Consider the following 57,671-nt stretch of genomic DNA (forward strand, 5'->3'; position numbering starts at 1 on the left):
CTGTGAAGCTTTCGTGGAAATGGATGGAAACTTCTACCTTTTTACAAAAAACAGAAGCAAAGGTTTCGACGGAACTTTCCTGGTTTTCCAGGTTCCGAACAAGGAGGGGGATTTTGAAGCAAAGCTGGTCGGAAAACTAAAGCTTACCGGAAGATATAGCGACGCAGCGATAACTTCAGCAACCACAAACAGTACCAAAGATAAAATTGTATTACTGACGCATAAAAATATTCATGTCCTTTCGGGGTTTACAGCAAACGATTTTAGCACAGCGAAAATTCAGAAAATATCTTTGAACCACAACTCTCAAAAAGAGGCAGTAGTTTTTGTTGATGATAAAACATTGCTGATTGCTGATGAAAAAGATAAAGCTACCGGAGGAAATGTATACCGGTTTTCTTTTTAAAATATACCTTAAAAACGGTTAAAAAATAAAAACAGGCGGAGAATTTTTCTCCGCCTGTTTTATGTCTTTATGCTTAATGATTTTAAAACGTCATTCCCACTCCCGCAGAGATTCTTCCGCCATCGGAACCGTAGAAGTAATTCAGCCTTGCTGAGAACATTTCTACGACGCTTAACCAAAATCCTCCTCCGACAGACTGATGCCATTTTCTTGAATCTTCACCATCATTCCATACACGACCGACATCATAGCCGATTAGAATTCCCATATTGGCAGGAATAATATTGTTTCTTACCCTTCCAAAATCCCAACGGATCTCAGAATTGTTGGTGAAATAAGATTTTCCTGAAAACCTGTCGTTCCTGAATGCTCTCATCCCGTTATTTCCGCCGATGCTCGCTGCCTGGTAGAATTCAAAATTATTGTTGTTGATCCACATCACATCACTGGAATTGGCAAAAACAAAATTACCTCTTTTATCCAGCCTGTGATCAATCATCAGCGTTCCGTTTAAGATCAGGAAATTTCTGTTTTGTTCAGAAAGATTGGCTTTCCAGTCTGCACTCATGATAAGCTCCATGCCTAAAGTAGGGAAAGCATTATTATCTAAATTTTTATAGCTGAAAGTATAGTTGGCTCCTGCGAATTGCTGATCGTTAAATACTTCAGGATTTACATCCGGAGACTGGTCTACAAACCGGTTACCTTTTCGCTGTACTTTATTGTTTTCAAATGTCAGCTGAAGTTTATGCTGAAAATTCATCCAGCTTTTCTTTGAGATGGAAGGCGCAAAATTGAATTTTGAGATTCTTGCCCTGTTGTACTCCCTTTCTACATTCTCCTTATCATATTCGCTTTCGTTGGATAAACCGAAAAAGTTTTCTGCAAATCGTGGAGTTGTATACGCAGCATCGATATTAAAATCCCATCCGGAAATGGCCTTTTTAAAGATTCCTTTATACACAAGATTGAATCCTCCGGTCGCCGTGTAAAAATTAGCTTTTAAGCTGTGTTTTTGAGTATAAGGAGCGCGGATGAAATTATTTACGGTATAATTGGCCAGAACGCCCAGAATCACTCCATCATCAGGGTTGTAGTCGGCATTGGGATAGCCTGCAAAGAAATTGTATTTCGGATGTTTGTAATTATAGGTATTGGTATCATAATCATCGGAAATGTTTTTTGTGGCTGAAGGAGCATTGTAGGTGTTTTTCTGAGATTTGAAATCATAGATTTTCACCTTGCCTCCATTCGCTACATTGTAAACGTCATGATTGTAGCCACCGATAAGACGGATGTTTATTTTCGGTCTTCCGTCTCCGGAAACTTCATAAATATCATCATCTTCCAGCCCATAAATCCAGAGTTCCTTTGTTTTGGTATCGTCATACGTCTTTTCAAATACCAGCTCCGGATTTTCTTTGTTTTTATCCAGCTTATATTGCTTTACATTAACTGTATTCCCATTTTTAGTAACGACAAATTTATCAGGATTTACCGTTCCGGCTAAAGGAACTTTTTCCTGTAAAACATCGTAATATTTTGCTGCATAATCCTGTAAATGGGTTTTACGCGATTTTAATTTCCTCTGAATATCCGCAATGGTTTCATCCTTTACCTCTTTCGGGATATTATTGAAAGCCTCGTCAATATCCTTATCAGTCAAATGTTCCTGAATATATTGGGCCTGTGCGATCCATTCTTCCTGGGTAGAACCTTTTAGAAAAATCAGATCCAGCGGATAAGGTTCCATATTCATCCACTTTACATTTTTAATGTCGTCTTTGAAGGTTTTCATGTGACGGATGGCCGGAATATTCATGATCACTTTAAATGCAAAACCATCATATTTACTGAAGGCCTGGTCTCTGTCTCTCGGAATCGGCTTATAAATTACTTTGTCACCATCCTGATATTCCGCCCATTTCCATTGATCGGAATGTCTGTCCCAGTCGCCGATAAGCATATCAAAAATTCTTGCTCTGATGTAAGATTCCTGATCCACAGAGTATTTATAATTTTTGGTGAAATTTTTCAAAACATCATCGGTAGAAACAATATCTTTTGCATTATCAAGAGACTGAAGGGTTTTGGGATCGGAAGAAAAGCGCTCTTCGATCATATACATTTCATCCCCGTAATTCTGATTATATTCTCCCAAAGCCTTTTGTTTCGGAATATAATACAACCTTGGATTGCTGTGGAAGATATTCACTTTGTCCGCCATATTTCCTACCGAAAATGGAGTGAAAGGATGATTGGTTGTATAAAAATCGAGTAAGAATTTTTCAGGGAATGTATTATTCAGCTCATTTCCGAAAGTACTTTTTTTGAAAGCCATATTGTTCAGGAAACGAACGGCACTTTTCTTAACGCCTCTCATTACAAATTCCTGACCGTCATTTGCTTTTAGCCTTAAGCTGTTGGACTGATTACCACCACCTTCCCTGAATGGAGTATAACCGCCGTCTAATTCAGAAATATTGGCTGTCGGAGCTTCAATAGGGATTCCGTAATACTTTCTGTAATGTTCTCCCCAAAGCCATCTGTAGATCTTGCCTTTCTCCGTTAATTTTTTTGGATAAATGGTAGAAGACATGGTTGCCGGAAAAGAATCCGGATAATTATTGATAAACTCCTTTGGTTTTTCAATGACAGCTATATGGGACAGCTTTTGAAGCTTATTATCTTTTGTTGAAAAATATTCAACGTCTGTGCTTTGGTCTTCCCGGAGATTTAAGATGGCAAATCCGTTTCCGCCGTAGGAAAAATCCGATCGTTCGGCGATAGTGGAAGGATCGGTCTTAGAACCTGCTCCACTGATGATCTGCCTTATATTCCGGTCTTTATGGTACTGTAAATTGTGATCGTGTCCTGATACGAAAATAATATTCTCCTTATCCTGAACAATACTTTTTAAGCGGTTGGACAGATCTGCATAATGCTGATTGTTGATATCTTCGGGGCTGACTCCGGAAGAAGTTCTCAGAACATTGATCAGGCTTGCAACACCCGGAGCCGGAACTTTGCTTTTTAACGGGAAAAGATGAGACCTGGCAGAGGTGTATCCGGCATGCGTTCCACTGCTGATCACAGGATGGTGCAGGGCAACGATAATTCTTTTATCCTGGTTTTTATTGATCAGGTCTTTAAACTCAACAAAGAAATCTTCACGGGTTTTAATAGTACAGTTCTTATTGATTCCCGGATGCTCATCCCAGTTGAGCAATACCCATTCCGTATCAATCACAATCAGTTTCACATCGCTGCTAAGATTCACATCATCAATCGGGCATGAATTTTTGGGTAAAAAAGATTTTTTGTCGTTGAGGTAGTTTTTCACCAATTCCTCCTGAGCTTTAAGCCCGTCCAGCCCATGATACCAGTCATGATTTCCGGGAATAACCAAAGTTTTGCCTTTGAAATTTTTTGTAATGGCAAGCTGGTTTTCAATCTTTTCTTTAGCCAGAGGATAGCCCTTGTCGGTTTCTTCAGGCATTCCCAGAGGATAAATATTATCTCCAAGGAAAATCAACATTGAATTTTTATCAGCCGAATCCAGTTTGCTTTTAAGAAGGTTTAATGTATTCTGTGCCTGAATTTCGTCTGCGTTTCCGGCATCTCCGACTAAGAAAATCTTAAAATCATTTCCGGATTTTATATCAGAATTCTTTACTTCCTGCAAGTTTTTTCCTTTTTTTACGTTATAGGTAGCACAAGAATAGAGAAGCCCCGGTACCAGTAAGTATCTAATTGGAACTGAAAATCTTTTTAGATGGGTTTTAAAGGATAAATTCATAAATTTACATTAACAAAAATTCAGGAATGGATATTTTAAATAAAGCTAAAAATTATGTTGAAAGCTTATTCAAAGATAAGTTATCTTCTGTATATTTCTATCATAATTTTATTCATACGACCTATACGGTAAATAAAGCGGAGGAAATCATGAAAAGTACCCCTGTTTCAAAAGAAGACCAGGAAAAGGTATTGCTTGCGCTCTGGTTTCATGATACGGGCTATATTGAGAGTGCCTGGAATCATGAAGAGGAAGGGGTAAAAATCGTGAGAAATTTTCTACAGAATGAAAATTACCCGCCGAATGATATTGAAGATGTTTCAAAACTGATCCTGGCTACAAAAATTACTTATGAGCCACAGAACCTGTTGGAGAAAATTGTGAAAGATGCCGATTGCAGCCATTTTGCCAGCCATGATTACAATGATATTTCAGATGCCCTGAGAAAAGAATGGGAGCTTACCAATGTGAGATGCTATTCTAATGACGAATGGAATGAAGGCAATCTGGATATGCTGAAAAACAAGCATAAATATTATACCGATTATGCCAAAGAAAATTGGGAGCCTTTAAAAAAGAAAAATATCAAGAAAATTGAGAAAAAGCTTGAAAAGGAAGAGGATAAAAAAGAAAGCTCTGAAAATAAAAAAGAAGCGAAATCAGACAGAAGCGTGGATACTTTATTCAGAGTGACTTTGAATAATCATACGAGGCTGAGTGATATTGCAGACAGTAAAGCAAACATCCTGCTTTCCGTAAATGCAATTATTATTTCGGTTTGTCTTTCGGTTTTGGTTCCTAAGCTGGATACACCGAAAAACTCGCATCTTATCATTCCAAGTTTTATTCTTTTATTATCAAGTGTTTTAACGATTATTTTTGCGATCTTATCTACAAAGCCCAATGTTACCAAGACCAGCTTTACTTCTCAGGATGTAAGTGACAGAAAAGTGAATCTTTTGTTCTTTGGAAACTTCCAGCAAATGTTATTTGGAGATTACCATGATGCAATGAGAGACCTGATCAAAGACAGGGATTATATTTATGATTCCATGGTGAAGGACCTGTATTATCTGGGTAAAGTTTTAGACAGAAAATATAAGCTTCTTTCCATCACCTATAAAATTTTCATGGCGGGGATTGTCATTTCGGTATTGTCGTTCGGATATGCTTTTCTTTCGTTATAATTTCTAATAAAGCCTTAAAATGATTGTAAGACAGCGCACAAACTGGCTGAAAATGCTATTTATATGGAGAGGTTCCGTATTGAAGAAGATTATTGTTCAGCTGGTTATCATTACATTGTTTTCAATCGCGGTTTACTATTTCAAAGGAAAGATTTACGATTATAAAGTTCATCTCAATCCCACGATCTTTACATTGATAGGGCTGGCTCTGGCCATTTTCATGGGATTCTGCAATTCCGCGAGCTATGACCGTTATTGGGAAGGAAGAAAACTTTGGGGGCTTTTAGTAATAGAAACAAGATCGTTAACCCGACAGATATTATCACTGGTAAATGATTCTTCCCCCGAAGCGCAGAAAGATAAGCAGGAAATTGTAAAAATGATCTCAGCGTTCTGCTGGTCTTTAAATGATCAGCTAAGGGATAAAACCGGGACGGAACATCTTTCCCGTTTGCTTTCTCCTGAACATCTGGAGCAATTGAAAGGGAAAAAGTTTATTCCAAGTATTATTTTAAAGTGTATTGCAGACTGGCTGAATGAGCAGAATAAAAAAGGAAATATTGATACGATCGTATTGACGTCAATGGATCATCAGCTGAACCAGTTTTCAAATATTTCGGGCGGCTGTGAACGGATTTACAACACACCTTTACCTTTTGCATACAGTGTTTTATTGCATCGCACGGTTTATTTATACTGTTTCTGGCTTCCTTTCGGACTCGTAGACAGCCTGGGCTGGATGATGCCTTTGATCGTTCTTTTGATCAGTTATACTTTCATTGCCCTGGATGCGATTATACAGGAGATAGCAGAACCGTTTGGAGAGGAAGAAAATGATCTTGCCTTAAACAGCATCTGCAGAACGATTGAGTTTTCAATTTTTGAGCAGGCGGAGATTCCGCAGAGTGAATTTAAAGTTCCGGATTCTTATTTTATAGACTGATCCTGAACCAGGGAAACCCTTAGTGCAAGCAACCCTGTAATTCCTTGTAAATCCTCAACTTTTAAAAATTCAATATCAGATTGAAGGATCCCTTTTTTCTGAAGTTTATTGATGTATTCAAGATATTCTTTCTGGTTTTCCATCCCGAAATAAACGATGGTAATTTTCCCCGGACAGGTAATTCTTTCCGAAGAACCTTTGATGTGGGCTTTATCCAGGCGTTTTTTTACAATTTCATAATAAGAATTGTACGCTCCGTCTACATCAAAACGTTTCTCATCCATCCGGAAACGGATATCTATTTTTTCATTGTAGACAAAGATCAGCGAAGCAATATCCATAGAGATCGGAAGATCGTTTTTGAAATTCTGAAACTCAAGCTCTATATTACAGATGGTTTTTAGCTGCCAGTACCTTAATTTATGAACTACTTTTGAAGTGTAATGCAGATCCGGTGCAATGGTTGGTCCAATGTACAGATTATGCTCTACACCGTCGGATTTGAATCTTTCATAATAATGCGGGAAGATCTGTTGGGCTTTAACCTGATTTTCATCCAGCATATCTGCCAGTTTCCTGTTGAGCAGTGTTATAGAATCATCGAGGCTTTTTCTGTTGGCATAAAATAAATCGGTCTGAGGAAAAACCTGTGTAAAATAATCTTTGATCTTGGTCTTTATTTCTCTGGTGGATTTCAGTTCCAGTTTTCCCTGAAGATAAGGATGGATCTCTTCTCTCAGCAATCTCTGAAGACGTTGTTCGGTGTCGGCTTTGATCTCGTTGTTCAGTTCATTCTCAAAAACTTCAAGGGCGAGTAAATATTTTTCCGAATCTGAATTGATCAGTAAAAAAATATCATGCAGGGTTTCCATCTGTTGGTTGAGGTCTTCCAGCATCAGATTGAAACGCTTTTCAGAAGAAGAACGGATGTCGGAAAATCCGAAAAGAGGCGTCAGGTTTTTAAACGAAATCTGCTTCAGGGTGTACATTTTCTTGGCCAGGTAAGCATTGAAATATTTCTCGGCTTCATTCCTGAATTTCCATACTACACTGTCATGGATGGAAGTATATTCACGCTGAATAATAGCTTCTATCTGATAGTTTTTTTCAAAACTGAAACGGTTCAGGGAGAAAAGGATCATATCAGAGAAAAACTCCATTTTTTTCAGCTTCAGACCATTGAAACTATTGGCATGCGGAGATGTAAATTCCATAATCGCCAGAAGTTCATTGTCTTTCATAATGGGAATGACCATGAAGCTGTTGATATTATTGTCTTTCAGAATTGTGAAAGAAGGGAGTTTCTTTATATTTTCATCCAGCTTACTGACATTAGAGACAACAATAGGCTTAGAATTATGGCTTAAATTATCGAAGGTGTTTTTCCGGGTTTCTTCATCAAAAGTATTGATCCAGAAATCCAGGATATGATTGGTGAAAAGGCTTTCATAAACCGGAAGCTTATCCAGCTTCTGGTCTTTTTTATTGAAGAGCATCAGCCCGAAATTCAGGTCTGCAACATCGAAGTAAGATTTAAAAATTTCCACCAGGTTTTCATCCGGATCAAAATTTTCCGGGTCAATTTCTATCATGCTTGATTTCAGGTCAGATAAAGCAACCTCCGAGGTACAGTCTACAAGGGAGATAATGGTAAAGCCTTTCAGTATCCATGATTGGGACGGGAAATATTTTTTCCAGAGCTTGAAGTCATCGAGGTTTTCCAGCAGCATATCCAGAACGTCATCTGAAGGGATCTTTGCATTTTCTGTAGGATAAACTTCTGTAAAATCTGAATTTACCGTGATCTTATAATGCTTCATGATTCCCAGCTTATTCGGGATATCATAATAAAACGGAATCATGCTTCGGATATCCCTTTTGAAATAAGTCTGAAGAATCAGACAACAGCAGAAAACATAAAATTCGTCATCATTAATATTTCTGAGCTCGATTTCAAAGTCTTTTCCGGCATCTTTCAGGATATTTTTAAACCTCTCCGTGTAATTGAATGTAATATTGGAAAGCGGAATACTTGCCGCCTTGATTTCATTATTGGTTAATCCGGTTGGAAATAAATCCGCAAGCAGAAGCCTGATGAGGTCTTCATTTTTCTCGAGAAGAGAAACATCCTGGAAACCATCTCTCAACTCTGTAAAATTTTTGGTTTTCTCGATGAGGGATTCGGCATAATTGACCCTGTATTCTAATCGGTCGTTATAACGGATATGCTCAAGCACATCCAAATATTTTTTGAATGATATGTAAACCTGGAATGGAGCGTCTTTTTTGTAAAGATTTGCCAATGTTGAAATTTCAAGTAAAGTTATAAAAAAAGCACAACTAATAGGTTGTGCTTTGTAATTTTTATATTGATTCTTACAATCCGAACTGTTTTGCAAACAAGTCCGGGAAGACCCCTAAAATAATGATGGAAGCAATGATAAATACGGCAACAATATTATAAGTAAGAGTTACTTTTTCTGATGTTTTGAATGTTGTTTCCTTAAAGAAGAACATCGCGATAATCAGTCTCAGGTAGTAAGCAATGGATAGGGCAGAACCTAAAACCGCTACTAAAACCAGAAAAGCCGCACCGTTCATCGCCTGGGAAAATAAAGCGAATTTACCCATGAAACCTGCTGTTAACGGAACACCCGCCATTGAAAGCATAGAGATTGCCGCTGTAGTTGCCAACAGAGGCTCTGATTTTGCCAATCCTTTGAATGCTCCGAAAGATGTTTCTCTCTTTAATTTTTCTACCCAGATCAGACACATGAATACACCTACGGTAGATAATGAATAAGCAAATAAATAGAAGGCCAGATTATAAGTGGAAAGGCTTGTCATCCCGAAGAAAACCAAACCGATATATCCTGCGTGTGATACCGATGAATAAGCCAACATTCTTTTTGCATTCGTCTGAGCAAGACCCATAACGTTTGCCAGAAGTAATGTGATGATTAAGAATACTCCTAAAACATTGATCCAGTCGTGAGTAACTCCGGCAAAACCAATGGTCATTAATCTGAATAATGCGAAAAATCCTGAGATTTTTACCACACTCGCCATGAAAGCTGTAATTAATGAAGGCGCTCCATAATAAACATCAGGGCTCCACATATGGAAAGGCGCCAATGCCACTTTGAATGCCAGTGCACAAAGGATCAGTAAAACGCCCAGAATAAACATTACATTGGTAGGGTTTGCTGTCCCGAAATCATGGATTTTATATAAATCAAAGCTTCCCGCACTTCCGTAGATGAACGCAATACCAAACAGTAAGAAACCTGTTGCGAAAGCACCCATCAGGAAATATTTGATTGAAGCTTCGTTTGATCTCAAATCGGTTTTATTGGCACCCGCCATTACATATAACGGGATGGAAAGAATTTCTACACCTAAGAACAGGGTAACCATGTTCTGGAATCCGAAAAGGGTAATTCCACCACAAAGTGCAAACAGCATCAATGCGTATAATTCTGACTGGTGGCTTCTGTGGTTGCTGAATGCAAAACCTCCCAGAAAGAACAACAACAGGGTGGTTACAATTGAAATTTTTGTAAATAAAGCCGTATTCGGGCCATATTCATACATATGTCTGTACTGCTCGAAGAACGAACATTCCGGCAAGAAGCTGACATATAATGCGATGATTAATCCCAAAATCCCAATGTATCTTGCGAATTTCCCTTGTTCAAAAACTCCTGAAAATAACGCAACAACTGCCGTTAGGAAAACAATAATTAAAACACTCATAACTTATATTTGAGATTTGAGACGCGAAGTTTGAAATTCAATGTTTATTGTTTAAGATTCGGAGTTTAAGTGTAAGAACCCCAAACTCATAATTTATAACTCATCACTTCTTTTCTGCTTCTGATCTCTTAATTCTTTACTCTTTTAATCTTAATTTTTAAATCTTTTAATTGGTTGCCATTGCCGTGTAGATAAACTTCACTGAGCTACTCACCATTTCGATTACCGGCTGAGGGAAAATACCAAGTAAAATCACAAAAACCGCTAAGCTTGCCAATACGGAAAATTCTACTCCGGACAGGTCTTTTGCTGTACTTAATACTGCTTCATTCCCCTGGCCGAACATTGCTTTTCCGTAAAATCTCAACAGATAAACCGCACACAGAATGACAGTAAGACCTGCAATCACTGCTGCCAATGCGTTAAAATCGAAAACGGATTTGATCAGAATAAATTCTCCGACGAATCCGTTGGTTAACGGAACTCCCATTGAACCTAATATAATGATCAGGAACAACACCGCAAATTTAGGAGCCACTTTCGCTAAACCTCCCATTTGTCTGATGTCTCTTGATTTAAATCTCTTGTATAAAATATCACAACAGTAGAACAGACCCACCACGTTGATACCGTGCGCAAAAGTCTGTACCAAAGCTCCTTCAGCTCCTTCTACCGTAAAGGTTCCTCTAAGGGTAACTACGGCTGAAGAAAAGATCCCGGCAACCATTAATCCAACGTGGGAGAAAGATGAATACGCAATGATTCTCTTCATATCCGTCTGGATGATGGCAATTAATGCTCCGTGTACAATTCCTACTATGGCAAGAATGATAACGATCTGTCCTGAAATTCCTGCAATCGGAATAGGAGTAATCGGTAATAAATAACGCATTACACCATAAACCGCCATTTTAAGCATGATCCCTGATAACAGCATCGATCCCTGAGTAGGAGAGTAGGTATAAGTATCCGGTTGCCACGTATGGAACGGGAATACCGGTAATTTCACTGCAAATGCAAAGAATATAAACCAGAAAACCACGGTCTGCTGAGTTTCATTCAAAGAAGCGTTATATAAATCGGTTAATGCAAATGATGCGGAATGATTGTAAACATAAATCAATCCGGCCAGCATAAATAATGATCCGACGAATGTATACACGAAGAATTTGGTAGTGAATTCAAATCTTTTATTTTCCTGGCCCCAAAGTCCGGCAATAAACCAGATCGGAATCAGGGTTACTTCCCAGAAAATGTAGAACAACAGCCCATCTAAAGAGGTGAAAACACCCACAAGCCCGAATTGCATCAGCAAAATAAGACCGTAGAAAGAATTTCTGTAGCTCACATTTTCATTAAAAGATGATAATATGATGAGCGGCGTTAAAATATTGGTCAGCAATAAAAGAAGCATACTCATCCCGTCAATGCCGAAATGAAGCGAGCTTTTAATAAATTGTGACCAGGGATAATTGATTTCGTGCTGTAATACACTATCTACTGTCGGAGTAAAATCAAAATCCGAAAGTACATAGAATGTAAGCAGCATCTGAACCAATGCAATTCCTAGCGCCAAATATTTGCTGGATTTATTTTTCCAGGCAAAAACTAATCCCGAACCTACTAGAGGTAAAAGTAATAATGTTAATAATAAACAAGACATTATTATTGTAATATAAAGTTAACAATCAGTATAATTCCCACAGCTAAAGACATGATAAGAATGTAATTCTCAACATTTCCGTTCTGGATACGTTTCATAGATTTACCGCTGTCTTCAGCGCCTTCACCTACAAAATCCACAAAACGGTCTAAAATACCCTTATCAAACATTTTTCCTCCGCGTCCTAATCCTTCAACAGTTTTTACAATCAATGCATTGTAAAGTTCGTCTACATATAATTTTTTTGCAGAAAGCTTTTCCCAGCCGGTATAGTTTTCTTCTGCGAGGGCCATCTTCTTCTTATTCACATAAGTATTTTTAACGATGAACCAAACAGAGAAGAACATAATTACCGTTGCTGCCAAAAGTATCATTTCAGTATTAAATTCAACTCCTGAAAGAGTAGCTTCCATGTGTTTGAAACTTTCCTCTGTCAATACAGGTTTCAGCCATTCCATTAGCTTGGCATAATGACCATGACCGATAAAGTGAGGAAGGTTGATTAAACCACCGACTACAGAAAGTATAGCCAATACGATCAATGGTAATGTCATATTTGCAGGGCTTTCATGTAAATGATGTTTTTGCTCTTCAGTACCTCTGAATTCCCCATGGAAAGTCAGGTAATACAGCCTGAACATATAAGTTGCCGTGATCGCTGCCAAAATGAATAACATCACCCAGTAAACCGGATTTTTAGCATAAGCGGCCACTAAAATTTCGTCTTTTGAAATCATCCCTGAAAGTAAAGGGAATCCTGAGATCGCCAGTGTTCCGATAAGGAAAGTAGCATGGGTAATCGGGATTACTTTTTTAAGCCCGCCCATGAAACGCATATCCTGTTCGTTGCTCATCGCATGGATGACAGAACCTGCTCCAAGGAATAACAAAGCTTTAAAGAAAGCGTGAGTCATTACGTGAAACATAGCCGTTGTATATGCTCCCAATCCTAAAGCAATGAACATAAACCCAAGCTGTGAAACAGTAGAGTATGCCAATACTTTTTTGATGTCGTTCTGACGAAGTGCATAGAAACCTGCCAAAGCTGCCGTTAAAAAACCTATTAATAAGATTCCGTCCTGAACGGTAGGAGCCAGCGTAAATAAGAAGTTTGATCTTACTACCAGATAGATCCCTGCTGTAACCATCGTTGCCGCGTGGATTAAGGCAGAAACAGGAGTCGGCCCGGCCATCGCGTCCGGTAACCATGTATATAAAGGAACCTGAGCAGACTTACCGGTAGCACCGATAAATAAACTTGCCGTAATAAAGATAATTACCAGTCCGTCTAATTCAAATTTTGAAGCGTTTTCAGCTACTGAAAGATAATCAACCGCATTGGTCTGAGAAGCGATCATGAAGATACCGATCAATAACGCAAGGTCACCGATTCTGTTCATAATGAATGCTTTTCTTGCTGCTTTACCGTATTCTTCGTTGGTATACCAGAATCCGATCAGCAGGTAAGAACAAAGTCCTACACCTTCCCATCCGATGAATAAGATCAGGTAGTTGCTTCCCATTACTAATAATAACATCGAGAAGATGAAAAGATTCAGGTAAGTGAAAAACTTGTAGAATCCTTTATCATGACTCATATATCCGATAGAGTACAGGTGGATTAAAGACCCGATTCCTGTAATGATCATGATCATCATTAATGACAACTGATCGATCTGGAATCCGAAATTAATCTGAACTCCATTTACTCTGAACCATTCAAAAGCTTTTACGATTACAGGCTGGCTTTCAGAATTGAAATTCATGAAAATGCTTACTGCGATACAGAAAGGAATAAAAACCATTGCTGTCGCCAGGCTTCCAACCACTATTTTTGGAAGATTTTTCCCGAATAAACCGTTAATAAGAAACCCTAAAAGTGGTAAAAGTATTATTGCATACACTAAATTTTCCATTCCTTATCCTCTTAATTTATTAAATATACTCACATCTACAGAACGGGTATTTCTATATAGCATAGCAATAATTGCCAGACCTACCGCCACTTCCGCAGCAGCCACCACCATAATGAAGAAAACTAAAAGTTGTCCGTCACCATTTCCTTTGTACGCTGAAAAAGCGGCCAATAAAAGGTTTACAGAATTCAGCATAAGCTCAACACAACCCAAAATAACAATAGCATTTTTTCTCAATAATACGCCCAACACTCCCAGACAGAATAATACTGACGAAAGAATAATGAAGTAGTCTAAAGGGATGCTTTGTATAAATGTATTTACTTCTCCCATAATTTATAAATCTTTTTTACCGATTAATACCGCGCCTACAATACCTGCCAAAATAAGGATGGAAGCAAGCTCAAACGGTAAAACATATTCATTAAACAAAAGTTTACCCAGATTTTTGGTAAGACCAACCCCTCTGTCTACATTATCCAATACCACATGATTTTCTTTAACCCCTCTGAATACACCTAAAACACCCACTAATAAAATCCCGGCTGTAAAAACTCCAACAAATTTTAAAGTATTGTTCTTCTTACTTTCGTCTGCTTTATTAAGGTTAAGCATCATCAGGATATAAAGGAACAATACCATGATGGCTCCGGCATACACTATAATCTGGATGATTGCAAGGAACTGGGCATTCAGAAGAATGTACATTCCTGCGATTGAAAACATTGTAACAATTAATGACAAAATAGCATATAAAGGATTTCTGGCAAATACAAAATAAACAGCACTTGCCACTGCTAAAAACGCCACCAAGAAAAATAAAAACTGATCCATTATTTTACCGCATTTTTTTGTTTCTCGGATTGTCTTGTCGTGATGTCAATCCTTTCATTTATTTTTTCAACTAATTTATCTTTACCATAGATGAAAGAACCTCTGTTGGTTTCCACATCTACCAATCTGTCGGTAAGATAGATGGCAGATTTCGGGCAGGCTTCTTCACACATACCACAGAAGATGCATCTCAGCATATTGATTTCATATACTGAAGCATATTTTTCTTCTCTGTAAAGGTGCTTTTCTTCCTTCGTTCTTTCAGCAGCAGTCATTGTAATTGCTTCTGCAGGGCATGCCACAGCACAAAGTCCGCAAGCTGTACATCTTTCTCTGCCTTCCTCATCTCTTTTCAGAACATGGTGACCTCTCCAAATGGTAGCTCTCGGTTTCTGTACTTCTGGATACGAATAAACTGCAGGGGCACCTTTTACTACGGTTCTTACAGCATGCTTAAATGTAATCCCCATACCTTTGAAAATCGCAGGTAGATAGATTTTCTCAGCAAGGGTCATTTCCTTGTTAGAAACAACTTTTGATCTGTTAGTAAGTTTCATTTAATTATAGATGTTAGATGTTAGACATTAGATTTAGACTAATCTTGTCTGTTATCTTAATTTTTAATACTTAATATTTAATTAAACCTATAAGGTTTAGCTAATTTAATTTCCAAATGCTAAAATTACAGCTCCTGTAATCAGCAGGTTTACCAATGCCATTGGGATCAGGGTTTTCCATCCTAAGTGCATCAACTGGTCATATCTGAATCTTGGAAGCGTCCATCTGATCCACATAAAGATCAGAATTCCGATTACCGTTTTTGTTAAAAATGCTACGATACTCAGGATTCCTGCAGCGTTTTCACCCCAGTTCTGAGTTACCCATTCAATTCCAGGATAGTTGTATCCGCCAAAGAAAAGAACGACCATGAAAGCGTTGGAGATAAACATGTTCACGTATTCACCAAACATATATAAACCCAGCTTCATTGAAGAATATTCCGTAGAATATCCTGTTACCAGTTCAGATTCACACTCCGGTAAATCGAAAGGGTGTCTGTTGGTCTCTGCCAAAGCAGCTACGAAGAATACCAGGAATGCTATCGGTTGGTAGAAAATATTCCAGTTCAAGCCGGAAATCCAGGGAATTACTCCCCAAAGTTTTCCTGTAGTCTGGTTTTCAGTAATTACCTTTAAATCTAAACTTCCTGTCATCATAATGATAGAAAGCAAAGCCAATCCCATGGCCAGCTCATAAGAAATCATCTGAGAAGAAGCACGGATGGCTCCTAATAATGAATATTTATTGTTGGAAGCCCAACCCCCGATCATGATTCCGTATACACCGATGGAAGCCATTCCGATGATGAAGAGTACTCCTACATCAATGTTGGCAACCTGTAAATCAAAGGAAGTTCCTGCAATATTTAAACTTTTACCCCAAGGGATAACCGCTCCGGTAATTAATGAAATAAACATTACTAAAGCCGGCCCCAATACGAAAAGGAACTTTTCTGCATTGGCAGGTGTAAAATCTTCTTTAAAGAAAAATTTCCCACCATCGGCAAGAGGCTGCAGTAATCCGAAAGGCCCGGCTCTGTTGGGACCAATTCTATCCTGCATGATAGAGGCAACTTTTCTTTCTGCCCAGGTAGAGTAGGCTGCAATCGTCAACGAAAGCAGGAAAAGCGCTAGTACAAGTATAAGTTTAAATGTAAGTAAATCCATTTTTTATTTATTTAGATATTAGATGTCAGATGCCAGATATCAGATTTAAAATCTGTTGTCTGGTGTCTGAAATCTTACGTCTTAAAGATTAAATTTTATTTTTCGTCTTTTTCACTGATTTCTTTAGCCATCGGATTGTCTAAAACTCTTAGCTCATCTTTAGGCTTCTCATAATGGTTCAACGAAATCACCGAATGTCTGTCGATATGTCTAGGGCCTTCGATATTCCAGTCGCTTAAGCTCTTTCTTTCGAAACGGCAGGTATCGCAGATAAATTCTTCCACTTCTCCCCATTGGTCTTTTCTGGCAGTCACTCTTACAATTTCGTCACCTTTCATCCATACCACTGCTTTTCCTGAGCATTTATCACATTTGCAGGTTGCATTCATCGGATTGGTAAACCAAACTCTGCTTGCAAAACGTGCAGTTCTGTCTGTTAAAGCTCCTACCGGGCAAACATCGATAACGTTTCCTATGAAATCATTATCCAAAGCTTTATTAAGATAAGTTGATATTTCAGCATGGTCTCCTCTGAAAAGAATACCATGTTCTCTTTCGCCTGTCAATTGGTTTGCCGCCAATACACATCTTGCACAAAGAATACAACGGTTCATATTCAGCTTGATATTCGGGCCAAGATCGTCTGCTTCGTAAGTATTTCTTTCGAATTCAGTTCTTGTATTTTCAACACCATGTTCGTATCCAAGATCCTGAAGGTGACATTCACCTGCCTGATCACAGATAGGGCAGTCTAACGGGTGATTAACCAACAAAAACTCAGTTACAGCTTTTCTACCTTCCTGAGCTTTATCGGAAGTAAGGTTTTTCACTTCCATACCATCCATTACATTCGTTCTGCAGCTTGCAACCAGTTTTGGCATAGGACGAGGATCTGCTTCAGACCCTTTAGAAACTTCTACAAGACAAGTTCTACATCTCCCGCCACTGGTTTCCAATTTGCTGTAGTAGCACATTGCAGGAGGTACAGATTTTCCACCGATCTGTCTTGCCGCTTCCAGGATGGAAGTTCCAGGCAAAACTTCAGTAGTCTGTCCGTCTATAGTGATTTTGAATTTTTTAACCTCTTCGCTCATATTCTATGCTTTTCGCTTATGCTGTTAAAAGCTTTTAAGCTCTATTTTAATTATACTTCTTCGTGTTAAATGTATATCCGATTCCTGCAAGGACCTGTCCGAAAACAAAATCCTGACGGGCTTTATCCGGCTTATTATTTAATGTGGTTTTAATATCCCACATATTGATATATCCGGCTTTTGCTTCTGCTCTTATCATCCAGTTTTTCCAGAAAACCATGTTAAGACTGGATCTGAGATCGGTTCCCATCCCTGCAACGTGGAAACGGTCGCTTCTTTCATTTCCAAAAAGCTTGATATTACTTTTCGGGAACATGACTCCGATTCCGGCTCCATAAGACCACACTAAATCTATATTTTTTTTATGAATAAGATTTTTATATTTCTCAAGGCCTAAATTTTCATAATTCAATCCGTCAGTATGCTCGAAAGTAAGAAACTGTGTGTCAGATAAATCTACCTGTCCGTTCTGTACCATTCCTGCATATTTCGGATCTGAAATATATCCTGAGAAACCAACGGTCTGGTTTTGTTTCATTACATATTTCATGTGGTCAATCCCAAGGACAAGAGCCAGATTATCTTTAATAAAATACCCGAGTCTGAAATTATACTGCGTTACAGTAAACCAGCTTGGATCAAAATAAACGATCCCGAACTTTGTAGGTTTATCTCTTGCAGACACATTATTCAACTGAAAATCATAACCGTCTCCGGTAAAATGGATATCAGAATTACTGTAGGCTCCTCTGTTCCAGCCATAGAAAACGAATACCTGTCCTTTTTTACTTAACGGATAAGGTTTTTCTTTCTTTTCAGCTTTATAAGGAGCTACCTCCAATTTATACTCTTTTTCTAATGTATCTTTTTTAACCTGTCCAAAAGCAAAACCTGACATCATTAGACCGACTACCAACAAATTTTTCATTCTAAGCATTATTTTCAACAGCAGGAATTGGCTCTGCATAATTGGCTAATCCGTAATTTTGTGTTAAGCACAATTCAGGGTTTTTGATATGCCATTCGAATTCATCTCTGAAATGACGAATAGCAGCTGCAACAGGCCATGCTGCTGCGTCACCCAGCGGACAAATAGTATTTCCTTCGATTTTTCTCTGGATATCCCAAAGCAGATCGATATCTTCCATTTTCCCTTCTCCCTTCTCAATTTTCTTTAAAATCTTGTACATCCACCCCGTACCTTCACGGCAAGGTGTACATTGTCCGCAACTTTCGTGATTATAGAATCTCGCTAAAGTCATGGTATGTTCTACGATACACTGGTCTTCATCCAAAACGATGAAACCTCCTGAACCCATCATTGTTCCGGTAGCGAAACCACCGTCAGCTAAAGATTCATAGTTCATGTATCTCGGTTCTCCGTTTACTGTTTTCAGCAATAGATTGGCAGGAACGATTGGAACAGAGCTTCCACCCGGAATACAGGCTTTCAGTCTTTTACCGTTCGCAATACCACCGCAATATTCATCAGAGTAAATGAATTCTTCTACCGTAATGGTCATATCGATTTCATAAACTCCCGGTTTATTGATGTTTCCACAAGCGGAAATTAATTTTGTACCTGTAGATCTTCCAACCCCGATCTTGGCATATTCAGCACCTGTAATATCAATAATCGGTACAATGGCTGCAATCGATTCAACGTTGTTTACCACCGTTGGCCTTTCCCAAAGTCCTTTTACAGCCGGGAATGGCGGTTTTAATCTTGGGTTTCCTCTTTTACCTTCAAGAGATTCAAGCAATGCGGTTTCTTCACCACAAATGTATGCTCCACCTCCTCTCTGAACGTAAATTTCACAATCGAAACCTGTTCCGAGGATATTTTTACCTAAAAATCCTGCTGCTTTGGCTTCTTCAATGGCTTCTTCAAGAATATCCGGAATCCATGAATACTCTCCACGGATGTAGATATAAGAAACATTCGATCCTAAACAGTAAGATGAAATAAGCATTCCTTCAATCAATAAATGAGGAAGAAATTCCATCAGATATCTGTCTTTGAAAGTACCGGGCTCAGATTCATCAGCATTTACCACCAAGTGTCTTGGAACCCCTTCCGGTTTTGCCAGAAAGCTCCATTTCATCCCTGTCGGGAATCCTGCTCCACCACGGCCTCTTAATCCTGAAGCTTTTACTTCTTCAAGAATTTCGTCCGGCGTCATCTTCAAGGCTTTTTCAGCTGCTCCGTAACCTCCCTGTTTGCGGTAGGTTTCAAAGTAGCGAATACCTTCTATATGGGCATCTTTAAGTAAAAGTTTTTTACTCATTGTCTATTTTAATTAATCTAAAGCAACCTGTCCCTGTCTGCAAAGATCAAGGATTTCGTCTATTTTTTCTATCGTTAAATTTTCGTGAAAGAATTTTCCTAACTGCATCATAGGCGCATACCCGCATGCACCGAGACATTCAGCAGGCTTTAGGGTAAACATACCGTCTTCAGTAGTTTCTCCGTCTTTAATGTTCAGTTTGGTTCTGATATGGTTAAGGATCTTTTCGCTTCCGCAAACCATGCAAGGCCCCGTTCTGCAAACTTCCAAAACATATTTACCAACCGGTTTCATATTGAACATGGTATAAAAAGTAGCTACTTCATATACTTCAATTGGCTTAATACTTAATAATTCAGCAACATAATCCATCACAGGAACGTCTAACCATCCTCCGAATTCTTTCTGCGCTAAGTGAAGGACAGGAAGAAGGGCAGATTTTTGTCTTCCTTCAGGATATCTTGCGATAATTTTATGTACCTGTTCTAAACTTTCCGGTTTAAAAGCTATTGTTTCGCTCATTTTTTATCTAAGATTTCAGATGCCAGATTTCAGACATCAGATTTTAAATTTATATATAAAGCGAAGAGTCTAACATCTGAAATCTGATGTCTGACATCTTCTTTTTTATGCGTCTAATTCTCCCGCAATAATGTTCATACTACACATCGTAACGATCGCATCTGAAATTACAGAACCTGTAATCATTTCAGGATATGCCTGGTAATAGATAAAACATGGTCTTCTGAAGTGCAATCTGTAAGGAGCTCTTCCACCATCACTTACCAAATAGAAACCTAATTCTCCGTTTCCACCTTCTACAGCGTGATAAACCTCGCCTTTAGGTACATCGGTTTCTCCCATTACGATTTTGAAATGGTAGATCAATGCTTCCATCTTCTGATAAACATCTGCTTTTTCAGGAAGATAGAAATCAGGAACATCCGCATGGAATGGCCCTTCCGGAAGATTTTCGTATGCTTGTTTGATGATTTTAATTGATTCCCAGATTTCCTGCTGACGAACCATGAAACGGTCGTAAGTGTCTCCTGAGGTTCCTACAGGAATAATGAAATCGAAATCCTCGTAAGAAGAATAAGGCTGTGCAACTCTTACGTCATAATCTACTCCGGCTGCACGTAGGTTTGGACCGGTGAAACCATAGCTTAAAGCTCTTTCCGCAGAAATGGCCCCTGCACCGATGGTTCTGTCCATGAAAATTCTATTTCTTTCCAATAAATTACAGAATTCCTGGAATCTTGGCGGGAAAGTTTTTAAGAAGTCTTTCAGCAATTCATGGAATTTTGGAGTGAAATCTCTTTCAAAACCTCCGATTCTTCCCATATTTGTCGTCATTCTTGCTCCGCATATCTGCTCATACATGTCATAGATGCGTTCTCTTTCGATAAACATATAGGTAAGACCTGTGATGGCTCCGGAGTCCATTCCTGTTACTCCGTTACAAATAAGGTGGTCACCGATTCTTGCTAATTCCATAAGAATCACACGCATGTAATCTACACGTTTAGGAACTTCCACTCCTATAAGCTTCTCTACTGTCATATGCCAACCTAAATTGTTGATAGGTGCGGAACAGTAATTCATACGGTCGGTAAGGGTAGTGATCTGAGCATAATTTCTTCTTTCGGAAATTTTCTCAAATGCTCTGTGGATATAGCCCACCGTTTGCTCAGCGTGGAGAATTCTTTCTCCGTCCATCGTTAAGATATTCTGGAAAATCCCGTGAGTAGCAGGGTGGGTAGGTCCTAAATTGAGGGTGTACAACTGGCCGTCAATCTGTTCCTTACTTTCGTATTGGTTTAGTATATTAGATAATGAGTTATCTTTCATAATATATAATGGATAATTGACAGGCAATAATGATCATTAATCAACACGACCCGTCATTATTTATATTTTTATCTTCCGAACATGCTATCGTCCTTATCGGTTCTTGTGCCGTCTTCCAAACGATATTCCTTCAACATTGGATGGTATCCGAGATCTTCCATATTTAAAATAGGTCTCAGATCCGGATGTCCTTTGAATTTAATTCCATAGAAATCATACGTTTCTCTCTCCATCCAGTTGGCTCCTGCATACAACTCTACAAGTGAATCTACTTCAATGTTTTCTCTTGACATGAAAATTTTCAGACGGATTCTGAAATTAGCCATCATGTTGTGTAAATGATAAACAACACCTATTTCTTTCTCCGGAAATTCAGGGTAATGGATTCCACAAATATCGGTAAGGAAATTAAATTCAAGCGATGAGTCTTTAAGATAATGAATTACCTTCTTAATATCATCTTTTTTAATTTCGACTGTCAGCATTCCATAAGGTTCTGAGCTTGAAATTACAGATTCCGGAAATTCTCTTGTGATGGCTTCTAATACAAATTCGTTTGTCATTTCCGTTTAGTTGCTTATGTTGTAAGAGTCTAACAATTTCTGGTATTCAGGCATATCTCTTCTTCTGATGCTTTCGCTTTCTGCAAGAGCCTGTACCTGCATTACGCCTTCAATGATCTGCTCCGGTCTTGGCGGGCATCCAGGAACATATACGTCAACCGGAATAATTTTATCAATTCCCTGTAATACGGAATAGGTGTCAAAAATACCACCACTGGAAGCGCAGGCTCCCACGGCAACTACCCATTTCGGTTCAGCCATCTGGGTGTAAACTTCTTTTAGGACGGGTCCTAATTTCTTAGATATAGTTCCGCAAACCATCAACATATCTGCCTGTCTTGGTGAGAAAGAGTTTCTTTCCATACCAAATCTCGAAGCATCATAAGTCGGGTTCAGGGTAGCCATAAACTCGATACCACAACAAGAGGTTGCAAATGGTAAGGGCCAAAGAGAAAATTTTCTGGCCATCCCGATTACACTGCTCAGTTTCGTTGCGAAAAACCCTTCTCCTTCAAATCCTTCGGGAGCAGGTGCATCTGTTCTTATTATTGGTTTTTGATCTGACATTTTGTTAAATTATTTAAAGATTGAAAAGATTTAATGATTAAAAAACTAGAATGATTTAAATCTTTAAATTTTTGAATCTTTTTAATGTTAAAAATTATTTATCCCAATCTAATGCGCCGCGTTTCCAGACATAGAAAAATGCGACAAAGAAGATGGCTACGAATGTAAGCACGGCAAGGAATCCTTCAAATCCGAATTCTCTGAAGTTTACAGCGTATGGATAAAAAAATACGATTTCAATATCGAATAGTACAAACAATACCGCAGTCAGGAAATATTTGATAGAAAACGGTGTTCTTGCATTTCCTTCTACAGGTACCCCACACTCCCAACTTTGGTTTTTTACAGAATTTCCTTTCTTCTGTTTTGGACCCAGAAAATGTGCTCCAAGAAGTGAAACAGCTACAAAACCGACTGCAACACCCGCTTGTATAAGGATTGGAATATAACTTTCAGGTAAATTCATTTTTGCATTATTATCTCAATTTGCAAATTTAGCGAATAAAGAAGAAAGCATGAAATTAATCAGCTTAAAAGTAGGATCAAAATTAGGAAAATCACTAATTTAGAATCAATAAAAATTAGCTGTTTGATAATTATCTTTTGTGTGCAGGTTTCCCCTTTTTTCGTACCTGGTGTCAATAGGTGTATTCCATTTGAAATATCTATTAGTTTTGTGGAAATAAATATTTATTTCAACTACTTTTTATATTATTTCTTCATTTTTTTAAGGAGAGAAAATGCCATAAAAGAAATATAGCCGAAAAGAATACTCGCATAAGCTATGTTAATGATTGTATTCATTTTATCATCTTCTACCTTGAAAAAGAAATTGTAAATGATAAATCCTGCGATTAAAATGGCGAAAATGATTAAGTGCGGCTTCATGTTTGTGAGTTATAAGTGATGAGTTATGAATTATGAGTTGCGTGATTCGGGTGTAAGGTTTAACGTTTAAAGTTTAAAGTTTAAAGTTTTGAGTTTAAGGTTTTGAGTTTATGATCATATTTTTATGATTTTAATAAATGTAAATGGTTTCTGATGCCAAATAAAATGAGTGTAAGTTTTTTAAATGACAATTTAACTCAAAACTTATAACTTATAATTCATAACTCCTAATCAATTGTCAATGAGTATGTTCTTCTCCTTTTGTGATTCACCGGATTGTAATCCTGCCAAAGGACCTGTACGCTTTTGTTTTCTTCTAATTCAGGATTCGTTTCGGCAAAATTAATTCCCATATTGGTAAAGCGGACGAAGATTTCTTTAAAAATAATGGCTGTAACACCACGTCTCTGATATTCCGGATGAATACCAATGAGGTAGAAATTGGCACGGTCATTCTTCTTACTTGCCTGTAAAAAATGCCACCATCCGAATGGGAATAATTTTCCTTTTGATTTTTGTAAAGCTTTTGAATAGGATGGCATTGTAATGGCAAATGAAACCAATTCCTCATTTTCATCCACAACACAGATCACATAATTTTTATCAATGAAAGGGAAATATTTTTCTTTATACGTTTTTATCTGTTCATCAGAAATCGGCGTGTAAGTGGAAAGATGCTTGTAAGTTTCATCCAGTAGTTTAAACATAGGCTCTACATAAGGCAAAATCTCTTCTTTTGATTTGAAATGTAAAACTTTAAGCTTGTATTTCTGAGCGATCAGTCCACTGAATTTTTCCACTTTTTCCGGTAAGACTTTCGGGAAATTCATTTCAAACTCTACCCATTCTTTTTCTTTTGTCATTCCGAGAGCTTCAAGATGTTTAGGATAGTATTCATGATTATAAATTCCGATCATTGTAGCCAGCTTATCGAAGCCCATGGTCAGCATTCCTGCTTTATCAAGATTGGTGAAGCCCATTGGCCCTTCAATTTTATCAATGCTGTTTTCTTTCGCATAGTCTATGGCTTTTTGAATCAGAGCAGCAGAAACCTCCCGGTCGTCAATGAAATCGATCCACCCGAAACGTACTTTTTTAATGCCTAATTCTCTTTCTTCTTTATGATTGATCATCACGGCAATCCTTCCCACTACTTTATTGTCTTTCAGGGCAAGGAATTGTTTCGATTCCGAATAGTTCAAAGCCGGGTTTTCTTTTGCGTCCCAGATTTTAAATTCATCTTTAATAAAAGACGGAACATAATAAGGATTGTTTTTGTACAAATCCATTGGAAACATGACAAATTTCTTTAAATCATTCTGCGTTTTTACTTCAATAACTGAAACTTTAGACATAGCTTTATGAGGGTAATTTAAGGACAAATATAATTAATAAAATGCAATACTTTGGCACAGTTTTTACATCTTAAAGGATAAAAAATTTATTTAAAATGACGGGTTATTATATTATTATTGGAATTTCAATGCTTGTGAGCTGGTATGTCTCGTGGAAGTTGAAATCCAAATTCGAATATTATTCCAATGTACATCTCAGAAACGGGCTTTCCGGAAAAGAAGTGGCAGAAAAAATGTTGCGCGATAACGGAATTAATGATGTACAGGTGATTTCTGTTCCGGGACAGCTTACAGACCATTATAATCCTGCAGACAAAACGGTAAACCTTTCAGAAGGTGTTTATATGCAGAGAAATGCAGCTGCGGCTGCGGTGGCAGCTCACGAATGTGGTCATGCCGTACAACATGCAGTCGGGTATTCTATGCTTCAGCTACGTTCCAAACTTGTACCTGTTGTCAATATCAGTTCAAGTTTAATGCAGTTTGTTCTTATTGCAGGTATTGTGATTATGGCTGCAACAAGATCGATTGATAACCCGAATGGAAATGCAACGGTTTTAATGATTGGTGTCATTATGTTTGCCGTGACTACACTTTTTGCTTTTGTAACGCTTCCGGTAGAATATGATGCGAGCAACAGGGCTATGAAATGGCTGAAAGATACAGGAACAGTGACAGCAGAAGAATATGTAGGTGTTCAGGACAGCTTAAAATGGGCAGCGAGAACATATCTTGTAGCAGCGATAGGATCTTTGGCACAGCTTCTTTATTGGGTGTCGTTATTGATGGGCAGCAGAAGAAATTAATCAGTCTGGAAATTTAAAAGAAATATTTTGCATCTCGGATAGTTTTTCTGAGATGCTTTCTTTTTGGGCTATTTTTAAAGAAGCTGTCAGAACACAGTTTTCATTGGCATCGAAATCCAAAACTTTAGCATCAAATTTTGATAAAAGCGTGAAGATGGTATTCTGCTGATTAAAATTAAAATGAATTTCAATCCGGGTTTCTAATTCTTTTGTAATGATATGTGCTTCTTCCAAAGTAATTTTTGCAGATTCTTTGTAAGCTTTTACCAATCCGGAAACCCCCAGTTTTGTACCGCCGTAATAACGGACAACAATTACCAGAACATTAGTGATTTCATGGGCCAATAATTGATTGTAGATGGGCAATCCGGCACTTCCTGACGGTTCCCCATCATCATTTGCACGATAGTTTTCACCATTCAGTCCCATCCTGAAAGCGTAGCAATGGTGAGTAGCTTTGGGATGCTCTGTCCTGATTTTTTCCAGCGCATTTTTAAGCTCTGCTTCATTACCGACCGGAAATGCAAATCCGATAAATTTGCTTCCCTTTTCTTTCAATAAAGTATTTTCTATGGGTTTTTCTATGGTTTTGTATTCAAACATATTCGCTCTGCAATTAATGCTGCAAAATTAAGCTTTAGAATTAACTATTCATCAATGTCACGGAAAAGTAAATCAATAAAAAAGAGCGTTTCCGCTCTCTTTATCAATGTATATTTAGGCTGTTTTAACAGGCTTCCGGAAAAGATCCTTCAATCCAGGGTGGTGGGCAGCTCATGCTTGAAGGGTTTGGACAGCATTGTAACTGCAATTCCGGCGGATAAAATGTACAGCATTTTCTGATTCCTCCGGTTACCTTTTTCAGGTTTTGACGGTTGATTTTCTTTAGATTTTTCATAATAATTTGATTTAGCTTTAACCAAATTAATAATTTTATTTCAAATCATAGTGATTATTTCTAAATATTTTATTTTTTCACGAATGATAAAAATAAATGCTATTATCTCTCAAAGACCGGATTTCGGAAGGCTGATGGTTAAATTCAGGAGCTTTTGTCCCGTTTTCAAGTTTTAAGTTTTCATTTTTAATGACTATCGCCTCATCCCAAAGACCGGCATCAATAAATTGCTGTAGAGTAAAACGTCCGCCTTCAATGATAACTGATTGAATCTGCTGTTTATATAAAGCATCCATCAGATCCGGAAGGAAATTTTCTTTTTCTGTTTTAATAAACCGGATGTGTTCTTCAATATCTTCCTTAATCCTGTTGAACACCAGTGTTTTGGATTCGTTGTTGTAAATTTTAAAATCTTTCTGAACTTTTAAATCGAAATCAATTAGAATTCTGACCGGATTAGTTCCTTCCACATTTCTTACGGTCAGGCCCGGGTTGTCATTCAATGCTGTTTGTGTTCCAACTAAAATAGCATGCTCATCAGCTCTTAACTGATGTACGAATTGATTCACCAGGGAATTTGAAACAGGGTAGGGCTTAAAATCTTTGTCTAAAAAGCCATCACCCGATTCCGCCCATTTCAGAATGATATACGGTCTTTTCTTTTCATGATAAGTGAAAAATCTTTTGTTCAGCTCAATGCATTCTTTCTCTAAAACTCCTGAAACGGCTTCTATCCCTGCATCCTGAATGATCTTTTTGCCTTTTCCGTTTACTTTATCGTGTGAATCCATTGCTCCGATCACTACTTTTTTGAATCCGAGTTCTTTAATTTTCAGGGCACAGGGTGGCGTTTTTCCGTAATGTGCGCAGGGTTCCAGGGAAACATAAATGGTAGATTCGGGAATGAGATCCTTATTCATTACGGAATTGATTGCATTAATTTCTGCATGGTTTTCTCCTGCTTTATGATGATATCCTTCCCCAATGATCTCGTCGTTATGTACAATTACACTTCCTACCAACGGGTTGGGATAGGTTTTGCCCAAAGCTTTCTGAGCAAGTTCGATACATCTTTTTATGTAAAATTCGTCTTCCATATTGAATGAAAAAGGCGAAGCCAAATTGCTTTGCTCCGCCTTTTTAAATTTTAAAATATATTATTCTCCGGCAATGATGCTGTGAAGATTTTGTTTTAAGGTTTCCAGATGAGCTTTTTTCTCATCGATCGAGTTGAAAGTATCTTTCAACAACGGATTGTCTTTTGACGGGTTTTTGAAGAATGCCAGGTTATTTTCCAGTTTCACGATTTCAGCTTCAAGATCAGAGATTTGGCTCTTGATTTTTCTTGCTTTATCTGTAAGCTGGTTTTCGGATAAACCTTCTTCTTTAAGTTCAAGCTCGTTGATTTTATTCAGCTTCAGTTTTTCCCTTAAAGTCTTGTTGAATTCTGAATTGATTGAAATTTTGTCTCTCGGAACCTTCCCGATATTATTCCATGCTGTTTTAATGGCTTCAATCCTTTCGATGCTGCCTTCTTCGTCAGTCACTGTTTTCAGGTCTTCAAGGATGTCTTTTTTATTCTTGTAGTTTTCTTTCCAGTTGTCTGTAGAAGCATTGCTTTTCTCTCTGTAGTTGTTGAAAAACGTATTACAGGCATCGCGGAACTCGTCCCAGATTTTATTGGTCATGCTCTTCGGAACATGGCCGATCTTTTTCCAGTCTTCCTGCAATTTTTTGAATAACGGAACAGCAATATCCCATTCTTCATTGTTCATATTGTCTTTAGCGGTCTGGATCAGTTTTAATTTTTCATCCAGGTTAGCCTGTTGAGATCCTTTTAAAGATTTATAGTAATTGTTTTTCGTCGTATTGAAAGCTCTGAGTGTTGTTTTGAAATCATTCCAGTTTTGGTTGGATGATTTTCTCGGAACACTTCCGGTTTTTAAAAAGTCTGAACGTAAATCTTCAACTCTTCTGATCGCATTCTGCCAGTAATTATGATTAGGCGTTTCACTCGGCTCTGAAAGCTTTTTGATTTCTGCGATGATCTGATTCTTCTTTTCGAAATTGGCGATCTGTTCAGATTCTATAGCTGCAGACAGTTCGGATTTTCTTTCGTGAATTTTATTAGAGATTTCTTTGAATTCCTCCCATGTTTTTTCACGGAATTCTTCTGCTACCGGTTCAGCTTCTTCTTTCCAGAGTTTATGAAGATATTGTAATTCATTTAATGCTTTCTGAATAACCGGTTCGTTTTCAAGCTCTTTGGCACGGGCAATAATGTGCTGCCTTTTTTCAAGATTGTGACTGTATTCCTGCTCTAAAAACTCTTTATTCAGATCCAGCATCTGATAGAATTGATTCAGGTGGTGGAAATAATTGTTGTTCAGGATTTTGAATTCAGATTTTGCAACCTGCCCTGCATTTGACCACTCTTCTTTGATCTCGCGGATTGATTTGAATAGATTAACGCCAGGCTCGGAGTTGGTATAAAGGTTTTTAAGCCTTTCAATAATATTCTGACGGTGATCCAGGTTTTTTTTCTGCTCTTCTTCCTGTCCTTTCTGGAAATCATCGTGCTTTTCCCTGAAAATATTTACCAGAGCGGAAAATTTAGCCTGTAAAGGATGCTCGTAGCTGAAATTTTCAGGCGCATTACCGGCGTCAGTATATTCGTGCTTTTTGTCTTCCACTTCATCGTGGATGTAGTGACTTGCTTTTTCTTTGAGGAGATTGAAATTTTTAAAATCTTCACCTGCATTGGGAGCGTTGATGATTTTTTCCATTTCTTTCAAGGCATCAGCTAAAGTGATATCAGCATCTACAGGATCTTCCAAATGCTCAGTCTCTTCTTCATGTACATTTTCATCTTGAGATGGATCGTTTTGTGATGTTTGTTCTTGAGGTACTTCAGTAGAATTTTTGTTTTCTTCGTTTTCAGAAAGATTGTTTTCTGTAGTCATAGCAAATCTTTTATGTGAGTGGCGTTTAATATCTTTTTAAAATAAAGCTGAAAAGCCAAATATGGTACTAATTTATGTTATTTTTTTTGAAAATTCCAAATTTCCCAAGCTTTTTCTGCTTGCTGCTCAAGCATGTAGTAACCGTTCACTGTTTTTGCTCCTTTTTCAGAAGCATTAATGATGAATTGGGTGTAATTCGGATTGTATATTAAATCTATAATCAGATGCTCATTTGAAAGCCCTTCAAAAGGAAAATCAAGACAGTCTTCCACATTTGGGAAAGTGCCTACAGGAGTGGTCTGGATAATAAGTTTATGATTTTGAACGGTTTCTTTATCAAGGTTTTCAAAATTCAGTTCTGAGGTTCTTGCAACGGTTTTTGAAGGAATCCCATGTTTGTCCAGGATATATTTTACTGCTTTTGCAGCACCTCCGTTTCCAAGGATCAAAGCGGAAGTATGATGGGCTTTTTTATGGAGCAGCAATGTCTTCTCAAACCCGAATGCATCTGTGTTGTATCCTGTTTTTTTACCATTTTGGATGACCACACAGTTGACGGCGCCGATTTTTTCTGCCTCATCACTTAATTCATCCAGATAGCCAATGATTTTTTCCTTGTAAGGAATGGTTACATTAAAACCTAAAAGTTCAGGTTTTGAAAACAGGCTTTCTACTTCATCGATTTCATTAAGGTCGAAGATGTCGTAAGAAAAGCCTTTAAGCATTAATTTCTGAAACTTGTCTTCGAAAAATTTTTTAGAAAAAGAATAGGAAATATTTCTTCCTATCAGACCTAATTTTTTATTGGAATCCATCTATCAAAAATAAAAAAAAGACCGAATAAATCGGTCTTTAGTTTGAAATATTTTTTGTTAATCTACAATGAATTTTGTAGAAGCCTTATCGGTTTTAAGAATATAAATTCCTTTCTGAACTCCTTTAAGATTGATCTTATTGGAATTTTTGAACGGATGGGCAATTGATTCTATCAGTTTTCCGGACAGATCATAGATTTCAGCTTTTGAAACTTTGCTCAGGTCTTCACCTTTTACAAACAGTTCGCTATTTTTAACCGGATTAGGATACACACTGAAAGATGACTTACCTTTTGTAATATCTGAAGTGGCTAATGTAGCGCACGTCCAGCTCAGGTCATCCATTGCTACTCTGTTATTGGTAGAAGGATTCGTTATTTTAATTACTGCATTTCCAGTAACATTGATTCCGTTGATTGTTGTGGTTGTTACAGTAGCACTGTAAGGGATTGTTCCGACAACAGTTCCGTTTACTTCAACGTTAAGAGTTCCTGAAGTCCCTGAATATTTCAGTTGAGTGGTCAATGTTAAGCTCTGAACTCCGCCTGAAATTGTAGAGCTTGTCAGGTTTCCGCCTCTGATTGTAATTGATTTTCCATTAATGGTTTCATCAGTTCTTGCAAATGTGGCTGCCCAGGTGATATTATTGCTGGTCCATGTTCTGTCTGCATAAGAGCTTGCACTGGAAGTAGGAATAGCGTCAAAAGTTTCTGTTCCACAGCTTCCGCCTACAGGTCCTGCCAAAGTAGTTCCCGTAGCAGTATTACTTTGTGGTGATGAATTTCCGGCTGCATCTTTTGCAATAATATAGAAGTTATATAGTGTAGACGGAGCCAATCCCTGAACGGTAGCAGTAGTTCCTGTAACGGTTGTGTTTAAGGTCCCGTTTACATAAATTTCATAACCTGCCACTCCGATATTATCAGTCGCTGCAGTCCAGTTTAGAACCATTGAATTTGAAGTAGGGTTGCTGGCCGTTAAATTCGTTGCTGCTGTAGGAGCTTGTGTATCTGCAACCAGTGTTCCCCAGATTGAATTGGCATATTCCGGATGGTCTATGAAAGGGTTTCTGTTTCCCTGATAAACGTAAGATGCATTATTTCTGGTAATTTCTGTAGGCGATACAGGATCTGCTGCATTCCATGCCAATAGCTGGTTAAGCTCCCAAGACTGAAGTCCCGGAAAAGCTGATCCGCCAAGCATATTTCCTGTGTCAAAAGATGAAAGCTGTGATTCATATCTTGTTACAAAATAGAAAATCATTCTGGCAACATCTCCTTTGAATGCATCAATCGGCTCAAAAACAATTCCTGAATATCCCGGGGAAACTGAAGTTCCCAGTTTAGAATTATTCATGGAAGTGAAAGATGTAGAACCTACTTTCCCGAAAGGATAATTAGATCTCATTCCGTTTACTTTTCCATCTGTAGCACGGATAAAGTGGATATCCGATTTCATAGGTAAAGCTTCATTGAAGAGACTTTGAGGAACAATATGCTCTCTGTTATAGCAATCTCCTTCATTGCTGTAATTTCCGCATTGGTTAGTTCCATAAGTGAAATTATAAGGATCAGCACCGTTTGGGTTTTCAGAATAAATATCTAAGATTGTATTATCGTTTTCGTAAGAAGTATCACGGTCTGTGGTTGCATAGCCTCCCCATAATCCATTATAGCCATGATCCTGCTGATTGGAAATAATCTGGCTTAATTTAGTTTTAAGAGCTGCACCTGTTAAGCCGGCAGTTCCGTCATAATATCCCGTAGGAATTTGTGCAAATGCATTCGAAAATGCAAGGCTCAGTAAAAAAGTGAATAAAATTCGTTTCATTTCAAAAAAAATTGGGCGGTAAAGGTACAAAAATGTGATTCCGAAGAATATTAATTTTTAGTAATATACTCTTTACTTATCTTTGAAAATACCCACGAAATGATGAATCCGAATAAGGAAGCCGTAATGGCTACAATGAAATAATTTTTGCCTACGATTTTTACCGGGAAAGGCAGAGTCTCATTGGCTTTGAAGAATCCTGAATACAATTGGAAATAGCAAAGAACCGTTCCCAGAATCAGTCCTGAAATAATTCCGCATATCACAATAAGAACCCCGGTATAAAAGTACATTCTTCTCAACTGAATTAATGGAAGCCCCATTGAAATCAGAGATTTGGCCTGTTCTTTTTTATCAAGCTGCAGAATAATAATAGCTCCTGCAAGATTAAATGTCGTAATGAAAATAACGAGTGCAAAAATCAAATAGATGAAAAGCTTTTCCGTATTGATCATCTTCCAGAATGCGGCATTTTCCTCTTCTTTGGTTTTAACTTCAATATTCTTTCCTAAAGATGAAAGGAGCCTGTCTTTTACAACATCAGCGTTTTCCGGATTGTTTAGTTTGATAACAATCTGATAAGCCGAATTTTTAGGTAAGCTTAATAATTCTTCCGTCAGTTCTATCGGAGAAATAATATAATTGTCAAGCTGATCTTTCCCGGGGAAAACACCGGTTACGATGATATCTTTTTTATTGTAAATGTCTTCTTCTTTATTGATGATCCCGGTTCCCGGCTTTGGCATAAAAACCGTGGCATAATCCCGGTTAGAATTTACAGGGATGGATAATCTATTGTCCAGGGAGTTTTCCATCAATACTTCATTTGAGTATTCAAATCCAGGATAGGAACCGTAAAAAACGTCTTTGTCAATAGGATTTACCTTGGTATAAGCGGAATCAACCCCTCTTAAAAAGGCAATATCACCTTTTCCGTTGTAGCTGATGTATACTTTTTCTTCGATAATTTTGGAAAAGCTTTTGATTTCCGGGTTGCTTTTTAAAACCTGGTTCACCTTGTTCAGGTCTTTGATGGTTTTTCCGGAATTGCTTTTAATGGTAAGGTCTGCATGCAGGTTGGAAATCAGTTCTTTATTAAGATCTTCCAGGCCTGAGAAAACAGAAATAATCACAAACATTGCAGTGACGGCCACGGTCATAGCTCCAATAGCCAGCCACGTAATAAACGTAACAGCGGTACTCCCTTTTTTGGCTAAAAGGTATCTTGAAGCGATATAAAATGCAATGTTTCTCAATTCTTATAAAACAGGATTGTCACCTTCTCCTCTCAGTTCTCTTTCAAGTTTTTCAACATCATCAAGGGCTGTGTCTAAGTAAAAATTTAATTGAGGGATTACCCGAACTTGTTTTGCCATCTTCTGGCCAATAAAATTCCTGTACTGGGCTTTATTTTCTTCTATCTCTTTCATGACAGGAGCACGGAATTCCTGAGGGAAAATGCTTAAATAAATTTTTGCAATTCCTAAATCGGCAGATACTTTTACATCCGAAACACTTACCAGAATACTTTGTTTGCTTTCTGCAGCCTGTTTCCTGAAAAGCTCCGCGAAGTCTTCCTGTATAATCTGTGCTACTTTTCTTTGTCTGTTACTTTCCATAATTTCTGCAAATTTAGTACTTTTGTTTGAATTGCTCAGTTGAAATTTGATCGCTGTATCAAATTTACGATTTAATTATAATTTAATAGTATTTATGAAGTTAGAACATATCGGTATTGCCGTAAAATCTTTAGGAGTTTCTGATGAACTTTTTGAAAAACTTTTAGGAAAAGAGTCCTATAAAAAAGAGACCATAGAAAGGGAAGGGGTTGTCACTTCTTTTTACGGAACCGGGGAAAGTAAAATAGAGCTTCTGGAAGCCAGCAATCCGGAAAGCCCGATCGCAAAATTTATCGATAAAAAAGGAGAAGGCATCCATCATCTGGCATTTGGTGTTGAAAACATTCTTGAAGAGGTTGAACGATTAAAAAAAGAAGGTTTTCAGTTTATTTCCGAAGAACCGAAAGAAGGTGCAGATAATAAATTAGTTGTCTTTCTGCACCCGAAATCCACCAATGGCGTGCTGGTAGAACTTTGTCAAGAAAAGCAATAAAAAGTTTTGTAGTGAAATAAATTTTGCTATTTTTGCAATCACAAAATTTAACCAAGTTTTGAGGTCCTATAGCTCAGTTGGTTAGAGCACCTGACTCATAATCAGGTGGTCCCTGGTTCGAGCCCAGGTGGGACCACAATAAAAAAGACACTCACAGAAATGTGAGTGTCTTTTTTTATTATTTAAAACCAAAGCATATTAATTCAGGTCTATAGATATTGAGTTAGGAAACTATTAAAACAACAAACATTTAAATCCTTAACTTTGCAACACCAACGGTCATTGAACCAAAATAGTCTACCAGAAATTATACCAACAATCAAAAATTAAAAACGATGTCCATTACAAACGAATCTGAATTAATCGGGATGCAGAAAGCCAGTGAAGCGGTTGCCTATACTTTGAAAGAAATGATTAATTATGCTCAGCCGGGTATGACGACAAAAGAGATTGATGAATACGGAGCAAAGATCCTTTCTGATTTTGGAGCAAAATCGGCTCCTTATCTGACTTATGGTTTTCCGGGATGGACATGCATCAGCGTGGATAACGAATTTTGTCACGGTATTCCTACAGATCAACGGGTTTTAAAGGAAGGGGATTTGATAAATATTGATGTTTCGGCAGAGCTCAACGGATTTTGGGCAGATAATGGGGGCTCTTTTATCATCGGAAAGGATATTCATCAGCATCAGAAATTGGTAGACGCTTCCAAAGCTATTTTGCAAAAAGCAATTAGCAATATAAAAGGTGGCGTAAAAATAGCAGACATCGGTTTATTAATGGAAACCGAAGCTAAAAAAAGAGGCTTCAGAGTCATTAAAAATCTTGCCGGACATGGTATCGGAAGAAGCCTGCACGAGCAACCTGACGAACTGTTCAATTATAAAAACCGTTTTGATTCCAGACGATTCAAGAAAAATTCTGTAGTTGCTATTGAAACATTTATCTCAACCTCTTCAAATCTTGCCGTACAGCTGAATGATGGCTGGACCATGGTCGGAAATAATGGCGGTTATATGGCTCAACATGAACATACGATTGTGGTAACCGACGGGAAGCCCATTATTTTAACTGAAATGAATGAGATATTGAATTAATACAGGAATAAGCTGATGTTTCATTAAATAATTCAATATGAAAAAAGCAGGAATTATCGGATATGGCTGGCTGGGCTCGAGAATAGCAGAAAGGTTATCGGATAATTATAAAATTTATACCACAACAACTTCTCCCGATAAAGTTGATCTCATTCATAATAAAGGATTTCAATCAACATTGGTCAATTTTAATGATAATGGATCTGATAATATGCCAAATCGATGGGATGTTGTAACAGATCTGGATGTATTGATTATTACAATTCCGTTTTCTGAAAAAAGGTCTGGGGTAGATGCCATACGAAATAAGTTTCAAAAATTAGTTTCGTTTATCGGTGATTTTAACGGGCAGATTTTTTTGATGAGCTCAACAGGAGTTTATCCGGATATTCCGGTAGACTTTGTTGAAGATGATTTGTCTTCTGAGAAGGTTTTGACTGAAAGCTTAGCTAAAAACAAATATGACCAAATAAATATCTTAAGGTTAGGCGGACTGATGGGTGATGGTAGAATTCTGAAAAATTTTAAAGTTTCAAATCCGCATGCTGTTGTCAACCATATTCATTACTCAGATATTTGTTCTGTAATTCTCAGAATGATAGAAAAACAATTACATTCAAAGCTTTATAATGTGGTGGCACCTCTTCATCCAACGAAACAGGAAGTGTTGGATATTCAGAATAATATTACTTTTATACAAAATAAGGTTTCTGAAAAGAACAGAACAATTTCGCCTTTAAAAATGATTTCCGAGCTGGAGTTTGATTTTCAATATCCGGATCCAGGATATTTCCATATATGATAATACGGATAGATACTGTATTTTACACTTATTATTCTGGTTTCTTTAAAGATCGGTTTTTATATTGCAAAGAAAATTATGAGTTGGATATATCTAAGATGAGCAAAGTTTTTTAATCTATAAAATATATTTTCAAAAGAAATGCTTCATAGAAGTCTTGCTGCTTTTCTTTGTTTTTTTTAAATAGAGCGGTCGGATTTTAAAAGCTTTGCGTTAATAAAAAATCATTAGTGAATTACCTGGGAATATTAATAAAAAAATAAACTCTTTGATGTATCAATTGGAAAATCAAAGAGTTTAAAGTTTATTATGTCTGGTAATTAGTTTTACTTTCCGCCGCCGCCGCTTTTCTCTACATCTGTTTTGGTGTTTTCCTTCACTTTCTGGTTTCCGAAACGTTTTACGAATGAAAGAGAAAATCCGTACCAGTCAGATTTTGAAGCATTTCGGAAAGTTCCGGTCTGGCTGTAGGTCGTTGCATCAAAATTAGGCCTCTGGAAAATATTCATGAGTTGCAAACTCACTTCCATCTGTGTTTTAGGGAATATTTTGGTCATAGAGATGTTGTGGAAGACATTGGTTTTATTGGCATAAGAATTTCCATTGTTCTGATTGGAAAGCTCAACCCACGCACTCAGATTGATATTTTTGTTGAAAAGATTGGTATATGAAAGGTTAGCAGAAGCCCCAAGATAATTGATGTAATTTCTGGCTTTCAGGTCATTTCTCTGGTTAAAATCACTGTTATCAATATAATACCAGCCAACTCCGATATTTACATTCAGCTTGTTTTTCAGAAAAGTCTGGTTGGTATTGGCAAAAAGATAATACTTCTCTACCTTTCCATTAAAATTGGCGGGTAATGTAACCGTTTGGCCGCCTTCTTCAATAAAGGTAGTCCAGTAATCCTGATCAGTAAACATATACCTTGCAGAAAGGAAATATTTTTTGAGGATTCCGAGTTTCATATACAGCCTGTGGCTCGGGTTGGGTTCTAGATCCATATTTCCGCGGGAAGCGATTCCTTCACTGGTCGGAATAAGGAAAGGGTTAAACTCTGAGTACCAAGGGCGCCAAAGATTACGGTTATACGTAAGGCTCAGGTCATATTTATCTGAAAAAGAATATTTAAGTAACAAATTAGGAAGGAATGTTCCGTAAGAATCCTTTCTTTCAGTACCGGCAACATCCTGTCTCATTTTATAATCAATATGCTCATAGCGGAGTCCGATTCTGGTTTCCAGTTTTTTGAAAAAAGTTTTGCTGTAGTTGGCGTACAGGGAGTTAATATTGTCCTCATAATGGAAAATATCATTTCTCCGGGGATTGCTCTGGCTGTTATCATACAGATCATTTGGAATTACATTATTGTTGAAATCCATTTTTCCTCCTACCTCAAAAGTGCCGCCGGATTTTCCCAAAGGCTGGGTGTAATCTACTTTTACATAATAATTCCGGGTCTGTTCATTGGAATTTGTTATAATTTGATTCACGGTGGGCGAGTCGCTGAATGTTTTTAAAAACTCATTCATGCTTTCCTGGGAATTGTAGTTGGTACCTAAATTGACATCCAGAATCCTGTTTTTCTCCTTATCATAATATTTATAAAAGACATTGGTTCCCAAAGTACGGTAACGCCCCGTTAAATCCTGGTCCTGATGATATGAATTCTCAAACACATTATTGAGGGATTTTGTACCGTCTGCATCAGAGGTAGAATTGTTTTTATTCTGATAATATTCCAGGATGAGCCCTACATTGTTTTTATCATTCAGTGCAAATTCCGAAGTGGAGGAGACAGACGGATTTTTGCTTTTGGAAATGGTTTCATTGTTGATCGTGGTAACGGCGTTATTCTCGTATAAGCTGTTAACATTAAGGTTTTTCTGTACCCATGTATTGTCACTGTAGCTTCCGATCAGGGTTTGGGTGAAATTTTTCTTATGATAATTGAGGTTAAGGTTGGTATACTGTGAATTTTTTGTGTTTTGTCTGTTATTGAAGGTTACACTTCCTTTCATTCCTTCATCATCCCTTTTCTTCAGGACGATATTGATCACCGATCCGGATGTTTCGTAGCGGGAAGACGGGCTTGTAATCACTTCAATTTTCATCAGGTTATCAGCTGGAATTGTGGCGAGGTATTCCTTTAATTCCTTACCTGTAAAAACAGATTTTCTGTCATTGATATAAACGGTAACCGCTTCACCTTCTGCTTTTATGGCGTCATTATTATCAATACTGACCAATGGCGTCATTCTCAGTACATCCCAGGTTGTATTTCCTGCAAGGATAGAGCTGTTGGCAACATTAAAAACCGTTCTGTCAACCTTCGATTCTACGGTTGGTTTTCTGACGGTCACTGTAACCGCTTCTATTTCTTTTTGCTTGGTTGTGGTATCTTTTACTGCCTGGGCAAAAGTAAGGGAACTTATTAATAAAGCGATAGGTGCTAAAATTATTTTCATTTCAAAAATGGAGTTTCATGCTTATAAGACACCTGTTACTAAGGATATGTTACACCTGATGGTGAAAAAAAACAGAAAATTAATATTGTATATCCTGATGGGGTATAATGTAACGGATTCAAAAAGAAGAAAAGGGTAATTATTTTAATTAGGGTTCATATCTGTCATTCTCTTTTAAGTCGATTAGTAAAAATTTGCATTTAGTGCGCTTTTGTTACGTATTAATTAAAAAATGAAAATATCAAATCATATTGTATTGTAAATTATTAATAGTTTCTTCCTTTAAGGTGATTAAATTATATTAAATTGATTTGATTTAACGATTAACCTGCTTTGAATTGTTTTAAACTTAATATAGAATTAATGTTATTTTTTATTTTTAAATTATTCTTATTTTCTTATAAGTAGTTAAATGTCTGATTATTTGTATGCTTTTAAGTTAAAAAGATGTATAAAAAATAAAAATTTTATAAAAATCACATTAAATTGATTTAATATTATTTCATGGAATCATAAAAAGTTTTATATTTGCATCAACGTAAGGGGAAGTTAAACATTGATTTTAAAACTTATGTGGTATAACAATCCAGGCATTAAACCCTGTCTTCCCCTTTTTTTTAAAACTAAAAAATGATAACCAGAAAAAAATTTCTAGCCCTAAGCTCATTAGGTGCTGTTTCTCTGTTTTTTCCTAATTTTTTATTTTCAAAATCATTTAAACGTACCAATATCATAGATGTTGATGCAGCTTTAAAAGAAGCTGCTTCTTTGCGTAGTACCGGGAAACTTGTGGAAGCAAAGAAAATTTATGATGATATACTTATTGGATATCCCGGCGAGGTCAGGGCTTATGATGGTTTAAGAAAAATTATTCTTTCCGGCGGACAACAGGAAGATGTCATTAAATTACTTAGTGAGGCGGTAAAAATTAATCCGGAAAGTGCTGACATAAAGCAGAGGCTTTATAGGGAATACTTTAATGCCGCAATGGGGAATAAAAAACTGGCCAGTACATTGGGGATTGAAGGCAGAGTATTGGTAGAAGTCCAGGAAAAGTATACTTCATTCCTAGAAGGACATTCAAACCATCATAATATTGCCAAACAGCTGGAGAAGATCAACAAGTTTGTAGAATGGAATGCAGATACGGAGAATCCTCATACGAATGTGCCATTAAAAAAATACAGGAAAGATCAATATCAGTATAACAAAAACAGGTTCAACGAGTACTCTACCGAGAAGATGAGTGCCAAGCTCGAGGAGCTTCTTTCCAAGCCTAATAATGATATCAGACGGCCGCACATCAGGGAAATGTATCAGCTGACTCTTAAAAAATACAGAAAAGAGAAAAATACAGATGTGGCATTGGAGTATGCCGTCAAATATTATGATACGGTTAACAAACAGGATCCTCTTTTTATAAAATACATCAGAGATCTGGCTAAGTATCAGAAAAAATACGATACGCTAATTGAACTTGAAGCCCAAAACCATAACATTAAAAAAACATTCTGGTCTGCGCTGGCATTATTTGATGCTCACCTGAGAAAAGTGGAAAACGACAATAGTCCCATACCTGCGGAAGCCAATACACTAATGGCTTTTCTGAAAGTTAATACGTTTTCTCCCGTTAAAAAGTTCGAATATATCACCAGACAAATAAAAGTTGATATTATTACAGGAAATTCTGATGCTGCCAGAAATAGCATATTGGAAGAAAGCAGGAATATGTACGGGATAACCAACCCGCATCTTATTGACAGAATGAATGTTTTAGCAGCTAAATTCCATGCTAAAAAAGGGGATAATGATGCTAAAGATATGATCATCAATATTGCTGTTAATCCGGGGTCATATACAGATAACCCGGATGAGATGGTAAAATCGCTGGCTCTGATGAATCTTAACAGAGATTCCTCCAATATCAGCCACCTGCAAAATTTACAAAAACTAATCAATAAACTATGAAGCTTAAGTTTATTATTTCCCTACTTTTTATGCTTTTCTTTAAATCGGTATATTCCCAATTACTGATTACTGAGGTATATTATAATACCCCATACAACGAAAAGCTGTATTTTCAGCATGATACTGATATTGTGAATGCGAACAAACACCATTGGGGTGAATTTGTAGAAATATATAATTTCAGTGACAAAGATGTTAATATGAATGACTGGTACCTGAGAGATCCGCAAGGGATTTTCTGGCTTCCCGAAAAGATAATAAAGAAAGGGGAGTTTATGGTTATTGCGTACAGTACATTCCCAACGGGTACGACTCCATTTACAGAACTTTTTTCTACGACGGTCGGAAAAGATGATCAGATAATCCTTCAGGACAGGATCATACTCAGAAATAAATCGGAACAAATTTCTTTAGGAAGATCTTTTAACGGAGCTACAATGCTGAATAAAAGTACCTACAGCTGGTCTCCCGGAGACCTCTTCAATTTTATTCCCAATATCTGGCAAACTCCGGCCTTGTTTTACACTGTTCAGTCAATACAATATAATCCTAATACAGGACAGTATCAAGGGATACCCAATCCGTTGGAAGCCGTTTATGTGCCTCCTACACAAAGCTATGATGATCTGGTGAAAAGTGATTTTCAGCAGTTTTACGGATTTCTCGATTGGAGTGATAATGTAAGCGCGTTATTAAATAATGTATGTCTTATCAATATTGAAAAAATAACCCAGAATCCTAATGGCAGTTATGACCAGGGATCTGTTTGCTTTACCTATGATGAGGCAGGAAATGCATTGGCAGGAGCAGGTTGTTCGTCTGAGACCACTCCGGGTTCTGAGCCTTCGGGATATACCACAGATGAGCTTGAAGCCATAAAAAACAGTATCGTGATTTCACCAAACCCGACCAAATCATCAAACTCGTATAATGTAACACTTACATGGTCTGGTCCGGCAATGAATAAGATCAATAATATTCAGGTATTCAGCTCTGTTGGTGTTGTAGTTTATGGTTTTGCTCCCGGAAACGGAATTAATACGACTACATTCAGCCTTCAGAATCAGCTGCCGGGTGCATTTATTGCAAATTTTGTGTTAAACACAGGACAGGTAATATCCAAAAACATCTTAAAATGGTAATAACTAACATGAAACTCAAAATATATTCCCTATTTACTTTTTTTGTATTTTTTTCCTTTATAAGGTCGCAGAATATTCAAGAAATTCCGTTGCCTTACAGTACTTCCGGATATGCAGAAAAATCTTCGGAATCGGGTGCTTCGGCACAAAAAACCTTTCCTGATGTATTAACGCCCACCGTAAACGCGGAAATGAATGTGAGTGAATCGGGAGCACTGACTTATACCTTACCCATAGAAATTCTAAAGGGGTTAAATAATTTCCAGCCTAATATTGCCCTGGCTTATAACAGCCAGAATGGTAACGGGCAAGCCGGCTGGGGATGGAATATTATGGGATTGTCTACAATCAACAGAGGTGGAAAAAGCAAAGAGATCGATGGGATAACCATTGGACCACAGTTTAATAATAATGATCCTTTTTATTTAGACGGGCAAAGACTTATAAAAGTTAATGAAACAACATTTGTTACCGAAAAGTTTTCAAAGGTTAAAATCACAAAGCCTGTTTCCGGGGAATTTCAGTTTGTTATTCAGTATACAGACGGGAGAATAGCCAAATATAAAGAGCTGCTTACAGGACAATATTATATTTCTACCTTTATTGATGCCTTCGATAATGAAATTCATTATTCTTACCAGGTAGAAAACAACGTACCTGTCGTAACGAAAATTTCTTATGGCGGGACAAGTGTTGCCAATGACAAGTTCTATATCAATTTTTTATATAAAGCCAGAAAAAAGAATATCCAGATATTCAGAAACGGGAATACCTTTATCAATACAAAAGTTTTAGATGAGATCAATTCCGGATCTACTTATAATGCTTTATACAGAAAATATAATCTGACCTATGATTTTGTTGAAGATAACAGCGTAGAGCGTCTCCGTACTATTGTGGTCAGCAACGAAAGCGCAGAAACTTTAAAACCTTTAAATTTTAACTATAACACATCGAATCAGGGGGTTGTAAAGATTACTACCAGTACACAATCTGGCCTGGGGATTGCAAATCCTATTTCATCACCGATCATTACCGGGTTGGGAAGTGTAGCAATTGGTGATTTTCTTAACAATAATGTAGAAAAAATTCAACCTGTTTTCCAGACAAGGATGTCAAACGGGTACGGACTAAAGATAGGTGCCGGTATGGTACCTACTTCGATAAGCCTTTTGAATAACAGTTCCGGGAACCTGTTTTTTTCCGGAAAAGTATTAGACAGTAATAATAAAATTACAGAGAAAGATCAATTACTTAACGTTTACGAAAATATTATAGGAACCGGGGATTTTGATAACCCCAACAGCCCCGGGAATCAGCAGCTGAAAGACGAGATTATTTTTGATATAAAAAATCTGGTAACCGGAATTGAACGAAAAGTAAAAGTTCCGGTAAAAGGAGGATTGGTAGAAGTTCAGAATTACATCCCGCCGGATCCTTATGATTATTACCGTGACGGAACTTATGAAACTACTTATACCAGAGATTATACCAGAAGAGAATATATTCAGGGAGATTTTAATAATGACGGGCTTATAGATTTTCTTATTGTAGAGCCACAGAATGTAAACCGTCCACAGCGTATTTATTGGGCAGAAGTAGGGAAAACCATTTCAGCAGTACCTGTTGAGCTCAATCCTGTTCTGTTAAATGAATCTTCTGTCTCGCTTTATGGGAAAGATGTTTACCCTATAGAATTTGATGGTGATGGTTTGCCGGAACTGTTAGCAGTAGATAAATACAATGCAAGATTTTCAGTATATAAAATTGACTTCACTACCAATTCCTTAAGTACAGTAATTACGAACCAGGGATTATCTAATTTCGGGAGTGAGACACCTCTGTTTTTAGGTGATTTTAATGGGGATGGGCTTACTGACTTCATCACCCCTCAGAAGGTGTACAGTATTCCTGAAGATGATAATTCAGGACTGAAAATGGGTGAGACCTATTACAACATGCAGAATGAAACACTTCTCTGGTGGAAATATACCGGGAACGGAGTTACATTTACCAAAAACCAGGAAGATTATACATCGCAGAAAATTGCTTATCTAAAGCCTTCCCAAAGTAATTATATTAAAAAATCCACTTTCTGGCAGAAATTCTGGAATGGTAAACCTGATGAATATGCTTACACGAGATATTCTACCCATAATATTATCATTACGGATTTTAATAATGACGGTCGTTCCGATATTATTACATTAAACAAGATTGGATCAGCAAAATACAATGCTAACGGTTCTTTAGGTGGAGTACCTATTAACAACCTCAGCAATATATTGTTCAGACTTACGGCACCCATAACGATTGTTCCGTTTAATTCTGATGTTACGAATCGTGTAAATTTTTATGAAAATAAGAATCTGCAGGGCGGAACTTTCCAGCAGCTCACAAGCTATTCAATTGTTGATAATAAAATATCTCCGTTATCGCTGATTGTTTCTGCAACCAATTTTGATTATCTGAATGTTTCCAAAGCCGGAGTTTATATCTATGATCCACTCGTAGGATTATCAACGAATATTACCATTGATAACAGTAATTTCCTTGAAAAACAGATTCAGGAAGTAAACAACGGTTCAGATGTGCTTCAAAAAGTAGATTACAGGAATATGATTGTAAGTCCTACGACAGACGAAGCAACCTACCTTTATAAAACCCAGGATTATCTGAGATATCCGCTTTATGTGCACAAATCAAATCCTGTGCTTTATCTTGCAAATAAGATCCATACCATATTTGATGGTAAGATTATTACTAAAGAATACCGCTTTGAAAACGGAATCCAGCATCTGGAAGGAAAAGGTTTTTTAGGATTTCAGAAAACGTATTCCAGTGATCCTTACGAATCTGAGCTGAAAAACGGGAAGTATGTCAATAAGAATCCGGTAAAAGCTGTCTTTTGGAGTATACAGACCAAAGACCCTACATTGGATAATGTGGTAATTGCTTCTACATATGGTGGGATAAAGAAGTATTTTACAGAATCTTCAATAGCGAATAAAAAATTTGATAAAGGAAACCATCAATATCTTATTCTTTCAACCAATGAACTTACCAGGGATTATCTTAAACAGATTTATATTGATAAAGAATATGTGTACGATGAAGCTGATGATTTAAAACTTAAAACATCTTATACAAATTATAACGGAATAGGTTCTTCACTTTCAAAGTATACCTACAAACCTGAATTTTCAAACGGTGACCATTATTTTTATGGGAAAATAGCATCATTAGAAGATACTACTTATAAAGACGGATTGTCTTTCACCTCAAAAAGCGAATCAGATTATTTCCCTAATGGAAATGTTTCTGAAACGAGAAAATATGGGAATGAAGCCAATGGTACTCCTTTGGTTACCACTTATACCTATGACACTATTGGAAATACGAAAACAGAGACTTTATCTACTGCAGGAATTGCACCACATACCAATACCTATGAATATGATGCTACCAATCGCTATGTAAATAAAACAACAACACCCGACGGATTATTTTCTACAGCCGATATTAATGCGCTTGGACGTACACTGTCAGAAGTTTCACCTTTAGGGTTAACTACAAGCTATACATATGATTCCTGGGGTAATATTACAGAAGTTACTGATTTTCTCGGAAAGAAAACAACAATTTCTAAATCAGTTGCTAACGCGTCTACAGGTGGAGTCTATAATGTACATAAAAAGAGAGAAGGCGGAGCAGAAACAATTGTTACTTTTGATAAGTTTGACAGAGAAATTCAGACTAAAACTCAGGGACTTAATAATAAATGGATTGTATTAAAAACAGAATATGATCTTTTTGGAAGAAAAATAAAACTTTCCGAAGAGCAGTTCGAAGGGGAGCCTGTAAAATGGAATACCATAGAATATGATGAATTAAACCGCCCCGTTAAAAATATCACCTTTACGGGTAAGGTAATCACTACATGTTATGAAGGAATGAAGGTAACGGTCGATGACGGTTATAAAAAAACTTCCAAAACCCTTGATGCAATGGGACATGTTATAAGACAACAGGATCATGGCGGTATTATTTCCTTTTCTTATTATCCTAATGGATCTCCTAAAGAAACTAATTATGAAGGGATAAAAACAACTTTTGAAATCGACGGTTGGGGAAATAAAACTAAAATAACAGATCCTTCTGCAGGAACATTTAGTTATGAGTATGATAACCTAAGCCGTATTACTAAAGAAATAACACCTAAAGGATATACTCTTTTCACTTACGACAGTTTGGGACGGCCACTTACCGAGAAAACATACGGAAATACCACTGCGGAGAATACCAATATTGAAAAGACATATACCTATAATACACAGAGTAGGCTTCCTGAAACGATCACAGGAACAAACAACGGAGTAAGCTTTATTTATAGTACTACATATGATCAGTATTATCGTGTAAGCGGAAAAAGCGAACAAACTCCTGAATTTGTATATAGTGCCACTACAACTTATGACAGTTTTGGTAGAGTTGATGTTTCCGGCATTTATACTGTCCTTACAGGTACAGGATATCTTTCCGGTGATTCTGTTAAGAATGTGTATGATAGCAATGGTATTCTTATTCAGCAGAATGACAACACTACGGGAGCAATGGTTTGGCATCTTACAGATACCAATTCAAAAGGAAAGATTACTCAGATGGAATATGGTAATGGATATACGATTACCAATCAATATAATCCGACGGATTTTTCCCTATATAATACGAAGCATCAGAATACGACAAATGGAACGGTAGCTCTGGATGTAGATTATAACTATGATGTTAATAAAGGAGTATTAAATTGGAGAAGAAACAATACATTTGGCAAGAAAGAAGATTTTACATATGACAAGCTGAATCGTTTGCTTTCAGAAGCTGTAAACGGTGTTTTAACAAATGAATATACGTATGATAAACGAGGCCGGATCACTTCGAATACCGAGCTTGGGAAATACAATTATAATGAAACCGATTATAAGCTTCAAAATATTAATTTCAATACAAACGGACAAAATATAAATACAAACAGAGGCTTTGCTACTGTTACTTATAATGCTTTTAAAAGTCCTAATAATATCATTTTAGCGGGTAGAGATAATCTGAAGTTTGATTATAATATCTTGAAAACAAGATATTCAATGACTTCAAAAACAAATAAAAAAACCAAATTTTATTCTTCGGATTTTGCGATAGAAATGACGAAAGATAATCTTACGGGAGAAATACAATTAATAACATATATTACCGGAGATCCTTACTCTGCCAATTACATTAAGAAGGAAGTTATAAACAATGCAGGTGTTGAAAAAAGCAATTATTACCTTCACAGAGATAACCTTGGAAGTATTCTGGCTATCACCAAAACAGACGGCTCGGTTGTGGAGAAGAGATTCTTTGACGCCTGGGGTAATTTGAAAGGATTGGTAAATTCTAACGGTCAGACTATTACAAATGTTGAACAGTTGAGGTTTATACCTTTGTTCCTGGATAGAGGATACACTGGTCACGAACATTTGCAGACTGTCGGGCTGATCAATATGAATGCTAGGATTTATGATCCTGTTCTTAGAAAGTTCCTCAGTCCGGATAATCTCATAGCTGATCCATTTAATACACAAAGTTATGACAGATTCGGATATGTATATAATAATCCGCTATTATTTGTAGACATCGACGGTAATGAGCCGATCACCTTGGGTGTTGCAGTAGTTATAGGTGTTGCAATAGCCATTTTCAGTAAAGCAATTATCAATATGATCAGTGGAATACCATTCTGGTACGGGATGGGTAAAGCTGCTGTAGTAGGCGCTGTATCTGCAGCTATAAGTTTTGGAATCGGAGCAGCAGCAACCTCGGTATTCAGTGAGGGGCTGAGTGTAGGTAAGGCATTATTTGAAGCCGGAATGCATGCAATATCCGGAGGTATGATGTCTGTGGTAGACGGTGGAAAATTTGGAGCCGGAGCATTAAGTGGAATGGTATCTTCCTTAGTGGCAAGCGGAGTTCAGGGCTTAGGAAATATAGGGAATTTTGGAAGTAAAAATCCAGATTTGTTAAAAGCTATTATGGTGACATCCGGAGGATTAAGCGGTGGTATTAGTGCAACAATCGCAGGGGGTAATTTCTGGCAAGGATTTAGACAAGGAATTATCACAAGTGGGTTAAATCACGTTGCGCATATGACCCTTGAAGAATTTGGAAATGATACTGCTAAAACATTAGAAGACTATAAAGATGAGATTGGTAAGAAGATTGATGGAAGAATAGCAGAGATTGATAGTAAAATAGAAGAAAATAAGGTAGATATAAAGGCAGCAACAAGACAAGGGAAAATTGACAGATTGACAAGATCAAATAATGATTTGGCCAGTCAGAAAAGTCAGCTCGTTGAAGCTAAATCTATGCTGGCCTTTTTATTAAGTAAAGAACATGCTTTTTCTATTACTGTTAGTACAAGAGTTCCTTCCTCAGGAGATAGTAAATTTGATTTAGAGGGTACCGTTATATGGGGAGATAATGATAAAAGTTTAATTGTGAGTTTTAATCGAAGTGTAAATGTATTAATCCATGAGATGGTTCATGCATATCATATTGTCAAAGGAACGTATAAACATACGACATTTGTAAAAGGAGATAGAGTGTCACTGTATGGATATGGCTCGGAGATACAGGCTTATAAAGTGAGCTATAGTTTGACCGGTTCTATAGAGGGAGCTTCAAATATATCCGGAATAAACAAAGAATTTGTAATTGCAAGGGGCTATTAAAACTTATAGTATGAATACCAATATAAAAATTTCATTTCTGACATTTCTGTTAAGTTTTCAAGTATTTTTTGCTCAGGATGTTGAGTATGGAAAGTATGTTAGCAAATCAGGGAGTTTTTTAGTGATTAAAAAAAATAAAAAATTCTATTTTCAGAAAGAAAAAACAGTAAAGCTGGATATAACAAGTAAAGAAATAATAGCAAAAAGTTTTGGAAATTTTGAGAGAAAAAATAATATGTTATTGTTTACTACTACTTCTTATGATTCCATAGCAGAAAAATCCTTTAAATTGGAAGAGCTTGATAAAAGTTCCAATGACTCAATTAATATTCGTTTTAAGAAATATGACGAACTGATTAAAGTTTATATCTGTGGAACAGGTTTAGAAAATTCAAAAAGAGTTGATGACACAAGTTCTTGTATGATTATAGGTAATAATACTAAATTACCTAAATTTTATTCAGAAAAATTTTACTTTAAAATATATCCGAATCTGGATGACTGGCGTATGAGAAGTGATTATAATATCAACACAATTAGTTTTACCACTAAAAACTATAAAAACATGATACATAATAACCTGCTTATCGATACAGATTTTGATACTACAGATTTTGCACTGGAAAAATTTGAAAGTGATATAGCTATTATTGAAAATAAAAAAATTATTTTTAAAGGAGAAGAATTCCTTCTCGAATCTAAAAAGTAAAAAATCAATTTGATTTTTCAAACAGCAAACCCCGGCTCTTCGAGCCGGGGTTTGCATTAAAATACATATCCTAAGGCTCCGGATGATTTGTCGGCGTATGGATAATATCATAATACACGGAAGTATCATTCGCATCAGGATAAATTCTGTACGTAAACTCCTGCTTCGTTAGGACTGTAATTTTTACCACTCTCGTAAAAAGTACATTTCCGTTATTATCTTTCGCGACAATTGTTCTGGTGGAACCATCTGCGGAAACCGACCAGTCGCCATGCATTTTCGGCGAATCATCAAGGTTGTACATCGTGAATGTACCGTTGGCTTTAAAATAAGCAAATCCCACGAAGTTTGCCACATTAGGATCTGTCAGAGGAACAGATTGTCCGTTCTGGTTTTTAGAATCAGTCGTTTCCCAGGGCGTAGATGCCAATACCTGTGACGGAGTAAGTCCGGGTTCTGTAACGACAATTTCATCATCATCATTCGAACATGATACGGTACTCATTGTCAATACAAATACTGCAAACAGGGAGCATAATTTTTTTAGTATATTCATTTTTATATTTCTTAAACACTGCAAACATATCCGTTATAAAATCTAAAAAATTGTATAAAATATCTCTTCTGTTGTAAAAAATATCACAGATCTCAGAAACTGCCATTAAATCCTTATCATTGATGAGCATTTTTATTCTTCACATAAAATATTTGATTAAATTTGAAAAAACAATTCAGAATGTTTATGAATAAAGTATCTCTTTTCGGATGGATTTGCGCAATCGATTGCATTTTTGGAATGGCTTCAATAAAAGCTCAAAATTCCATTCAGCTCAGCAATACATTGGATTTCCCAAGAAGTGAAATTGTTTCAATCTCTTCAACCCGGTTGAAATCATTTTTAAGCAAAAACAAAGAAACAGATCTCAGAATAAAAGACAGTCATAATAAATATCTTCCCATCCAGTGGATAGATAACGACAGTGATGGCAAAAATGATGAATTACTCTTCCCGGCAGTGATAGAAGCAAAAAAAACCAATACCTATACCATCGTAGGAAATGCAGAAATTCCTGTTCCTGAAACTAAAATAACCACTTACTCAAGACTGGTTCCGGAAAGAGTGGATGATTATACATGGGAAAATGATAAAATTGCATTCAGGGTTTACGGGCCGAAAGGTCAGAAAGAAGCCCTTGCGGGAATTCAGGGAAGCACACTCTCAAGCGGAGTTGATATCTGGCTGAAAAGAACAGATCAACCGGTTATCAATAAATGGTACAAAGGATACCTGACAGATCCGATGTATTACCACAAAGATACAAGAGGTGAAGGCTATGACCCGTACCAAGTCGGAGACAGCAGGGGAACCGGCGGGATCGGTATCTGGAATAATGACAAGCTTCAGGTTTCTCAGAATTTCGTGACGGCTAAAACTATTGCGGAAGGCCCTTTGCGTACCGTTTTTGAACTGACTTATAACAAGTGGAGTGAATATGGAGTTCGTGAAATAAAACGGGTTTCTTTGGATATTGGTTCTAATTTTTCCAGATTTGAATCCAGGTTTGAAACAGAAAAACCAGTTCCGAATTATACGATCGGTATTACCCTGCATAAAAATGAAGGTGAGGTGAAAATAAATGATAAAAACGGTTGGTATCTTCACTGGGAAAAAATTGATGACGCTTTCGTAGGAGAAGGAATTGTTGTAAACCCTGCTGCTGTTGAAAAATCGTGGGCAAGAAAATCTGATGTGGCAGATCAGAGCAATTTATTGATTGTTACAAAACCTTCAAATAATCTGATTTATTACGCCGGATTTGCATGGCAGAAAAGCGGACAGGTTCAGACTCGGAAAGACTGGGAAGCACTATTGCAAAAACAATCCATGATTATCGCCCATCCTTTAATGATTAAGATCAAATAACATGAAACTTAAAATTCCAATACTGGCATTTTCATTTATTACAGTCATTTTTTCAGCTCAGATAAAAGATACCCTGGCGGAAAAAATACTAATCTATCAGCTCCCGAATGGGGCTTGGGGAAAACAGCTCGATGATAAATCGGTCGTGAATTATAGCCTTCCCATAGATAAAAATCTTTTAAGGAAAATAAAAGAAACGGGTGACGACCATGCAACGATTGATAACAATGCAACCTCAAAAGAAATCAATGCCCTGATAAAAGCCTATCAATCCACAAAAAATCCTGAATACCTGAAATCAACGGAAAAAGGAATTAAATACCTTCTCCTGATGCAATATGAAAACGGCGGCTTTCCTCAGTATTACCCGAATTCCGGATTGTACAGGAAACAGGTAACCTATAATGATAATGCAATGATCAATGCACTCACGGTTTTATATAATGTAGCGGAAAGTAAAAATGATTTTAACGTTGTCGATTCTAAACTTAGGGAAAAAGCCATTCAGGCCGTACAAAAAGGAATTCAATGTATTTTGAAAACCCAGGTAAAACAAAAAGGAAGTCCGTCAATCTGGGCAGACCAGTACAATGAAATCACTCTGCAACCCGATAAAGCCAGAGCTTTTGAACCCATTTCCCTGGCAACAGGAGAATCTGTGAATATCGTTCGTTTTCTGATGATGCAGCCTGTCACTCCCGAAATTGAAAGATCTGTAAAAGCTGCTGTAAAATGGTTCAAAGAAAACAAAATCGAAGGATACAGCTATAATATTTCAAAACAAAACGGGAAAATATCAAGAGTTTTGGCGGAAGATAAAAATTCGGTGATCTGGGCAAGGTTTTATGACATTCAGACCAATAAACCCCTTTTCGGAGACCGTGACGGAAGCGTAAAATATAATTATAACGAAGTTTCCGAAGAAAGAAGAAACGGTTACAGCTGGTTTGGAGATGCTCCGGAAAAGCTCATCAGCAAAGAATATCCGAAATGGCTTGAAAAGAACAATCTATCTGATTAATTTAAAGTGAAATAAGTATATATTTATAAAGAATAAACAAACGACTGGAAAATTCCCAGTCGTTTGTTTTTTACATCCAAAGTATTTTAAATTCCCGATTATAAAGAATTGCAGATGTTTCCGCTTAATGTAGCGCCCGCATTGGCTGTTACATCCGCTTTAACGGCAGAAACGGATAAAGCAGGGATGGTATAAGGTGGCGTGAATGCCGTTCCGCTTCCGGAAGTATTCCCTGTTACATTGGTGAAAGTACTTCCTGTCTGAGTCACAGCTGTGAATCCGCTCATTAAGTTGATCGGTTCTTTTACATTTTCAAAGACATTTCTGTCAACCAGAATATTGGCCTGTACGCCGGCAGCAATACATTTGTTGCTCACCGGACTGTTAAAATAGCTGTTAATAATATGAATCTTACCATATCTTACCCTTGGCATACGCTCTCTGCATCCGGGCGCCCACCAGCAACGAACGAAAGTCACGTTAAGTTTTCCCGCATCTGCCGTTGCACCGTCACTTGATCCGATAAGATTAGAGAACCTGTGATCATCCGTACCTCCGGAACCGCCAGGTTTTGGAGCTTTCAGATAATGGAATTTCGTATAAGATACGGTAACGAAATCTGATTTGTTTTTAATATCAAAATTCCCGTCTACACCATCCCTGAATTCACAATGGTCGATCCATACATTTCGGCAGTCATCCAGAATGGCATTATCCCATCCGTCGGTATCATAAGCTCCCGGTCCTTCAAAAATCAGGTTTCTGATCACAATATTATTACATCTTTTAATATTGATGATACCGGATCCGCTCGCAGTCTGGTCAGTAGAAACCAGCTTGGCACCGCTTGCCCCGTAAATTGTTTTCCCGGTCTGATCCTGAAAAGACAAACGGGTCGTTATCGTAATCGTTCCCGTTACTTTAATCACCTTTACAGCAGTGTTTTCTATAGCTGCCTTTAATTGAGCATACGTGGAAACCGTAGTTTCGGCTGCAGTTCCGCCTCCGGTAGTTCCGCCGTTTTGAGAAGCCCAACCGGGAGCAAAGCAGCTGGCCAGAGGAATAACAGCGTTGGCTGAAAGAGATTTTTCATGCCTGAGTACATTTGAATTTTCAGTTAATTCACTTTTAATGTCATCCTGCCCACAGCCTGTTAAAGCAAAAGCTGAGCTTAGAGCTGCCGTAAATAAGGCAACTTTGATTTTTGTTTTCATAGTTAATACTTGTTTTCTTTTATTAATGTTAAATAAAATTATGTAATAATTAATAAATTGTTTTATATTTTAATGTATTTATATTTATATAATTATAATGTTATGTAATTAATATGAACAACCGATTGCATTTTAAATAATATTTAAAATAATTGTGAAGTAGATTGCTAAAATAAAAAAATCCCCAGATTACACGGATCTTACAAGGAATTTGTATGATTCATGGAATCTGGGGATAGATAGATCTGTTGTTAATCTGAACTACTGAACCTCGAAAATATACCTTCCGCCTTTTTCAGTTTTAAAATCAAAGGTTTGTGTTTCAGGAACGGGAAAACCTTTTAGCGTGGCTTTTTCAGAAATTAAAGGTGTTCTGATCGTATTTACCTGATAATATTCATTAGGGTTCTCACCTTTTGCCAGCTGCAACAACTTGGTGGCTGAGGCTCCCGAAGTTACCAAAAGTATATCCTTACCAACCTTGATCCTTGCATTTCCTCCCAAAGCCGATTGTATGGCCATCTTTGTCAGCTTGGAATTTTTCCATTCAATATCCACTTCAAAGCCACCTCTTGCTTTTAATCCTTTAACCGATCCATTGGGTAAAGCATCCGGAAGAGCCGGCAAAATATACAGATAACCGTCATAGCTTTGCAATAGCATCTCTGCAATTCCTGAAGTACACCCGAAATTTCCATCGATCTGGAATGGGGGATGGGCATCCAGAAGATTCGGATAAGTTCCTCCTGACTGGCCTGTAGTTTCCATAGCAGGACTCAGCTGATCTGAAATCAGTTTAAAAGCTCTGTTTCCGTCAAGCAACCTTGCCCACCAGTTTACTTTCCAGCCCATCGACCAGCCGGTAGATTTATCACCGCGGTATATCATTGAATTTTTTGCAGCTTCAGTTAAATCAGGATTTCTGAAAGGGGAGATTTGCCCGGAAGGAAATAATCCGTACAAATGAGAAATGTGCCTGTGCTTATCATCGGTTCGATCCATATCTTTCAGCCATTCCTGTAACTGTGCATGTTGTCCGATCTGCATAGGCGGAAGTTTGCTTAAAGATAATTTTACTTCATCAGAAAGATTTTGATCTTTATTTAAAACTTTTGAAGCATTAATGAAATTATTAAAAACATCAAAAACCAGCTGATTATCCATCGTTGTTCCTGCAGTAATTCCTACACTTTTCATATAGGTGTTTTCAGGAGACATAGAAGGTGAAACAACCAGATATTGTTTCGAAGGGTCTTGCTGAAGAACATCAAGATAAAACAATGCACAACCTTTCAAAGCTGAGTAATTTTTTTTCAGAAACTCTTTATCTCCGGTATATACATAATGATTCCAGATGTGTTGAGTGAGCCAGGCGCCACCCATCGGCCACATTCCATAGAAACCGCCGTCGACAACTCCTGTAATTCGCCATAAATCTGTATTGTGATGCATATTCCAGCCTCTTGCATGGTACATTTCCTTTGCCGATTCCTGTCCTGTTACTGACAAATCCTGGATCATGTCAAACAAAGGCTCATGCATTTCGCTCAGGTTGGTATTTTCTGCAGGCCAGTAATTCATTTCTGTATTAATGTTGACCGTATATTTGCTGTCCCAAGCCGGATTCAACTGATAATTCCAGATACCCTGAAGATTGGCAGGCTGGGTTCCGGGCTGGGAAGAAGAAATTAAAAGATAACGGCCAAACTGGAAATACAAAGCCACCAAATCAGGATCGCTTGAAGTTCCGAATTCTTTAACTCTGACGTCAGTTGTTTTATTTGCCTGTTCGGTTGTTCCTAAATCTAGACTTACACGGTTGAAATATTTCTGATATTTCTCAACATGAGCTTTTAATTCAGTATCGTATTTTTTATTTAAAGCAGATTTTAAATATTCTGAAACTCTCATATCCGGGTTTCCGGAAAGGTCATTATATTTCTTAAAATTGGTTGCAATCGAAACATAAATGACGACTTCATCCGCTCCTGAAATGTTGAGTTGATTGCCGGTTGAGGTTAGCTTTCCGCCTTTTAAAACAGGCACTGCAACCGTTTTGAAATTGATCTTTCCGGTTTTGTTGTCGACCGAGCCGCTTGTTCCGTTAATTACCAATTGATTTTTCTCAGTGAAAACAGATTTTCTCAAATGTTGAGTAGAAGCACTGATGGAGAAATTTAAACTCCCTTTTTTATTGGAAGATAATTTAATCATGATCACATGATCTGCAAATGAGGAGAAAATTTCACGTTTAAAATTTACGCCATTAACTTCATAAGAAACTGTGCTTATGGCTTTTTCAATATCTAAATCCCGGTGATAGTTTTTAAAATTTTCATGCCCTTTAAAATCTAAAAATAAATCGCCCATCGTCTGATAAGGCATTCCGTAATTCAGATTTTTCGGGGCCTGTCTCGGATAAGTTCTGTTGGAAACATTTTGTGCTTCTTCAAACTGACTTTCATTCAACAGTTTTCTGATTTTTTGAATACTGTCAAACGTGTTTTTTGGGACATTATTTCCCGGTTCGCCGGCCCAGATCGTTTCTTCATTAAGCTGAAGATGCTCCTGTGAAACCCCGCCAAAGACCATGGCTCCCAATCTGCCGTTTCCGATGGGTAAAGCTTCATTCCAGTTTTCTGCAGGTTTGTTGTAAGTTAATTTTAAATTTTGCTGAGCGTACGTTGAAACAGAAATCATTGTTCCACAAGCCAGTACAAATATTTTATGTTGAATGATTTTAAACATAATTCAATTTTAAAAGATTACTCATTGCCCGTTACTTATCGTCTTAAGCCACTCTGAGCACAATTTTTTCCAGTTATCCGTCAGTTCGGATTTATTGGTAATTCCGATTTTATGTTCACCTTCCGGAAAAATAAATAGTGCTCCTCTCACTTTATTCTTTATCATTTCCTGATAGTACAAAATGCTGTTCATTACAGGAACTGTCTTATCGTTTTGCGCATGAAACAAAATAGTAGGAGGAGTTTTTTCCGTCACTCGGTTCTGCATCGAATATTCTTTGATCTTCTCGGGAGAAGCGTTTTCACCAAGCAGGCTGTTCCGGCTTCCAACATGAGCAAATTCTCCAAAATCGATCACCGGAGAAACCAGAATAGCAAAATTGGGAATGGTTGGAATTGAAGTCCAATCCCCTTTCAATTCAGTGTAATCTGTAGGAGTATTGCTTACGGATGCTGCCAAATGCCCGCCTGCGGAAGTTCCGATTACGCCGATCAGTTCCGGTGAAATGCCATATTGTTCTGCGTTTTTTCTAAGGTATTTTATAGCAGCCTGAATATCCTGCAAGGGTGCAATTTCTCTTTGTTTTAAATCAGGAGAAGTCGGTAATCTGTAATTTAGAACAAAAGCGGATATACCTTGTGTGTTGAACCATTTTGCAATCTGATAACCACCCAAATCATAAGTGAGTTTATAATATCCACCACCCGGAATAACAATAACTGCCATCTGCTTTCTTTCTTCTTTCGGAGGTAAAAAAGCAAATAACTCGGTTTCTTTTATCTGTATAATTCTGCCGTCTTTTTCTTCCGTTTTTAGAGGCAGTCCTTTAGAATTCGGCATCTGACCTTTTGGCCATACCATAATTTTTTCCTGCGCGGATAATTGGATGAAAAGGGAGATCAGGAATACTACAACAAACTTTTTCATTTAATAATTCTGGATTTAATTTTGTTGGAAATCGCAAAGGCGCAAAGTTATTTTAATGATTAAACTGTTTAAGGTGCAATGATTTGAAGTAGTAAATTTTATCGAAGATAAAATTCTTGCGACTTAAAGCATTTAAGTTTATAAACTTTTTTCGATTTCCAATTATTTCTTATTTAAAAAATCTTCCCTAAAAGGGGTAAAAGCATCAATCAATTGCCCTGCTTCCAGACATTTTACTCCATGAAAAATGTTGGGTTGGGCAAAAAAACCGTCGCCTTCATGTAAAACTTTTGTTTCGTCATCTACAGTTACTTCAAACTTTCCTGAAGCAACGTATGTGATCTGAGAATGAAAATGCTGATGCAAAGTACCAACAGCATCTTTTTCAAACTTCACAATCACCATCATCACCTGAGAATTGTAACCTACAAACTGTCTGGACACTCCGTCTCCTAAATCTTCCCATTCGGAATTGCCGTCAAAGAACGGTTCTTTTTTGAAATTCATTTTTTATGTTTTTTATTAGTTAATCGCAAAGGCGCTAAATTTTTAAAGTACTAACAGTTTTAAGGCGCAAAGATTTTTATCGGAGATAAAAATTGATGATGTAATCA

The 57,671-nt window shown here is 37.2% G+C and carries 46 protein-coding genes and 1 tRNA gene (1 of these 47 cut by a window edge); 14 read left to right on the forward strand and 33 right to left on the reverse strand.

The window, feature by feature from the left end:
* Window positions 1-406: the end of a hypothetical protein gene (locus AB8P06_RS17175; RefSeq protein WP_369843474.1), read on the forward strand. The gene continues 476 nt to the left of window position 1, outside the view; 406 of the gene's 882 nt are visible here — the last part of the coding sequence; the start codon falls outside the window, past its left edge; the stop codon is at window positions 404-406.
* Between the two features lie 82 nt (window positions 407-488).
* Here AB8P06_RS17175 and AB8P06_RS17180 read toward each other — a convergent pair whose 3' ends face one another.
* Entirely contained in the window at window positions 489-4,205 is a 3,717-nt protein-coding gene (locus AB8P06_RS17180) for a metallophosphoesterase (protein WP_369843475.1), read from the reverse strand.
* Between the two features lie 26 nt (window positions 4,206-4,231).
* On the opposite strand from AB8P06_RS17180, the gene AB8P06_RS17185 reads away from it, so the two are divergent.
* Window positions 4,232-5,392: a Pycsar system effector family protein gene (locus AB8P06_RS17185; RefSeq protein ID WP_369843476.1), complete on the forward strand. Its 1,161-nt coding sequence runs from the start codon at window positions 4,232-4,234 to the stop codon at window positions 5,390-5,392.
* Window positions 5,393-5,411: 19 nt separating this feature from the next.
* Window positions 5,412-6,335: a bestrophin family protein gene (locus AB8P06_RS17190; protein ID WP_369843477.1), complete on the forward strand. Its 924-nt coding sequence runs from the start codon at window positions 5,412-5,414 to the stop codon at window positions 6,333-6,335.
* On the opposite strand, the gene AB8P06_RS17195 is transcribed toward AB8P06_RS17190, so the two are convergent.
* The 18 genes from AB8P06_RS17195 to AB8P06_RS17280 all read right to left on the reverse strand — a co-directional run bounded on the left by AB8P06_RS17195 (window position 6,320) and on the right by AB8P06_RS17280 (window position 24,837).
* Window positions 6,320-8,638, reverse strand: a complete 2,319-nt coding sequence (locus AB8P06_RS17195) for a GAF domain-containing protein (RefSeq protein WP_369843478.1) — start codon at window positions 8,636-8,638, stop codon at window positions 6,320-6,322. The genes AB8P06_RS17190 and AB8P06_RS17195 overlap by 16 nt on opposite strands.
* Before the next feature lie 73 nt (window positions 8,639-8,711).
* On the reverse strand, window positions 8,712-10,091 hold the full coding sequence (locus AB8P06_RS17200) for an NADH-quinone oxidoreductase subunit N (protein WP_369843479.1): 1,380 nt from the start codon (window positions 10,089-10,091) through the stop codon (window positions 8,712-8,714).
* 166 nt (window positions 10,092-10,257) lie between these two features.
* Complete coding sequence (locus AB8P06_RS17205) at window positions 10,258-11,754, reverse strand: complex I subunit 4 family protein (protein ID WP_369843480.1); 1,497 nt, start codon at window positions 11,752-11,754, stop codon at window positions 10,258-10,260.
* Window positions 11,755-11,756: 2 nt separating this feature from the next.
* Window positions 11,757-13,670, reverse strand: a complete 1,914-nt coding sequence (gene nuoL / locus AB8P06_RS17210) for an NADH-quinone oxidoreductase subunit L (protein ID WP_369843481.1) — start codon at window positions 13,668-13,670, stop codon at window positions 11,757-11,759.
* A 3-nt stretch (window positions 13,671-13,673) separates the two neighbouring features.
* Window positions 13,674-14,003: an NADH-quinone oxidoreductase subunit NuoK gene (nuoK, locus tag AB8P06_RS17215; protein ID WP_007844962.1), complete on the reverse strand. Its 330-nt coding sequence runs from the start codon at window positions 14,001-14,003 to the stop codon at window positions 13,674-13,676.
* Window positions 14,004-14,006: 3 nt separating this feature from the next.
* Window positions 14,007-14,504 carry an NADH-quinone oxidoreductase subunit J family protein gene (locus AB8P06_RS17220; protein WP_007844963.1) on the reverse strand — a complete coding sequence of 166 codons (498 nt, stop codon included), beginning with the start codon at window positions 14,502-14,504 and terminating at the stop codon, window positions 14,007-14,009.
* The gene (locus AB8P06_RS17225; protein ID WP_369843482.1) at window positions 14,504-15,061 is read right to left on the reverse strand and encodes a NuoI/complex I 23 kDa subunit family protein; all 558 of its coding nucleotides are present in this window, start codon (window positions 15,059-15,061) and stop codon (window positions 14,504-14,506) included. The genes AB8P06_RS17220 and AB8P06_RS17225 overlap by 1 nt, the downstream gene beginning before the upstream one ends.
* A gap of 105 nt (window positions 15,062-15,166) precedes the next feature.
* Window positions 15,167-16,231 carry an NADH-quinone oxidoreductase subunit NuoH gene (gene nuoH, locus AB8P06_RS17230; RefSeq protein ID WP_369843483.1) on the reverse strand — a complete coding sequence of 355 codons (1,065 nt, stop codon included), beginning with the start codon at window positions 16,229-16,231 and terminating at the stop codon, window positions 15,167-15,169.
* Between the two features lie 95 nt (window positions 16,232-16,326).
* A complete protein-coding gene (locus AB8P06_RS17235) occupies window positions 16,327-17,325 on the reverse strand; it encodes an NADH-quinone oxidoreductase subunit G (protein WP_369843484.1) in 999 nt (332 codons plus the stop codon).
* 46 nt (window positions 17,326-17,371) lie between these two features.
* The gene (locus AB8P06_RS17240; RefSeq protein ID WP_369843485.1) at window positions 17,372-18,253 is read right to left on the reverse strand and encodes a hypothetical protein; all 882 of its coding nucleotides are present in this window, start codon (window positions 18,251-18,253) and stop codon (window positions 17,372-17,374) included.
* A 1-nt stretch (window position 18,254) separates the two neighbouring features.
* A complete protein-coding gene (gene nuoF, locus AB8P06_RS17245; RefSeq protein WP_369843486.1) occupies window positions 18,255-19,613 on the reverse strand; it encodes an NADH-quinone oxidoreductase subunit NuoF in 1,359 nt (452 codons plus the stop codon).
* A 12-nt stretch (window positions 19,614-19,625) separates the two neighbouring features.
* Entirely contained in the window at window positions 19,626-20,135 is a 510-nt protein-coding gene (locus AB8P06_RS17250; protein WP_369843487.1) for an NADH-quinone oxidoreductase subunit NuoE family protein, read from the reverse strand.
* A gap of 105 nt (window positions 20,136-20,240) precedes the next feature.
* Entirely contained in the window at window positions 20,241-21,464 is a 1,224-nt protein-coding gene (gene nuoD, locus AB8P06_RS17255) for an NADH dehydrogenase (quinone) subunit D (RefSeq protein ID WP_369843488.1), read from the reverse strand.
* Window positions 21,465-21,532: 68 nt separating this feature from the next.
* Complete coding sequence (locus AB8P06_RS17260) at window positions 21,533-22,027, reverse strand: NADH-quinone oxidoreductase subunit C (protein ID WP_369843489.1); 495 nt, start codon at window positions 22,025-22,027, stop codon at window positions 21,533-21,535.
* A 6-nt stretch (window positions 22,028-22,033) separates the two neighbouring features.
* On the reverse strand, window positions 22,034-22,594 hold the full coding sequence (locus tag AB8P06_RS17265; protein ID WP_007844976.1) for an NADH-quinone oxidoreductase subunit B: 561 nt from the start codon (window positions 22,592-22,594) through the stop codon (window positions 22,034-22,036).
* Window positions 22,595-22,688: 94 nt separating this feature from the next.
* Window positions 22,689-23,060, reverse strand: a complete 372-nt coding sequence (locus AB8P06_RS17270; RefSeq protein WP_007844978.1) for an NADH-quinone oxidoreductase subunit A — start codon at window positions 23,058-23,060, stop codon at window positions 22,689-22,691.
* Window positions 23,061-23,305: 245 nt separating this feature from the next.
* The gene (locus AB8P06_RS17275) at window positions 23,306-23,482 is read right to left on the reverse strand and encodes a hypothetical protein (protein WP_369843490.1); all 177 of its coding nucleotides are present in this window, start codon (window positions 23,480-23,482) and stop codon (window positions 23,306-23,308) included.
* A gap of 227 nt (window positions 23,483-23,709) precedes the next feature.
* Complete coding sequence (locus tag AB8P06_RS17280) at window positions 23,710-24,837, reverse strand: GTP cyclohydrolase (protein WP_369843491.1); 1,128 nt, start codon at window positions 24,835-24,837, stop codon at window positions 23,710-23,712.
* A 95-nt stretch (window positions 24,838-24,932) separates the two neighbouring features.
* Between AB8P06_RS17280 and AB8P06_RS17285 the strand changes: the two genes are divergently transcribed.
* A complete protein-coding gene (locus AB8P06_RS17285; protein ID WP_369843492.1) occupies window positions 24,933-25,643 on the forward strand; it encodes a zinc metallopeptidase in 711 nt (236 codons plus the stop codon).
* On the opposite strand, the gene AB8P06_RS17290 is transcribed toward AB8P06_RS17285, so the two are convergent.
* The 8 genes from AB8P06_RS17290 to rbfA all read right to left on the reverse strand — a co-directional run bounded on the left by AB8P06_RS17290 (window position 25,644) and on the right by rbfA (window position 33,768).
* Entirely contained in the window at window positions 25,644-26,246 is a 603-nt protein-coding gene (locus tag AB8P06_RS17290) for an IMPACT family protein (protein WP_369843493.1), read from the reverse strand.
* Window positions 26,247-26,370: 124 nt separating this feature from the next.
* Window positions 26,371-26,541 carry a bacteriocin-like protein gene (locus AB8P06_RS17295; protein WP_156104432.1) on the reverse strand — a complete coding sequence of 57 codons (171 nt, stop codon included), beginning with the start codon at window positions 26,539-26,541 and terminating at the stop codon, window positions 26,371-26,373.
* A 77-nt stretch (window positions 26,542-26,618) separates the two neighbouring features.
* Window positions 26,619-27,638 carry a bifunctional diaminohydroxyphosphoribosylaminopyrimidine deaminase/5-amino-6-(5-phosphoribosylamino)uracil reductase RibD gene (gene ribD / locus AB8P06_RS17300; RefSeq protein ID WP_369843494.1) on the reverse strand — a complete coding sequence of 340 codons (1,020 nt, stop codon included), beginning with the start codon at window positions 27,636-27,638 and terminating at the stop codon, window positions 26,619-26,621.
* 60 nt (window positions 27,639-27,698) lie between these two features.
* Window positions 27,699-29,504, reverse strand: coding sequence for a DUF349 domain-containing protein (locus tag AB8P06_RS17305; protein ID WP_369843495.1), 1,806 nt, complete (start codon window positions 29,502-29,504; stop codon window positions 27,699-27,701).
* 77 nt (window positions 29,505-29,581) lie between these two features.
* A complete protein-coding gene (locus tag AB8P06_RS17310; RefSeq protein ID WP_369843496.1) occupies window positions 29,582-30,319 on the reverse strand; it encodes a shikimate dehydrogenase family protein in 738 nt (245 codons plus the stop codon).
* A gap of 57 nt (window positions 30,320-30,376) precedes the next feature.
* Window positions 30,377-32,149, reverse strand: coding sequence for an endonuclease (locus tag AB8P06_RS17315; protein ID WP_369843497.1), 1,773 nt, complete (start codon window positions 32,147-32,149; stop codon window positions 30,377-30,379).
* Window positions 32,150-32,199: 50 nt separating this feature from the next.
* On the reverse strand, window positions 32,200-33,405 hold the full coding sequence (locus tag AB8P06_RS17320) for an ABC transporter permease (RefSeq protein ID WP_369843498.1): 1,206 nt from the start codon (window positions 33,403-33,405) through the stop codon (window positions 32,200-32,202).
* Window positions 33,406-33,408: 3 nt separating this feature from the next.
* Window positions 33,409-33,768, reverse strand: coding sequence for a 30S ribosome-binding factor RbfA (gene rbfA, locus AB8P06_RS17325; RefSeq protein ID WP_007844995.1), 360 nt, complete (start codon window positions 33,766-33,768; stop codon window positions 33,409-33,411).
* Window positions 33,769-33,862: 94 nt separating this feature from the next.
* Here rbfA and mce point away from each other — a divergent pair, with 94 nt between their 5' ends.
* The 4 genes from mce (at window position 33,863) to AB8P06_RS17345 (ending at window position 36,163) form a co-directional block, all read left to right on the forward strand.
* On the forward strand, window positions 33,863-34,261 hold the full coding sequence (mce, locus tag AB8P06_RS17330) for a methylmalonyl-CoA epimerase (protein WP_369843499.1): 399 nt from the start codon (window positions 33,863-33,865) through the stop codon (window positions 34,259-34,261).
* Window positions 34,262-34,323: 62 nt separating this feature from the next.
* Window positions 34,324-34,397: transfer RNA gene (locus AB8P06_RS17335), tRNA-Ile, on the forward strand.
* Window positions 34,398-34,596: 199 nt separating this feature from the next.
* Entirely contained in the window at window positions 34,597-35,361 is a 765-nt protein-coding gene (map, locus tag AB8P06_RS17340) for a type I methionyl aminopeptidase (protein WP_369843500.1), read from the forward strand.
* Between the two features lie 37 nt (window positions 35,362-35,398).
* Window positions 35,399-36,163, forward strand: coding sequence for a Rossmann-fold NAD(P)-binding domain-containing protein (locus tag AB8P06_RS17345; RefSeq protein ID WP_369843501.1), 765 nt, complete (start codon window positions 35,399-35,401; stop codon window positions 36,161-36,163).
* Between the two features lie 326 nt (window positions 36,164-36,489).
* Here the strand turns inward: AB8P06_RS17345 and AB8P06_RS17350 are convergent, their stop codons facing one another.
* Window positions 36,490-38,631 carry an outer membrane beta-barrel protein gene (locus tag AB8P06_RS17350; protein ID WP_369843502.1) on the reverse strand — a complete coding sequence of 714 codons (2,142 nt, stop codon included), beginning with the start codon at window positions 38,629-38,631 and terminating at the stop codon, window positions 36,490-36,492.
* A gap of 630 nt (window positions 38,632-39,261) precedes the next feature.
* Here AB8P06_RS17350 and AB8P06_RS17355 point away from each other — a divergent pair.
* Genes AB8P06_RS17355 through AB8P06_RS17370 form a run of 4 tightly spaced genes read left to right on the forward strand, consistent with a single transcriptional unit; the run spans window position 39,262 to window position 49,223 of the window.
* Window positions 39,262-40,599, forward strand: coding sequence for a tetratricopeptide repeat protein (locus AB8P06_RS17355; protein WP_369843503.1), 1,338 nt, complete (start codon window positions 39,262-39,264; stop codon window positions 40,597-40,599).
* Window positions 40,596-41,741, forward strand: coding sequence for a lamin tail domain-containing protein (locus AB8P06_RS17360; RefSeq protein ID WP_369843504.1), 1,146 nt, complete (start codon window positions 40,596-40,598; stop codon window positions 41,739-41,741). Before AB8P06_RS17355 ends, AB8P06_RS17360 begins: the two co-directional genes overlap by 4 nt.
* An 8-nt stretch (window positions 41,742-41,749) precedes the next feature.
* Complete coding sequence (locus AB8P06_RS17365; RefSeq protein WP_369843505.1) at window positions 41,750-48,514, forward strand: RHS repeat-associated core domain-containing protein; 6,765 nt, start codon at window positions 41,750-41,752, stop codon at window positions 48,512-48,514.
* A 10-nt stretch (window positions 48,515-48,524) separates the two neighbouring features.
* On the forward strand, window positions 48,525-49,223 hold the full coding sequence (locus tag AB8P06_RS17370; protein WP_369843506.1) for a hypothetical protein: 699 nt from the start codon (window positions 48,525-48,527) through the stop codon (window positions 49,221-49,223).
* Window positions 49,224-49,293: 70 nt separating this feature from the next.
* On the opposite strand, the gene AB8P06_RS17375 is transcribed toward AB8P06_RS17370, so the two are convergent.
* Window positions 49,294-49,779, reverse strand: a complete 486-nt coding sequence (locus AB8P06_RS17375) for a DUF4822 domain-containing protein (protein WP_369843507.1) — start codon at window positions 49,777-49,779, stop codon at window positions 49,294-49,296.
* 186 nt (window positions 49,780-49,965) lie between these two features.
* On the opposite strand from AB8P06_RS17375, the gene AB8P06_RS17380 reads away from it, so the two are divergent.
* Window positions 49,966-51,147, forward strand: a complete 1,182-nt coding sequence (locus AB8P06_RS17380; protein WP_369843508.1) for a BT3233 family polysaccharide utilization protein — start codon at window positions 49,966-49,968, stop codon at window positions 51,145-51,147.
* Between the two features lies 1 nt (window position 51,148).
* Window positions 51,149-52,168: a pectate lyase gene (gene pelA, locus AB8P06_RS17385; RefSeq protein WP_369843509.1), complete on the forward strand. Its 1,020-nt coding sequence runs from the start codon at window positions 51,149-51,151 to the stop codon at window positions 52,166-52,168.
* A gap of 98 nt (window positions 52,169-52,266) precedes the next feature.
* On the opposite strand, the gene AB8P06_RS17390 is transcribed toward pelA, so the two are convergent.
* The 4 genes from AB8P06_RS17390 to AB8P06_RS17405 all read right to left on the reverse strand — a co-directional run bounded on the left by AB8P06_RS17390 (window position 52,267) and on the right by AB8P06_RS17405 (window position 57,564).
* Window positions 52,267-53,382 (reverse strand): pectate lyase family protein, encoded by a 1,116-nt coding sequence (locus AB8P06_RS17390; RefSeq protein ID WP_369843510.1) that lies wholly within the window; start codon window positions 53,380-53,382, stop codon window positions 52,267-52,269.
* Window positions 53,383-53,643: 261 nt separating this feature from the next.
* On the reverse strand, window positions 53,644-56,130 hold the full coding sequence (locus AB8P06_RS17395; protein ID WP_369843511.1) for a glycoside hydrolase family 95 protein: 2,487 nt from the start codon (window positions 56,128-56,130) through the stop codon (window positions 53,644-53,646).
* A gap of 21 nt (window positions 56,131-56,151) precedes the next feature.
* Window positions 56,152-57,057 carry an alpha/beta hydrolase gene (locus AB8P06_RS17400; RefSeq protein ID WP_369843512.1) on the reverse strand — a complete coding sequence of 302 codons (906 nt, stop codon included), beginning with the start codon at window positions 57,055-57,057 and terminating at the stop codon, window positions 56,152-56,154.
* Window positions 57,058-57,219: 162 nt separating this feature from the next.
* A complete protein-coding gene (locus tag AB8P06_RS17405) occupies window positions 57,220-57,564 on the reverse strand; it encodes a cupin domain-containing protein (protein WP_369843513.1) in 345 nt (114 codons plus the stop codon).
* Between the last annotated feature and the right edge of the window lie 107 nt (window positions 57,565-57,671).

This window comes from Chryseobacterium tongliaonense (assembly GCF_041224435.1).
Classification (GTDB): domain Bacteria; phylum Bacteroidota; class Bacteroidia; order Flavobacteriales; family Weeksellaceae; genus Chryseobacterium; species Chryseobacterium tongliaoense.

Excerpts from the sequence above, each read along its gene's own strand:
- AB8P06_RS17225 (WP_369843482.1), bottom strand. The coding sequence starts at position 15,061 with ATGAAACTTACTAACAGATCAAAAGTTGTTTCTAACAAGGAAATGACC.
- AB8P06_RS17235 (WP_369843484.1), bottom strand. The coding sequence starts at position 17,325 with ATGAGCGAAGAGGTTAAAAAATTCAAAATCACTATAGACGGACAGACT.
- pelA (WP_369843509.1), top strand. The coding sequence starts at position 51,149 with ATGAAACTTAAAATTCCAATACTGGCATTTTCATTTATTACAGTCATT.
- AB8P06_RS17200 (WP_369843479.1), bottom strand. The coding sequence starts at position 10,091 with ATGAGTGTTTTAATTATTGTTTTCCTAACGGCAGTTGTTGCGTTATTT.
- AB8P06_RS17190 (WP_369843477.1), top strand. The coding sequence starts at position 5,412 with ATGATTGTAAGACAGCGCACAAACTGGCTGAAAATGCTATTTATATGG.
- AB8P06_RS17375 (WP_369843507.1), bottom strand. The coding sequence starts at position 49,779 with ATGAATATACTAAAAAAATTATGCTCCCTGTTTGCAGTATTTGTATTG.
- nuoF (WP_369843486.1), bottom strand. The coding sequence starts at position 19,613 with ATGAGTAAAAAACTTTTACTTAAAGATGCCCATATAGAAGGTATTCGC.
- AB8P06_RS17390 (WP_369843510.1), bottom strand. The coding sequence starts at position 53,382 with ATGAAAACAAAAATCAAAGTTGCCTTATTTACGGCAGCTCTAAGCTCA.
- AB8P06_RS17315 (WP_369843497.1), bottom strand. The coding sequence starts at position 32,149 with ATGAAACGAATTTTATTCACTTTTTTACTGAGCCTTGCATTTTCGAAT.
- AB8P06_RS17205 (WP_369843480.1), bottom strand. The coding sequence starts at position 11,754 with ATGTCTTGTTTATTATTAACATTATTACTTTTACCTCTAGTAGGTTCG.
- AB8P06_RS17400 (WP_369843512.1), bottom strand. The coding sequence starts at position 57,057 with ATGAAAAAGTTTGTTGTAGTATTCCTGATCTCCCTTTTCATCCAATTA.
- mce (WP_369843499.1), top strand. The coding sequence starts at position 33,863 with ATGAAGTTAGAACATATCGGTATTGCCGTAAAATCTTTAGGAGTTTCT.
- AB8P06_RS17285 (WP_369843492.1), top strand. The coding sequence starts at position 24,933 with ATGACGGGTTATTATATTATTATTGGAATTTCAATGCTTGTGAGCTGG.
- AB8P06_RS17305 (WP_369843495.1), bottom strand. The coding sequence starts at position 29,504 with ATGACTACAGAAAACAATCTTTCTGAAAACGAAGAAAACAAAAATTCT.
- AB8P06_RS17280 (WP_369843491.1), bottom strand. The coding sequence starts at position 24,837 with ATGTCTAAAGTTTCAGTTATTGAAGTAAAAACGCAGAATGATTTAAAG.
- AB8P06_RS17360 (WP_369843504.1), top strand. The coding sequence starts at position 40,596 with ATGAAGCTTAAGTTTATTATTTCCCTACTTTTTATGCTTTTCTTTAAA.
- AB8P06_RS17350 (WP_369843502.1), bottom strand. The coding sequence starts at position 38,631 with ATGAAAATAATTTTAGCACCTATCGCTTTATTAATAAGTTCCCTTACT.
- AB8P06_RS17185 (WP_369843476.1), top strand. The coding sequence starts at position 4,232 with ATGGATATTTTAAATAAAGCTAAAAATTATGTTGAAAGCTTATTCAAA.
- AB8P06_RS17180 (WP_369843475.1), bottom strand. The coding sequence starts at position 4,205 with ATGAATTTATCCTTTAAAACCCATCTAAAAAGATTTTCAGTTCCAATT.
- AB8P06_RS17310 (WP_369843496.1), bottom strand. The coding sequence starts at position 30,319 with ATGGATTCCAATAAAAAATTAGGTCTGATAGGAAGAAATATTTCCTAT.
- AB8P06_RS17270 (WP_007844978.1), bottom strand. The coding sequence starts at position 23,060 with ATGAATTTACCTGAAAGTTATATTCCAATCCTTATACAAGCGGGTGTT.
- AB8P06_RS17345 (WP_369843501.1), top strand. The coding sequence starts at position 35,399 with ATGAAAAAAGCAGGAATTATCGGATATGGCTGGCTGGGCTCGAGAATA.
- AB8P06_RS17365 (WP_369843505.1), top strand. The coding sequence starts at position 41,750 with ATGAAACTCAAAATATATTCCCTATTTACTTTTTTTGTATTTTTTTCC.
- AB8P06_RS17220 (WP_007844963.1), bottom strand. The coding sequence starts at position 14,504 with ATGGATCAGTTTTTATTTTTCTTGGTGGCGTTTTTAGCAGTGGCAAGT.
- nuoK (WP_007844962.1), bottom strand. The coding sequence starts at position 14,003 with ATGGGAGAAGTAAATACATTTATACAAAGCATCCCTTTAGACTACTTC.
- AB8P06_RS17370 (WP_369843506.1), top strand. The coding sequence starts at position 48,525 with ATGAATACCAATATAAAAATTTCATTTCTGACATTTCTGTTAAGTTTT.
- AB8P06_RS17295 (WP_156104432.1), bottom strand. The coding sequence starts at position 26,541 with ATGAAAAATCTAAAGAAAATCAACCGTCAAAACCTGAAAAAGGTAACC.
- AB8P06_RS17405 (WP_369843513.1), bottom strand. The coding sequence starts at position 57,564 with ATGAATTTCAAAAAAGAACCGTTCTTTGACGGCAATTCCGAATGGGAA.
- AB8P06_RS17250 (WP_369843487.1), bottom strand. The coding sequence starts at position 20,135 with ATGAGCGAAACAATAGCTTTTAAACCGGAAAGTTTAGAACAGGTACAT.
- AB8P06_RS17275 (WP_369843490.1), bottom strand. The coding sequence starts at position 23,482 with ATGAAGCCGCACTTAATCATTTTCGCCATTTTAATCGCAGGATTTATC.
- nuoH (WP_369843483.1), bottom strand. The coding sequence starts at position 16,231 with ATGGATTTACTTACATTTAAACTTATACTTGTACTAGCGCTTTTCCTG.
- nuoD (WP_369843488.1), bottom strand. The coding sequence starts at position 21,464 with ATGAAAGATAACTCATTATCTAATATACTAAACCAATACGAAAGTAAG.
- AB8P06_RS17260 (WP_369843489.1), bottom strand. The coding sequence starts at position 22,027 with ATGACAAACGAATTTGTATTAGAAGCCATCACAAGAGAATTTCCGGAA.
- AB8P06_RS17380 (WP_369843508.1), top strand. The coding sequence starts at position 49,966 with ATGAATAAAGTATCTCTTTTCGGATGGATTTGCGCAATCGATTGCATT.
- ribD (WP_369843494.1), bottom strand. The coding sequence starts at position 27,638 with ATGGAAGACGAATTTTACATAAAAAGATGTATCGAACTTGCTCAGAAA.
- AB8P06_RS17355 (WP_369843503.1), top strand. The coding sequence starts at position 39,262 with ATGATAACCAGAAAAAAATTTCTAGCCCTAAGCTCATTAGGTGCTGTT.
- AB8P06_RS17290 (WP_369843493.1), bottom strand. The coding sequence starts at position 26,246 with ATGTTTGAATACAAAACCATAGAAAAACCCATAGAAAATACTTTATTG.
- AB8P06_RS17240 (WP_369843485.1), bottom strand. The coding sequence starts at position 18,253 with ATGAAAAATTTGTTGGTAGTCGGTCTAATGATGTCAGGTTTTGCTTTT.
- rbfA (WP_007844995.1), bottom strand. The coding sequence starts at position 33,768 with ATGGAAAGTAACAGACAAAGAAAAGTAGCACAGATTATACAGGAAGAC.
- map (WP_369843500.1), top strand. The coding sequence starts at position 34,597 with ATGTCCATTACAAACGAATCTGAATTAATCGGGATGCAGAAAGCCAGT.
- nuoL (WP_369843481.1), bottom strand. The coding sequence starts at position 13,670 with ATGGAAAATTTAGTGTATGCAATAATACTTTTACCACTTTTAGGGTTT.
- AB8P06_RS17265 (WP_007844976.1), bottom strand. The coding sequence starts at position 22,594 with ATGTCAGATCAAAAACCAATAATAAGAACAGATGCACCTGCTCCCGAA.
- AB8P06_RS17395 (WP_369843511.1), bottom strand. The coding sequence starts at position 56,130 with ATGTTTAAAATCATTCAACATAAAATATTTGTACTGGCTTGTGGAACA.